Genomic DNA, 54,445 nt, shown 5'->3' with positions numbered 1-54,445 from the left:
GAGGAATCCCTGAGCGCCCGCGTGGTGGTCGCAGAACCGGACGCCCGATGCCGACTCGACCGCGACGCCTGTTCTTACAGCACGCGCGTTCGGCACGAGGTCGTCCACGATGAAACCGCCGAACCACTTCTCCACGTCGGCTCCGAAGAAGTGGGCTGTCAGCATCCCGCGACGGGGCGGCAGCGAGCCGAAGTCGTCCTCGCCCACGAACACGACGGACTCCCGCTTCAGGTTTTCCGCGATCCGCGCGTAGTGACGCTTCCGCTCATCGAGCTTTTCCTCGACACTTCTCCCGCGCCCGTGATAGATATCCATGCTGGCGACGACGATCCGCCGGAGCCCATGCGCGATGAGCTCCGCCACGAGCCGGCGCGACTGGCGCGGCGAACGCAGGAAGTCGCCATTGGTCTGGATCGACAGCAGGGGCCCGTCGCCGAACCGCTCGGAACAGGCGCGGAGCGTGTGAAGCGTCAGCGGCAGCACGTCCGGGTGGAGCACCTCGCCGCCGCTGATCTCGATCTCGCGAACGCGGTCGGGCAGGTTCGCTACGACGCGGTCGACGTCGGCGAACGACATCGACGCGCCGTGGGGGCCCGATCCGTTGAGGCAGTGGGCGCAGGTCTCGAACCGCACGCCGCCGGACGTGTCGCGCATGGCGACGCCGTTGTTGCACCGCGTCGTGATGACGAGGTAGACGGAATCCTTCGACCGAAGGTCGTCAGGCAAGGCTTCCGGCGGGACGCAGACCGATTGGGCGAGCGCGAACAAGTCGGCGAACGAGGTTCCCGCGAGCCCAGCGCCGGCAAGCCCCTCGGCGAAGCGGTCCGCGACCGTCCGGTTGGCGTCGAGGAACTCGCGCGAGCGGATGGCGCGCGCCCACGCGATCAGCGCATCGATGGGTGAAGGGTGCGTGTGGGTCGGCATGACGTCCTCATGTCGCACGGCGTCGCTGTGTCACCGGTCGCGACGTTCGTGACCCCAGTGTAGGCATCCAGGAACCCAGAGGCAAAACGGCGCTCCGTGCGCGATCAAGAATCGGGAGGACATCGTGTCCGACAACCCGCTGCCGACGGTCGAGGATCGTGTCATCGAGACGGCGTGGGGCAGGTGCATCGGGCACCGCGCCCAGTGGGAGGGCGGTCAGTACTGCGCCCTGCTGACGAACCGAGGGATTGTCGGATGCGGCGCGTACGACGTTGCCACGCTGGAGCGGTTCGGGCAGATCGTCGCTGTCGCGCGCGGAACGCCGGAGCACCCACTCGTCTATCCCGAAGACCTCTTCGACGCTCGGATCGCCGCCGCGACAAGACACGCTCGGGACGCGGGCATCCGCGAAGGTATGACCGGCTCCGAGGCGCTTCGCGTACTGCTCGAACTGCGCTAGTCGAGTCCGGCTTCCGCGAGGAGAGTTCGGAGGTACTCCAGGTCGCGGCGCGTCTGCTCGGTCAGTCCCGCGATGCCGCGCTCGTAGAAGTTATGCATGCAGAGGGGTCCCCGGAATCCCGTTCGAGCCAGCGCGGCGAACACTTCACGCCAATCGACCTGACCCTCGCTCAACGTCGTCCATTCGCGCCGCCATCGGAGCCGGTAGTCCGGACCCGTTGGAGCCAGGAACGCCGCCGCGTTCTTGACGCCCACCATGCACAGGTAGTCGCCCAGCGCATCGAAGCCCTTGTCCCACGACTCGTAGCCCTCTTGGCAGATCATGTTCGCCGGGTCGTGGTGAACGCCGATGTAGCGCGGATCGAACCCCTGGACGAGAAACAGCGATGCCGTCGCCGTCGCGTGAAGCGTTCCGCCGTGCGTCTGGAAGAAGACGCGGATGCCGTGCTTGGCGCCCAGCTTCTCGAAGTGCGCCAGCGTGCGACGCGCGGAGTCAAACGAGCTGGCGAAGGTTCCGAAGCCCTCGTAGGGAAAGCCTTTGAGCCGGAACTGCTGGATGCCGTTCTCCGCCATCGTCGCGACGGCGTGCTCCAGGTCGGGGTCGGTGATATCGACGTAGTCCGTCGTCGCGTTGTCTGTCGATAGCCCGAAATCGTGCATGGTTCGCACGAACTCGGGTAGGCTCTCCGCGAGTGTGTCCGCCGTGACCCAGTATCCGTCGCGCACCATGACGTCGACGCCGTCGAAGCCGATGGAGCGCAGCGTCTGCCCGAGCTCCGAGCTCGTCAGGGTCTGGAAGAACTTGGGGAACACGACGCATTCCATGGCGCTCCTCCTTCGTGCGTTGCCGGGAGCCAGTATACGCTCGCTGGGGTCTGTGCAGAACGCGTGCCGTCGGAACTGCGACCAACGCGAGCTTGTTCCCGCGCGAGCGTTGGTCTATACTCGCATCGGTTCCGTCAGGGACCGATGTCCGTGTTGGGTGACAACAGAGGAGGACGCATCATGGCGGGACAAGTCCCGTTGATCAGTTCCGGTTCCGCGGGTCCATTGGGTGCGGTTCACCTTCCGCGCCTGTGGCAGAAGCTACTGCTCGGCTCCAAGGGTCTGCTTCACGAAGACTGGGACCTATGCGGCGACGGCTTCGACCAGTTGACCCTCGACGATCTCGGCTTGGACCGCTCCAAGACCATCGCCTTCGTCAATCAGAATCTGCCGACGTACCCGCAGTTCGAGGCGTGGGTGCGCGCGAACGGCACGAAGCTGACCGAGTCCGACATCGAGAAGCACAATGCCGCGGTTCGCGGATACGAGCATGGCGACGACACGCGCTCCGGGATTCTCGGCGCCAACGGCATTGAGGACGACCGCACGATCCGTGACGCCGTGCGCCTGAACGAACTCGAGGACTGGCTGGCGTTCCACGGGAGCGTCACAGGCTGACACCAGCGCGATGCCTCGTGGCTCGTACGCATGCCCACCCGACAACGGTGGGCATTTTGCCGAACGAACGGAGCGAAGAAGATGGAAAAGAACGACCTCCGGATCGGTTTCGTCGGTGTCGGGAGAATGGGCGCGAACATGGCTCGCCGCCTGCGCGACGCTGGGTACGCGGTCGCCGCCGTCTACGACATCGACAAGGCGCGCTCGACGGAGCTCGCCGGTGAGCTCGGGTGCGAAGCCGCCGCGACGTTGGCGCGGATCACCGAGTTGTCCGATGTCGTCATCACGGTCGTGACGGACGACGCAGCGATGCGGCGCATCTACGCGGACAACGCCGACGACTCGCTGCTCGTCCACGCAGACGGCAAACTGTTCATCAACTGCGCGACGATCACGCCGGGCGTTCACGTCGAAGTGGAAGCCCTTTGCGCCCGGCACGGGGCTCAGAGCCTCGAAGCGTGCATGGCGAGCAGCATCACCCAGGCGCGGCAGGGGACGCTCTACCTGATGGTCGGCGGCTCACCCGACGCCTATGAGCGCGCCAAACCCATCCTGGAAACGCTGAGCTCGGCGCTCCGGTACATCGGGCCCGCTGGCAAGGCGGCGCAGGTGAAGGCGCTGGTCAACATGGTGATGAATATCAACACGGCGGCGCTCGCCGAGGGGTTGGGGCTCGGTGACGCCCTCGGGCTCGATCTGTCGATGCTCCGCGAGGTGTTCAGCCAGACGGGAGCCAACTCTCGCGTCCTCGAAACCGACGGCGAGGACATGCAGAACCGCGACCACGACTGCTACTTCTCCGCCGCCCACGCCGCGAAGGACTCCGGCATCGCCGTAGCACTCGCCGAGGAGGAACACCTCGACCTGCCCCTGGCGAAAGCGACTCTCGAGCAGTTCCGCCGCATGGTTGCCATCGGCAAGGGCGAACTCGACAAGTCCGGCGTCGCGGAGCTCACTTTCCGAGGCAGGTCGTAACCATCCATGGCAGACGATATGGCAGGAGCGCCCTCGTTGCTGATCGACGGACACGCCGACACGCTTCACCGCGTCTGGGAGGGCAGCCCCCGCTTCGATCAGCGACTCGCCGCCACGGACTTCGACCTGCCGCGAGCGCATCAGGTGGGGCTGACCGCTCAGTTTCTCGCCATCGCGCCTGTTTGCGGTAGCGCCTACCGGGAGCCCTTCCCGCGCTGGGCGCTCACCATCCTCGACGTGTTCCACCGCGTTGTTCAGACTCACACCGACGCGATCATCCTGGGAACCGACTCGCGGAGCGTTCTCGACGCCCAGCGCGACGGCAAGCTCGCCGTGTTCGTGACGCTCGAAGGCGGCGACTTCCTCGACGGCGAGATCGGGCTTCTGCGGATGTTCCACCGTCTCGGCGTCCGACTGCTGGGTCTGACGCACTTCCGGCGGAACGCCATCGCGGACTCGACGCGCCAGAACAGCACCGGCGGGCGGCTGACGCCCTTCGGCGTGCAGGTGATGTCAGAGCTCGAACGACTCGGCATCGTCTGCGATCTGGCGCACATCTCCGACTCGTGCTTCGAACACGCCATCGACATCGCGCAGAAACCGGTCGTATTCTCGCACGGGAACGCCCGCGCCCTCTGCCCGCACGAGCGGAACCTGACCGACGACCAGATGCGACGGATCGCCCGGAACGGCGGACTGATGGGCATGTCCATCGTGCCGTTCTTCATCGACGCGCACGTGCCGACGTTCGGGCGGTTCATGGATCACATGGACCACGCGATCCAGACGGCGGGCGTCGAGCATGTCGCGTTGGGGTCGGACTTCGACGGCTTCGACGATCCGCGAGTGCCGGGGCTCGAGAACATCCTCTGCTACCCACGGATCGCCGAGGCGCTGCTGGAACGCGGCTACTCCGAGCCGGATGTCGCCCAGGTGATGGGCGGCAACTGGCTCCGGGTCATCCGCGCCGTGATGGACTAGCTCTTCGTCTCGCGCGGCAGGACGCCGTAGACCTCGACCTCACGGACTCGGGCTGGCGACTCGACGATGACCCGCCAGAACTCCATCCACGTCCCGCCAACCGTGCGCTGCACGTGATCGAGGATCTTGTCCGACGGATCGGGAGCCAGCTTGTTGACGATCTGGTCTTCGACGGTTCGCGAGACGGCGATCCGTATGCGGTCCGTCACGAAGTTGATCCCGGTGATCGTGAAGAGCGGCTGGATGGAGCGCTCGAAGCTGTCCACGTCCCGCCGCTGCCACACCGTCTTGACCACCTGCCAGTCCGACCGCTCCGCGTCCCAGTAGGAGACGGTGAATCGGTAGAGGTTGTGGTTCACGATGCGAATGCGGCGCACGCGCTTCGGTTCCGGGAACTGGACCACGAACTCGCGCGGATCGGCTTTGACGGGCGTGCTCGCGACGGTGGTCGGCTTGCCGTCGATGAGCGCTTCGTGGTTGGCGGTCGCCCCGTAGGCGTCGAGGGCGTAGTTCTCGCTCCAATTGGTGTGCAGGAGTGTCGAGAACGAAGCGCAGCCCGCCGTGGCGGCGAGCAGCATGGCGAGTAGGATGTGGCTGGGCGCGTTCGAGCGCCGTCGTGCTGTGCCGAACGACATCGGCGTATCCTCCGGTGGCGGCGGACACGCGATTCTATCACATGAACGCCCAGGGCGCAGTCAACCGCCGACCGCGCTATGCCCTTCCGTCGCTCCCGCCCTCGCGGGAATGACGGATTGAGAGGGGCGATGGCGGCAATGTGTAAATCTATCCGTCGAGAAGGTCCGACGAGCTCCCCGATTCCATCGGCGTCGCGTAGACCCCGTCGCGCACATCCGCCGGATGGACGAAGCGCTTCCGCAGGTGGGGGATGTACTCCAGGAACAGCGCCTCGTGACCCAGCGCGATGTGGTTGAACAGAACCAGGTGCTGGTGAATCTGCCCCATGTCGCCCACGTGCGGCACAACCGGCACGCCGAACTTCCGCGACAGCAGGCTCACCGTGATGAACTCGCTCACGCCGCCGACCCGCGCGCAATCCACCTGCGTGAACCGCATCGCCTGTGCCTGGAGGAAGTTCTTGAACAGCACGGCGTTCGGCACGTGCTCGCCGAGGGCAAGCGGGATCGGATCGACTGCCTCTGCGAGGGCGCGATGGGCGAGGACATCGTCGGGGTGCATCGGCTCCTCGACCCAGTAGGGGTTCATCGCCGCGAACTCGCGGCAGATGGCGACCGCCTCCGGCAGCGACCACTTCTGGTTGGCGTCCAGCATGATGCGGGCGTCGGGACCAGCGACATCGCGGATCATCCGCGCCCGCCGCACGTCGCGCGATCCATCGGGCGACCCGACCTTCAGCTTCATCGCCGTGAACCCGGCATCCATCGCCTCCTGCGTCCGCCGACGCACCTCGGCGTCCTCGTACTGGAACCACCCGACGGACGTGTCGTAGCCGGGATAGCCGCGCTGGATGATCGATTCGCGTTTGGCGCGTGTCGGGAGCTCGGATCGAAGCAACGACAAGGCGTCGGCCTCGGGCATCGCGTCGTCGAGATAGGACAGGTCGAGCGCCGCGACGACGGCTTCCGGCGACAGGTCGAGAAGCAAGCGCCACAGCGGAACTCCGCGCGATTTCGCCCACAGATCGAAGCAGGCGTTGGTGATCGACGCCAGCGCCAAGTGGACGACGCCTTTGTGGGGACCCAGCCACCGAAGCTGCGGATGGTTCGCGATCCGCCGATAGGTCGCGCCCCATCTCGCCATGAGCTCCTCGATCTCGGCATCGACGACCGGTTCGCTCAACGATTCGATGGCGCGGCAGACGAGGTCGTTGCCGCCGCCCAGCGTGAAGGCGAGTCCGACGCCGATGACGGGCCCGTCGGTCGCGAGCTCCGTCACGGCGTAGGAGTACTCGGGGTTCGAGTGGACGGAGTCGGCGCCCTCCCCGGGGGCGAGAGCGAAGCGCGCGTCGCGCGTCCGAACCGAGCGGATCACCGTCGAAGCCATCGGTTCCCCACCGGGTACGACGAAAGGGCGGGCGACCGCCCTTCCGCCGGATGCGAATCGCCATCGGCTACTTGAGCCGCACTTCCTTGCTGGAAGTCTGGCTTCGGTAGATGCCGTCGAGGATCGACATGACCTGCCGCGACTGCTCCGCCGGAACCGGCGAGGGCGCGCCGTCGATGATCGCCTGGGCGAACTCGACGCACTCCTGGGCGTGCGGCTCGCGGATGTCCTGCGTCAGTTGCAGCGACCGGTTGTAGTGCTGGTACGTCTCGCCGTTGGACGAGTAGAACTCGCACTTGGGCCAGTGGCATCCGGCGTTGGTCCCGTAGAGCCACATCTGCATGTCTTCGCCGCGCGTGTCATGATGGAGCAGCCAGCTCACCTCGATAACGAGCGTCGCGCCGGTGTCGAACCGAACGAACGCGGCGGCGAAGTCCTCGACGTCGTACTCCTTGGGCAGTTGCGTCTTGCCCCACGCCGTGAAGATGTTCTTGCGATGGGCGAGCTCTGCCTTCGCGACGCCGGAGACGGCGACCGGATTCGGGCTCCCCATGAACCAGAGCGTCAGATCGAGGATGTGCACGCCGATGTCAATGCAGGGACCCCCGCCGCTGTGCTTCTTGAGGATGAACCCGGGGCGGACGGGCGCGAGGGCGCGGCGCAGCATCCAGCTTCGCGCGTGGTAGATGTCGCCCAGAACGCCGGTCGAGAGCTCCGCCTTCATCGCCTTGGAGTTGCCCTGGAACCGGAAGTGCTGGGCGGTCATCAGCAGTTTGCCGGACTTGTCGCGCGCGGCGATCATCTTGTCGATGAGCGCGGGTGTCGGCGCGAGGGGCTTCTCGCAGATGACGTGCTTGCCGGCTTCCAGCGCCGCGATGCTCAGCGGGGCATGGTAGTTGTTGGGCGTACAGACGTCGATGATGTCGATGTCCTTGTCGGCGAAGAGCTCAGCGGGGTCCTTCGAGAGCTTCTTGACGCCGAGGTTCTTGCCCCAGTGTTCGAGAACCCGCTCGTCCAGATCACTACCGGCGACGATCTCCGCATGGGGCGACGCCTGCCAACCCGGAACATGCGTTCCGGCGATCCCACCGACGCCGATGATCCCGACCTTGAGTGTCTTTGCCATGACGGTCCTGTTCCTTCCGGGCGGTTCGCGTTGCGTCCGTGGACGCAGTGACTGCCGTCGTTTCCGCCGCACAACATAGCACATGCCGCCGCAGCCTGTCGACAGCCGGCTCAGACGCCGATGGACCTGCCAGATCGGCAGTTCCCGGCGGACCGAATCCTGTTGCGATGACGGCTCTAGCGTGTTAAGTTTCGGTTAGGCGTCGTCCGAGTCACGGTGACCCAGCCGGAGGACACCCAGCAATGGCATTCCTGATGGCGCAAGACCGCTCCACCGAACTCTATCAGGCGCGCGTCAGCTCTTGGGGCCCGTTTGCGATGCGGCGTGAGGACGCGCCGGGCGACCTCCATTTCCACGACGCAGACGAGTATTGGCTCATTACAGGCGGCAGAGCCCGCGTGCGCTGCGGCGACGAAGAGCGTGAGATGGGTCGCGGAGACCTGCTCTACGCGAAGATGGGCGAGCTCCATCATACGATCGAAGTGCTCTCAGAGGAGCCATTCCAGGGCGTGTATCTGGAAATGGCGCTGCGCGGCAAGAAACGACCCGGTCACCTGCACGTCGGCGTTCACCCACTGCCGACGGAGCAGGAGATGGCTGAATGAGTCCCGGCGGCTGCGCGTCGCCGTCGTCGCCCATCTCACACACAAAGACCTTCGACCACAGGAGACACACAGGAGACACACAGGAGACACAAAGGATGAAGTCACTGGGCGTATCACGGTGGATCATTGTCGGCATGCTGACGGTCGCTGCCGTCTCGGCGACGGCGCAGGAGTTCGTCGTGGATGGGCTCATCGCCCACTACACGTTCGACAAAGCGTCGATCAAGGGGGCCGTCGCAGCGGATGCCATGGGCAAGCACGACGGCAAGATCAGCGGGAACCCGAAGTCCGTCGCCGGGAAGATCGGCGAAGCCATCGACCTCAACGGTACAACCGATTTCATCGAAATCCCCAAGCTGGGCGATGAGAAGGCGGTAAGCGTCGAGGCGTGGGCTCACGCGCGTGAGTTCGGCAGCATCCGGGGAATCGTCTCGACCTTTGGCGGCGGCGAGTGGAAGGCCGGCACGGTCCACTTCAAGTTCGAGAGCAACCAGATTCAGGCGCATAAGAACGACGGCGTCAAGATCGTCGCTCCGGCGGCGATCAACACGTGGTACCACATCGTCTACACATCGGACACAGGCGCGAACGAGCTGAAGCTCTACGTGGATGGCGCGTTCGTCATCCAGGGTGTCGCCGGAGCGACGGCGAACAACCTGAACGCGATGCGCGTCGGAAGCGAACACGACGGCCGCTATCTCAACGGCATGGTCGATGAGGTACGCATCTACAAGAGAATACTCACCGAGAAGGAGGTCGCTCAGAACTACAAGGCGAAGTCCAATAGCCTCGCGGTTCAGCCCAACGGCAAGGCGACCGTCACATGGGGGACGCTCAGAACCGCGAACTGATGCAGAAAGGAGGAAAGCCATGGTGAGAGGACCGCGGTCACTCGTGATCGCCCTTGCGCTCTGCCTGCTGGCTCCCGTCGCGTTGGCTGGGAAGTACAAGGTTCTCGTGCTGAACGGCGATGCTCGGAACCAAGAGGCGGCGGTCGTCGTCGCGACGAAGTCCGTCGCTCCGCATACGTTCGAGTTCGAGGAGGTGAAGATCGAGGGAGGGAAGTTCGACGGGAACATGCGCGGGGCGCAGATCGTGTGGTTCCCTTGGAACGGGCCCGGTCACGATGGCGCGTACTTCATGGGCGGCTCCGAGGAGAAGTTCAAGCAGTGGGTCAACGACGGGGGTGTCGTCTGGATTTCGGCGTTCGATGACGCGTACACCGACCCCAACGGCAAGCAGGTCGGTTCCTGGATGCCTATCGACAAGCACCCCATCGTCGTGCAGAACACGGCGGATTCCGACGTCGACATCACAGCGGACGGGAACAAATCGGGCTTGTTCGCCAAGCCGAACAAGGTCGATATGAACGCGATCGTCCTCGACGACAACTTCGCCTCGTTGGACAAGTCGTGGGTGATCCTCGCCACACGGAAGGACAATAGCCAGCCGGCCGCGTGTTATCTGCCGTGGGGCAAGGGGGTCTACGTGGAGGCGTGCATCGACACGCGCGACGCCGGAAAGATGGCTCCGGCGACGCCGCTCATCGCCAACGGGCTCCTGTTCCTGGCGAACTGGCTCGAATCGAGCCTCGCCGTGTCGCCCGCCGGGAAGGCGGCGACGACCTGGGGAACGCTGCGAGCGGAGTAGGCCGGTTCCCGCGCAGTCGCAGCCGACGGCGGCTGCGCGGCCCGTCCAGACGTCGGCGGCATGATGCCATCCGATAGGGAGAGAAGACGATGAGACGGACGGTTGCACTCGCCGTGGCGGCGATGGCTCTGGTCGGTTCGACGGCTTGGGCTGCGAACTTCAAGGTTCTGATCCTCATCGGCGACGCGCGATCCAAGGAGATGGACGCGCTCGAGGCGATCAAGAGCGCCGGAGCGCACAACTTCACCTATGAACGCGTCGTCATCGAGGGCGGCACGTTCGACGGGAACATGCGCGGCGCGCAGATCATCTGGATGCCGTGGAACGCGCCGGGACATGACGGTCTCTACTTCATGGCGGGTTCCGAGGCGAAGGTGCGTGACTGGGTGAAGGCGGGCGGAGGCATCTGGATCTCAGCCTTCGATGACAACTTCAAGGACGCCGCCGGCAAGCAGGTCGGAGGCTGGATGCCCATCGACGAACACCCCGTGACCGTCCAGAACACGGCGGATTCGGACGTCGAGATCACGGCGGACGGTGCGAAATCCGGCCTGTTCTCGAAGCCGAACGCCGCCGATATGAACGCGATGGTGCTGGACGACAACTTCGCCGGCGTGGACAAGTCCTGGGTCGTCCTCGCCAAGCGCAAGGACAACGGGGAGGTGGCTGCCGCCTACCTGCCATATGGCAAGGGAGTCTACGTCACGGCGTGCATCGACACGCGCGACGACGGTCGCACCGAACCGGCGAAGCCCTTGCTGGGCAACGGGCTGTTCTTCATCGCCTCCATGCTGAGCGCGGTAACGCCCGTGGAACCCGAAGGGCGGCTGGCGGCGACCTGGGCGGGCTTCAAGTCGCGCTGAACGAGCCGCGAACTCAACCACAGGCGGGGGCGTCTGAACCCCCGCCTTCGTCGTGCTCTGCGCCCCTAGCCACGGCAAACGTCGTTGTCAAGCCCAGCCGATATCTGATATCGTTTGGGTCACCGGTGAGCACGAGGGACAACGACGGTCTGGGTCCACCGGACCGGGCAGTGCGCTCCTGTACTATACGACCGCACACCAGACGCGACGCGTGGCGGAGAGAGAATGAAGGTCTTCCTGACCGGCGCGACCGGCTTCGTCGGCAGCTATGTACTGCGCGAGTTGCTGTCGGCGGGACACGACGTCCGCGTGCTGCTGCGACGCGGCAGCGAATCGAAACTGGGCGAGCTCGCCGACCGCGTCGAGGTCGTCCACGGCGACATCACCCAGGCGGACACGCTCACCCCAGGGCTCGACGGCGTCGAAGCCGTGGTTCACCTGGTCGGCATCCTCCGGGAAGTCCCCGATGCTGGCGTCACCTTCCAGCGGATCCACCTGGAGGGAGCCAAGAACGTCATCGACGCCGCAAAGAGCGCAGGCGTCAAGCGGTTCCTCCTGATGAGCGCCAACGGTGCGAAACCGCGAGCCGACGCCTCCTCCGCGTATCAGTGGACCAAGTTCGAGGCGGAAGAGCATCTGCGCCAGAGCGGGATGGACTACACGATCTTCCGTCCGTCGGTGGTGTTCGGAAAGCCGAGCAAGGGGCAACCGGAGTTCGTCTCGCAGTTGGCGAAGGACATGTTCGGTCTGCCGGGGATCATCCCTCTCCCCCTGTTCCGAGAAGGATTGCCGTCGCTCGCTGCATTGGTGAAGGGATTCGTGCCGTTCGCCCGGCGCTGGCAAGAGAGCCTGGCGCGTGACGGTTCGCCCTTCGAGCTACAGCCGGTCGCCATCGAGAACCTCGCCGAGGGCATCGTGAAGTCGCTCGCGGTCGATGCTGCGAAGGGCAAGACCTACGAAGTCGGCGGCAAGGCACGCTTCCGCTGGGGCGAGTTGCTCGACGTGATCGGAGCCGGTCTCGGTCGAAGCAAGCCTCGATGGAAAGCCCCTGTCCCGGCGTTCCTGATCCGCATACTGCTGAGCATCCGTTTTCTCCGCCGTCTGCTGCCCATCACGCGCGACCAACTGGACATGCTCATGGAAGGCAACGTCTGCAACGAGCTGCCCTTCTTCCGTGATCTGGAGGTGAAGGCGATCCCGTTCACTCCGCAGAATATCGCCTACGCAGGATCTGGAGCCTATCAGCCTATGAACGTCTCCGCTGCCGTAGCCGTCGCGTCGTCGTCGCGCCGTCGCGGCGGCAAGTGGGTCGTCTACCATCATCCGATCCCGCCGTCGAACACGGGAGTTTCCCTGGCGAAGTTCGGCATGTGGGTCTTTCTGGCATCGGAAGTCATGTTCTTCACGGGGCTCATCGGAGCCTACATCGTCGTTCGGAACGCGACGCCGCAGTGGCCCCGGCCGACCGACCTGAACCTCGGACTCGTCGCGTCGATGACGTTCATCCTTATCATGAGCAGTATGACGCTCGTGCTGGGGCTGTCAGGCGTTCAGGAGAACAAACAAGGCAAGTTCCGTGTGTTCCTCGGTCTGACGATCCTATTCGGCTCGATCTTCGTCGGGCTGCAGGCGTATGAGTGGGCGCACTTCCTGGCGCACCACAAGCCGATGGAGAACCAGTTCTGGGGATTCTTCTACACGCTGACGGGCTTCCACGGCGCACACGTGACCATCGGCGTCATCATGCTGGCGGCTCTGTTCGTCCGGGCGTTGCGGGGCAAGTACACGGCGGCGCGGCACAACGCCGTCGAGATGGTCGGCTTGTATTGGCACTTCGTCGATCTCGTGTGGATCATCCTGTTTACGATCCTCTATCTGTTCTAGCAACTCTGCTCGTGCCGGTGACACGAGGCGACATGAGGAGAACAACCGTGGCAGCGCCCACGTCTGCCGGCGCTCACGCCAGCGCCAAGCACGAATCCCACGATCGTTCGTACTGGTTCGTCTTCGGAGCTCTTGCCGTCCTGACGGTCGTCGAGTTGTCCATTCCCGCGCTCATGCGCGGCATGGGCGGCGTCATGATCCTCGCTCTCCTGGTCGTCGCCGGCGTGAAGGCGATCCTCGTCGCGAGCTACTACATGCACGTCCGTTTCGAGAAGCGCCTGGTCGCGTGGATGGCAGTGTCGCCGTTCGTCCTCAGCCTGATCTTGGTCATGCTGGTGAAGAGCGACATCCGAACCGTCGACGGCGGCGGGTGGGAACACACGTCTCAGGCGGCGCAGGCCGAAGCGCCGTCCGGACACTGACGTTGGGCGGCGTGGGTCCCCTCCACGTCGCGGCCGCCGCAACCCCTTACGCAAGGTGCCAGGGTCCCTCACCGGGATCGTGGCGTCTGGTCATTCATCCACCGTCCTGGGAGGAGCCACGATTAACGCACATTCTGCTGCGCGCGCTGCCCTCATGGCCCTGTGCGTGCTCGCGTTGGCAGCCGCCGCTTGGACGGGGTGCGGCGAGTCGGATGAGCTTTTCACCTTGCCGCAGACGACGAGCATCACGCCCACCGGCAAGCTGCGGGAGTTCACACTGACGGCGCGTCCGATGATCCATGATCTGGGCGATGGCGTCCTCGTCGACGCCTATGCCTTCAACGACCAGGTGCCGGGCCCGACGCTGCGCGTTACCGAAGGCGACCGCGTACGGATCACCGTCACGAACGAACTGCCCGAGCCCACGTCGGTTCACTGGCATGGTCTCCATCTACCCTACCAGCAGGATGGAGCCGCGCCGCTGAATCAGCCTCTCATCCAGCCCGGCGAGACGCGCGTCTACGACTTCATGGCGAGTCATGCGGGCACGTTCATGTACCATCCCCATGGGCTTGGGACCGAGGCAGAACAGATCGACAAGGGACTCTACGGCGTGTTCGTCATCGACCCGCAGAAGGCCGCGGGCCAGCCCCGCTTCGACGCCGAGTACACGCTGATGCTCAACGGGTGGGTTGCGGACATGCCGGCGATGGCCGGACACGGTGCGGCTGGCGACTACAACGCGTGGAGCATCAACGGCAAGCTCTACCCGCAAACGGAGCCCATCCGCGTGCAGAAGGGGCAACGCATCCGACTGCGGCTACTGAACCTCAGCAACGGCCAGCATCCGATGCATATCCATGGTCACGACCTGATCGTGATGGCGCAGGACGGCGAGCCGTTGAGCGTCCCGCAGAGGGTCAACACGCTCAATATCTCGCCCGGCCAGACGTTCGACGCCTACATCGTCGCGGACAACCCAGGTGTCTGGATGTTCCACTGCCACGAGCTCCATCACGCTGAGAGCGGGATGGGAACGACCGTCGTCTACGCCGGCTTCGACTCGTTCGATGGCACGACGCCTCCAGGCGGACACGACGGCGGGCACGAGTAGAACGCCAGCCGGGCACCTAACGCACGAGTCTTGCACCGCGGTTGCCGGAGAGACATACTCTCTACGTAGCGCCCCGTCACCTCCAACGGCTATCAGAGGTTACGTGGTAGCGCGCACGGCATAACTCCAAGGAGTCTTCAGATGCACGATCGATTCTCCGCGCGTGTGGCAACCGGCTGTCTCGCCCTGATGATGGGGGTTGCTCTCAGCGCAAGTGCGGCAGTCGCCAACCTGGCGAAGAACGGCGATTTCGAAGCCGGCAACACGGACCCGTTCGTCACGTACGGCGATGCGCAGCTCAAGCTCGACACGACTCAGAAGCACACGGGCAAGGCGAGCGCGATGGTCACGGTCGCCAAGAAGGGCGCCAACTTCTGGGATTCGGGCTTCCAGTACAACCCCGGCATCGAGTTCAAGGCGAACACGCAGTACACGTTCGCGGCGTGGGTGAAGTCCGAGGGTCCGAAGAACATCAACTTCAAGCCCGAGCTGTCGGCGGATCCGTGGACGGCGTACGGCGAGAAGATGATGGCGACGACGACGACCTGGAAAGAGTACTACGTCGAGTTCAAGCCCGCGGCCCTTGTGAAGCCAGCGTCCCTGACGCTCCACATCGCCGAGAACGACCTCGACTTCTGGATCGATGACGTGCGCTGGTTCGAGGGCACCTACGTGCCGATGGACCTGCCGACCGCTGTCGAGCCGGAAGGCAAGAGCACGACGACGTGGGCTGCCATCAAGGCGCGCTAGTCGCGACACTGACCGAGAAGATTGACGAAGCGCGGGGCATTGCCTCGCGCTTCGGCGCTCAAGGCAACGTCCATCAAGCACTCCGCCCTAACGATCCTGGCGCGCGACTTCGCCTCTTGGGCGTTTCCGACGCGCTGTCCGGCATGCGGCGATAGCGTCGCCGACTCGCCCACGCTCTGCCGGACATGCTGGGAAGCGGTTCCCGTGTGGAGTGCTCCGCGCTGCGACCGATGCGGCGCGCCAGCCTCATCGAACTGCACCGTCTGCCAACACTGCCTGCCCGTCCAGGACGCGACCACTCCGCCCTTCCAGATCCGCGCAGCGACCGAGTACACCCCGACGATTCGGGCGGCTATCCACGCCCTGAAGTATCAGTCACGACCCGGATTGGCGGAACCTCTCGCCAAACTCGTCCTCGCCGCCGCTCCGCCGCTCTTCGACTGGAACCGGTATTCGGCATTGGTGCCGGTTCCACTGCACCGAGCGCGCCATGCCGAACGCGGCTTCAACCAAGCGCAGCGGATCGCGGAAGCTCTCGCGCCGCAAGTCGGACTCCCCGTCCGCGAGTGGCTCCGCCGGACAACCCTCACCGCGCCCCTATCGCGGCTGGACGGTCGGGCAGACCGCGCGCAGGCGATGTCGGGCGTGTTCCGCAGCCTGGTCCCCGCAGCCAACCTCGGCGCTCGCGTGCTGGTCGTCGACGACCTGGTGACGACTGGCGCTACGGCGCTACAGGCTGCCCATACGCTGCTGGCGGATGGGATCACCGGTGTGGACGTGCTCGCCGTTGCCCGCGCCCTGCTCCAGCCCGAGACACGCACGCCGCTCAGCCGCGTCTGAAGCCGCGTCGCCAGTTGACTCGACGTTGCCGCCGCGCCATACTTTGGAATGCGCGCCGCCTGTCCGGAGAGGCGCTTGCGCCCTTGTAGCCCGCTGACTCACGGCGACGCCACGTGCATGAGCTCCCGCGTCCCACAAGGAGAAACCGAATGGCGATTCGCGTCGGGATCAACGGCTTCGGACGGATCGGCCGGATCACGTTCCGAGCGATGGCGGCGAAGTACGGGAACGAGATCGAAGTCGTCGGAATCAACGATCTCGCGCCGCTCGAAGCGAGCGCCCATCTGCTCAAGTACGACACGAACTACGGTGTCTTCCCCGGAACCATCGAGGTCGGGACGAACGCCCTCGTCGTCAACGGCAGGTCCATCGCCGTGTGCGCCGAACGCGACCCCGCCCAGATCCCATGGGGAGCCGTCGGCGCTCAGGTCGTCATCGAGTCGACCGGGTTCTTCACGGACGCCACGAAGGCGGTCGCCCACAAGCGCGACACGGTCAAGAAGGTCATCATCTCCGCTCCCGCCAAGAACGAAGATGGAACGTTCGTCCTCGGCGTCAACGAAGACGCGTACGATCCGGCGAAGCACCACGTCATCTCCAACGCGAGCTGCACGACGAACTGCCTCGCCCCGGTCGCCAAGGTGCTGACCGACTCCTTCGGCATCGAGAAGGGGTTCATGACGACGGTTCACGCCTACACGAACGACCAGCGCGTCAACGATGTCGTCCACGAGGACATGCGCCGCGCGCGCGCGGCCGCCATGAACATCATCCCGACGACGACCGGCGCCGCCAAGGCGATCAGCCTCGTCATCCCGGCGCTCAAGGACCGTATGCACGGTCTGGCGATGCGGGTTCCCACGTCTACCGTGTCCATCGTCGATCTGGTGGCGCTGACGTCGAAGCCAGCAACCGAAGCCGCCGTCAACGACGCCCTCAGAGCCGCAGCCGCCGGTCGCATGAAGGGCATCCTCGACGTGTCCGACGACCCCCTCGTTTCCAGCGACCTGCGCGGCAACGCCTACTCGTCCATCGTCGATGGCTTGTCGACCATGGTCTTGGGCGGCAACCTCGTCAAGGTTCTGTCCTGGTACGACAACGAGTGGGGGTACTCGACGCGGCTGGGCGACCTGATCACCTTCCTTGCCGGCAAGGGGCTATAGTCTCTGACGGAGCGGCAGGCTCAGGCGAGCTCTCACCATTTCGGCGTGAGGCGAGCCTCGCTCTAGTCGGTGACAGAAATCGAGTCTCCCATGGAAAAGAAGCTTTCCGTACGGGATCTGTCCGTCGAAGGAAAGCACGTCTTCGTTCGCGTCGATGTCAACGTGCCCATCGCCGAGGGCGTCATCACCGACGAGACGCGCATCGTCGCTTCCCTGCCGACGATCCGTCTGCTCATCGAGCGACGAGCGCGGGTGATCCTCGCCTCCCATCTGGGACGACCCGATGGAGAGCGGAACCCCAAGTTCTCGCTCCGACCCGTTGCGGAACGGCTGGCAGCGCGCCTCGAACATCCCGTCGCGTTCGTCGATGACTGCATCGGGCCCGCCGTTCGGACGTCCGTGACAGCCCTCGGACCCGGTGAAGTGCTGATGCTCGAGAACCTCCGCTTCCACCCGGAAGAGGAGGAGAACGACCCCAGCTTCGCGGCGGAGTTGGCAGCGCTCGCCGACCTCTACGTGAACGACGCGTTCGGAGCCGCGCATCGAGCTCACGCTTCGACGGCTGGCGTTCCCGCGATCCTCACCCCCGCAGCCTCCGGTTTGCTCATGGACCGCGAGCTCGAATACCTGGGAGCCGCCCTCGAGAACCCCGAACGACCGTTCCTGGTTCTCCTAGGCGGGGCGAAGGTGTCCGACAAGATCGGGGTCCTGAGGCGCCTGGTGGAGATCGCCGACGGCATCCTCATCGGTGGCGCGATGGCATACACCTTCTTGGCGGCGATGGGTCGGCGTGTCGGCAACTCGCGCGTCGAGAAGGACTACGTCGAGACGGCAACCGACGTGCTGATTCGATCCCTCCAACGGCACATGCCGATCTACCTCCCCATCGATCACGTGATCGCCAAGGAATACGGGCCCAATCCGGTGTTCAAGTCCGCATACCGCGATACGATCGATGACGACTGGGAGGCGCTCGACATCGGGCCCAACACGGCGTCGATGTACCTGGAGATCCTGCGGCGCGCCAAAACCGTCCTCTGGAACGGGCCCTTCGGCGTCTACGAGTTCGACCGCTTCGCCGTGGGAACCGTCGCCATCGCGCGGGCGCTGGCGGAGCTCGATGCAACGACCGTCGTCGGCGGCGGCGACTGCGTCGCGGCGGTTCACAAGGCAGGCGTCGCTGACAAGATCACCCACATCAGCACCGGCGGCGGCGCATCGCTCGAGTTCCTCGAAGGCAAGCCCCTGCCGGGCGTTGTCGCTTTGACGAACGCGGACAGATAGAGGGCACGCGGACCATGCGAACCCCCATCGTTGCGGGCAACTGGAAGATGAACAAGACGACGGCGGAAGCCGTCGCCCTCGTGTCGGCGATCCGTGAGGTCGCCGATGCCTCGAATCACGTCGAAACCGTCGTCGCGCCGACGTTCACCTCGCTCGCCGTCGCGGGCGAGGCGCTCAAGGGTTCGTCGGCGCGGCTCGCCGGTCAGAACATGCACTGGGAGACCAGCGGCGCGTTCACCGGCGAGGTATCGCCCGCGATGCTGCTCGATGTGGGCTGCTCGGACGTCATCATCGCCCACTCGGAGCGTCGGCAGTTCTTCGGCGAAACGAACGAGTCGGCGAACCGCAAGCTCCGCGCCGCGCATGCCGCCGGACTGCGACCCATCTACTGCGTCGGCGAGACGTTGGACCAGCGGCAGGGCGGCGTTACCGAGTCGCTGATCCGAGCGCAGGTCGTCGAGGGTCTCGCCGGGATTTCAGCAGAGCAGATGCGAGGCAGCGTGATTGCCTACGAACCGGTCTGGGCGATTGGAACCGGTGTCACGGCGACGCCGCAGCAGGCGCAGGATGTGCACCGGCTGATCCGCGCCATCCTCGCCGAGCTCTACGGTCAGAGCGTGGCGGATGCCGTTCGCATTCAGTACGGCGGCAGCGTCAAGCCGGACAACATCGGCGAACTGCTCGCGCAGCCGGATATCGACGGCGCGCTCGTCGGCGGCGCCAGCCTTCAGGCGGAGTCGTTCTGCTCGATGATCGCCACGGCGAACTCGATGCGGTGAAGCGTCCTCCGAGGCGGCAGGTGGCTCGGATGTCGGAACAGCGTACGAACCCTTACGGAAAGAGAACATGGGCATCCTGACGGTTCTGGCGACGATTGTGTTCGTTTTCGTCTGCACCGCGCTGGTGCTGGTCATCCTCATCCAGCCCGGCAAGGGCGAAGGGATGGCAGCCCTCGGCGGCATGTCGACGCAGATATTCGGCGGCGGCGGCGCGGTCACGTTCCTCGCCAAGCTGACAACCGGCTTGGCGATCGCTTACATGGTGCTGGTCATTGTGCTGACGCGCCTCTACCAGCCGACGCACATCGGCACGGTCGAGCAGCAGTCGGCTCCGATTCCTGAAGCGCCCAGCGCGGCTTCGGGGTCTGCGACGCCGTCCGGGCAGGCGAGCGGCAGCGCAACGACGACAACGCCTGCGCCGGCAGCATCGGGTAGCAGCGCGACGACGACCACTCCCGCCCCTGCTCCGGCGAGCGGCGGCAACTGACGCCCGCGTGACGACGACGATGGACGCGCCCGCCGATGAACCGATCTTCGAGTGGACGGTTCATCTTGCCCGCCGTCGTCCAGGGTTGGCGGTCGTCGGCGGGGTTGCGTTTCTCGCCATTGCCGTGGTGGCTGGGTACGTTCAGCAGAGCGTACCCTTCGCGTTGGTGGCGGCGGCGGTGCTCATCGGGAGCACGGCTCCGTTCTGGTTGCCTCGGCGCTACGGAGCGTTCAGCGACCGCTTGGAGGTCCGTTCCGTCGCGCTGGGACGCTCGTTCGCGTACCCGTGGAGCCGCTTCCGGTCTTGCGTCGGTGACGGCTCGACGCTTTTCCTGAGCCCCTTCGAGCGCCCGACGCGTCTGGCGAAGTACCGCGGATTGGTCGTATTCCTGCCGCCGGACGCCACAGCCATCCGGGATTTCATCGAGCGCCGAATCGCCGGGAACTCCCGAGACGCGACCCCGTCGGAGACTCACTGAGCCGATGGTTCCGTCGTCCCACCCATCCCTTCCCGTGTCCGCCGAGGAGATTCCCCCCGAAGAGGCGTCTCAGCTCCTGGATCGCATGGCTGACGCCATCGTCCGGCGAGGCATGTCGGCTCCCGCCCTCTTCGCTCTGGAGATGTGCAAGCCCTTGAACTTCGTCGGCAGCCAAGTTATGATTGCGCTCAGCCCGATTGTGACAGCGTTTCTTGATCGAGAGTCCTACCGGAAGGTGGCCCTGTTGCTCGAGCGTGACGAGCACCTCGAGGGTCTCCTGCAACGCATCGAACGCCTCGAAGCTGTCGCGCACGCGGCGAAAGCCCGCAACGAGCCAAAGAGACGCGATCGACTCCATGCCCGACTCATCCGCTTCTTCCGACGCTCCTAGCCTCGACGCCCCTGCCCGCCAGAAGCGACCGGTTCCCGAAAAGATCCGCTCCATCCTGGCGACCGACTGCGGCAGCACGACGACCAAAGCCATCCTCATCGAACTCGACGGCGACGAGTACCGCCTCAAAGTCCGGGGCGAATCGCCCACGACCGTCGAAGCCCCGGTCGAGGACGTGACCGCCGGCGTCCTGAACGCGGTCACGGAGGTCGAGGAGCTCGCCGGGCGTCGTCTGATCCGGGATGGCGCGATCATCTCTCCGCAGACCGACGACGAAGGCGTCGATATCTACATCTCCACGAGCAGCGCCGGAGGCGGACTCCAGATGATGGTCGCCGGCGTGGTCCGCAACATGACCGCCGAGAGCGCGGAACGCGCCGCCCTCGGAGCCGGAGCCATCGTCATGGACGTGATCGCGTCCAACGACAAGCGGCTCCCCCACGAACGCATCGAACAGATCCGCAGACTCCGCCCCGACATGATCCTCCTCTCCGGCGGCGTGGACGGCGGCACGACGACCCACGTCGTCGAGCTCGCCGAACTGATCGCCGCCGCCAATCCGCGCCCGAGACTGGGAATCAGCTACGAGCTTCCGGTCGTCTACGCAGGCAACAAGGACGCGCGCGACCTGATCCAGAAACAGCTCGAAGGCAAGACCGCCCTGGAGGTCGTCGACAACCTGCGCCCGACATTGGAGCGCGAAGAGCTCATGCCGGCGCGGCTGAAGATCCAGGACCAGTTCCTGCACCATGTCATGTCGCACGCTCCCGGCTATCCCAAGCTGATGGAGTGGACCGACGCGCCGATCATGCCCACGCCCGGAGCGGTCGGCTACATGATGCAGACCATCGCGTCGCAACGCGGCATCGAGATCCTGGGCGTCGATATCGGCGGCGCGACGACGGACGTGTTCTCGGTGTTCCAGGGCGTGTTCAATCGAACCGTCAGCGCCAACCTCGGGATGAGCTACAGCGTGTCGAACGTCCTCGCGGAAGCCGGGCTCCCCAACATCCTGCGATGGATCCCGTTCCCGGTCGATGAGCGCGACCTGCGGAACCGGATCAAGAACAAGATGATCCGCCCGACGACCATCCCGCAGACGCTCAAAGAGCTGATCATTGAGCAGGCGATTGCCCGTGAAGCCCTCCGGCTTGCGCTCGACCAGCACAAGAAGCTGGCGGTCGGACTGCGCGGCGTGCAGCAGCAACGGACCATCTCCGACGCGTTCAACCAGACGTCGAGCCACGACACGCTGGTCAACTTGGCGTCGCTCGATCTGATCGTCGGCAGCGGCGGGGTGCTGTCGCACGCTCCCAGACGCCAGCAGTCGGCTCTCATGATGCTCGACGCCTTTGCGCCGGAATGGGTCACGGAACTCGCCGTCGATTCGATCTTCATGATGCCGCAGTTGGGCGTTCTCGCCCAGGTGAACGAAGCCGCGGCGATGCACGTATTCGACCGCGACTGCCTGATTCGGCTGGGAACCAGCATCGCGCCGACTGGATCGCCGGAGAAGAGCTCCGTGCGGGTCCGGGGCACGCTCCCAGGCGGGAACATGCTCGATGGGGTCGTGCCGGGCGGCGAGCTGCGAGTCTGGCAGTTGGGCGTCGGTGAGGAAGCTCAACTCGAGTTCGTGCCGGAGGGAACCTTCGACCTCGGAGCCGGCAGGGGCAGACCCGTTTCCCTGACCGTGACCGGCGGCGTCGTCGGACTGATTGTCGACACGCGCGGCAGACCCCTCCATCTGCCCAAGGACGAAGCGCCGCGAGTCGCCGCCCTGCAGAAGTGGTATCAGGCGTTGGACCTCTACCCGTCGCTGTCGGACCAGGAGTAGATCGCATGCCCCAAGCCTACACGCCGGGACTCGCGGTCAGCGATGGTGTGACGGTACGCAAGGAGCGCAAGCTTCCGCTCCCTGGCGATGTGATGGTCGCCGCGGGAGACGAGGTCTCATCGGACACGGTCGTTGCTCGCACGGAGCTTCCCGGCAACGCCCAGTTGATCAACATCGCGGGGCTCCTCGGCGTGCCCCCGGACGAGCTGGAAGCGCGGATGCGGGTTCGCGTCGGCGAGGAGGTCGCCGAGAACACGGTTCTCGCCGAGACCAAGGGCTTGCTCGGGCTGTTCCGCGGACAGGTTCGCGCCCCTGCGCGCGGCACGTTGGAGAGCGTTTCGACCGTCACGGGTCAGGCGATTCTGCGGGAACCCCCGACGCCGCTGGAGGTTCATGCCTACATCCGAGGCAGAATCGTCGAGGTGATCCCTCGCGAGGGCGTGGTCGTCGAGACGCACGCGACGTTCGTGCAGGGCATCTTCGGCGTCGGCGGCGAGACGGTCGGAGAGCTCGTTTTCATCACGGACGAACCGTCCGAGCCGATCCGCCAGGCGGCGATCAAGCCGGAACACGGCGGTAAAGTCCTGGTAGGCGGCGGGCGTGTGGAGTACGGAGCCATTGCCCGCGCCCGCGAAGTCGGCGCCAAGGCGATCATCGGAGGCGGCATCGACGACGCCGATCTGCGAACGCTTCTCGGCTACGACCTCGGCGTCGCCATCACCGGCACGGAGCCGATCGGCATCACCGTCGCCGTGACGGAAGGTTTCGGGGACATCTCGATGGCGCAGCGGACGTTCGAGCTGCTCCGTACGCGCGTTGGAGCCCTCGCGTCGGTGAACGGGGCGACCCAGATCCGAGCCGGCGTGCAGCGCCCCGAGATCGTCATTCCACTCGAATCCCACCACGCGGAACGCCAGACGCCGGCATCGGGGGTATTGGAGATCGGCGCCAACGTGCGCGTCATCCGGGAGCCGCACTTCGGATCGGTGGGCGTCGTCGCCGGACTGCCGGTCGAGCCGCGTCGATTGGAGACCGAAGCCCGCGTGCGTGTCGCCTCGGTTCGCCTGAGCAACGGCGAGACCATCGAGCTCCCGCGGGCGAACATCGAGCTCGTCGAAACGATGTCGCGGGATTAGGGCTTTGCGTCGCATCTCACCTGTGTTACGATGGCACGCCGCTACCACCCGCCGACGCGTGCATGGCTGACTAGGAGGTACACGGTGCGGGAAAGGGCAGGACGTCCGAGCGTCCATAGAACACTCGGTGCGGTTGTCGCTGCGATCACCGCATGTCTCCTCGTGCTGCCAGCCGCGTACGCCCAGGTCGCCGCAACGGATGTCCAAGCAAGCGACATTCCGAACGACGACGGCAGCCGCGGCGTCCAGGTGACATGGCAGTTCCCGACGACCGGTGCCGAAGACCTCAAGGGATTCGTCGTCCTCCGCCGCCCCGCCGATGGCGGCGAGCTCAAGCCAGCATCCGGTGCGAAGCCGCTCGCCCCGAAGGAGCGCAGCTTCGCCGACAAGGGAGCCGCCGGAGCCTCGGTCAAGGGCACGTCGCTCCGCGAGCCTTCCGTTCCCTACGTCTATGTCGTTCGAGCCCTCTACCCAGCCCCGCCGCCGGAACCCGTTGCCGAGCCATCGCCGGAGGTTGCCGACGGCGAAGCCGTTGCGCCGATCGGTCCGCCAGCCGCAGCGCCAGCGGAACCCGGAGCGACCCCGCCAGCCGCCGCAGATGCTCCGCAGCCGGAGCCGCCGCCAGACATTCAGGTCGATTCCTCTGAGAGCGCGCCCGCGAAGGCGACTGGAAACTGGTACCACACGGGTCGGACGCCGGTGCTGCTGGCGACCATCCTGTTCGCCGGCCTTCTCCTCACACTGATCCAGCTCGCCAAGGCGGGCAAGACACCGAAGATTCGCCGCATCCCTGGACTGGAAGCCGTCGATGAGGCGATCGGCAGGGCGACGGAGATGGGCAGACCTATCCTCTACGTCCCCGGCATCGGAGGAGTCGGCAGCATCGCGACGATGTCCGCGATGAACATCTACGGTCACGTCGCGAAGAAGGCGGGCGAGTTGGGAACGGCGGTGCGCGTGCCGTGCCGCGACGCCATCGTCATGCAGGTGATGCGCACGGTTGGGGAACAAGCCTACACCGACATCGGCAGACCCGACGCGTACCGATCCGAGGACGTGTTCTTCGTGACGGACAGCCAGTTCGCCTACGCAGCCGCCGTCGACGGGATCATGGTGCGCGAGAAGCCCAGCGCGATTTTCCTACAGGGTGTGTTCTACGCCGAATCGCTCATCCTGGCGGAGACGGGCAACAGCGTCGGAGCGATCCAAATCGCCGGAACCGACCGAGACTCGCAGGTTCCGTTCTTCCTCGCGGCGTGCGACTACACGTTGATCGGCGAGGAGCTCTTCGCCGCGAGCGCGTACCTGTCGCACGACATCCCGTTGCTGAGCACCATCCGAGCCCAGGACATCGGGAAGGCTGCGCTGATGATCGCGCTCATCGTCGGTGTCGTCTTGCAGTTCGCCCACATCGACGCGATCGCATGGTTCTTCGACACGGATCTGGCACGCTAGAGCTGGGTTCCGCCGCGCCGAGAGGATAAGTAACACATGCGAACAACGTTACCCTTGGCGATCTGCCTTGTCATGGGCTTGTTGATGCTGGTGCAGTGGTTCGTGCCGCACCCGCTGTCCATGGAGCTCTTCAGGCGGGTCAATGACTGGATGCTGACGATCGGCGTGTTCGCGCTGGTGCTCGGCATTGGCAGCCTCATTATGGTGCACACGCGACGTGTGCGACGGCAGACGGCGAACTGGCCCTACAGCGTCGTCGTTCTCCTCGGCTTGGTCGTGACGGCGGGCGTCGGCTTCGTCGAAGGGTTCGCCCATCCGCTGCGCGGCCTGGAGACGACGCAAGCGCTGCCGTACGAGGAAGGGACCTACACGGCGAAGGCCGGCACGATCACGATCCGCGACGCCGGCGTGAAGGGCGTGACGCTCGAGAAAGGCGACCGCGTCCGCGTCCTCTACGAGGGCGGAGGCCACACCGACGCGTTGGTCACAACGACCGTGTCGGACGCTGACGACGGCAACACCGACGGCGTTGTGACAGCGGCGATCGCAGCATGGCGCCAAGGCGTCCCTCCGGAGAACGGCACCGCGTTCGCGGTCATCCACCCGGGCGCGGACGTCTTCAACTGGATCTACGAGTACTTCTACGTCCCGTTGGACTCCACGATGTTCTCCATCCTGGCGTTCTTCATCGCGTCCGCCGCGTTCCGGGCCTTCCGCGCGAGGAACCTGGAAGCGACGCTGCTTCTGCTCTCCGCCTGCATCATCATCCTCGGGCTGACCACGCCGTTCATCTACGTCTGGGGCAAGGTGCTCCCGATGATCCCAGAAGCCCCGACCGCCGCAAAGGACTGGATTCTGGAGGTTCCCAATCTGGCGATGCGCCGCGCCATCATGTTGGGGGTCGGTCTGGGGTCGGTGGCACAGGCATTCCGCATCATCTTCGGCATTGAGCGCACCTACCTCGGCGGAGGAGGATGAGCATGAACGCGATATGGAGCTTCATCCGCACCGACCGGCGGTTCATCTTCCTCGTCGTAGCAGTGACTGTGATCGTCCCGGTCCTCGTCACGATCCCCTTCCCGGTTCCGGTCTCGAACGCGACGAGAGCCGCCTTCAACACGATGGAGGGATTGAAGCCGGGGGACGCCGTTCTCCTGTCGTTCAGCTATGGGCCCTCGTCGATGGCTGAGGTGCAGCCGCAGGTCGAAGCTGTCATGCGCCATGCGTTCCGCAAGGGACTGCGAGTTCTGACCGTGTCGTTGTTCCCAGACGCTGCGCCGCTGGGGTCTCGCGCGCTCGCCCGCGTCGTCGACAGCGACGAGTTCCGAAGCGAATCGGGAGGCAGCCGCCTCGTCGAAGGAACCGACTACGTCAACTTCGGGTACCGTCTCGGCACGGACACGCTGATCCGTCGGCTTGGACAGAACATCCCGCAGTTCATCGAGACAGACGTCCGCGGCGAACGCCTTGACGCATTGCCGGTGATGCAAGGCATCCAGAACTTCGACCAGATCGCACTGGTCGTCGATTTCGCCGCAGGCGACAGCCCGGATTGGTGGGTCGTCGATGGTCAAGGACGTTACGGCGTCAAGGTCGCCGTAGGCGTCACCGGGGTCATGGTTTCGCAGCAGTTCCCGTATCTGAACTCAGGACAGCTCGCGGGTCTCATCGGCGGAGGCGTCGGCGCCGCCGAGTACGAGAACCTCATCAACGCGCCCGCCACCGCGACGCGGCGAGTTGCGACGCTGGCGTTCGTGCACCTGCTGATCATCGCCATCGTCATCTTCGGCAACGTCCTCTACTTCCGGGAGCAGCGTGCTGCGGCGGAAGGAGACCCCGCATGACACAATCTATGTCGGCAACACTGGGGATCTGGATCGCCGCGATCCTGACGCTCTGCCTGTACAGCTTCCTGTACCACGACAACCCGTTCTACAAGTTCGCGGAACATCTCTTCGTGGGGGTGTCTGCCGGGTACCTCGTCGCACGTCAGTACTTCAACGCGTTCCTCCCCTACGTCTGGGAGCCGCTCAAGCGAGGCGTGGGGTACTTCAGCGAGCGCGATCTGCGGCAGCTCACGCAGGCAGGGGAAACGGCGCATGCACAGCCGTCCGAGCTGATCGTCGTCGTGCCGATCATCCTGGGGCTGCTCTTCTTCGCCCAGTTCGCGCGAGGACATGGCTGGTTGGTGCGAATCCCGGTGTCGTTCGCCCTCGGTGCGTCGATGGGAATGGGCGTGCCGGTTGTGTTTAAGGAGCAGGTCTACAAGCAGATGAACGCCGCGATCATCCCGTTCGACGCGCTGAACGGGAGCGCGGTGGCGATCAACGCGATCATCGTGCTGGTGGGCACCATCGCCGCGTTGACCTACTTCTTCTTCTCGATGGAACACCGAGGAGCCGTCGGCGCGGTCTCGCGCGTCGGCATGTGGTTCCTCATGATCGGATTCGGGTCGGCGTTCGGTAACACGGTGATGAACCGTGTCATGCTGCTGATCCAGCGTGTCGAGTTCCTGCTGCGCGAGTGGCTTCATCTTCTCCCGACCTAGCGATGGCGGATCCGTTGCTGTCGGTTCGGGAGCTTTCGGTCGCCTTTCGCTCGCGCGGTGGATGGACGCCTGCGGTGTCGGACGTGTCGTTCGACATCCACCCCGCCGAGACGGTGGCGTTGGTCGGTGAGTCCGGCAGCGGAAAGAGCGTCACAGCGCTTGCGGTGCTTCGGCTGATCCGAAGCCATGTCGGGCGGATCGTCGCCTCTCGGTTATCGCTTCAGGGCGTCGAGCTCCTCTCGTTGGCTGAGCGCGACATGCGGCGAGTGCGGGGCTCCGAGATCGCGATGATCTTTCAGGAGCCGATGACGTCGCTGAACCCGGTGTTCCAGGTCGGCGACCAGCTCGCGGCGGCTGCGACCAGTCACCGTCAGGCGTCGGCGTCCGAAGTGCGCGGCGATATCCTGAGCGCGCTCGAATCGGTGGGGATACCGGATCCGGTCAGGCAACTGAGGGCATATCCCCACGAACTCAGCGGGGGTATGCGCCAACGAGTCATGATCGCCATGGCGATCGTGAGACGCCCGGCGCTGCTGATCGCGGACGAACCGACGACGGCGTTGGACGTGACGGTTCAGGCGCAGATTCTGGATGTGCTGCGACGCCTGCGCGATGAGCGCGGCATGGCGATGCTGCTTATCAGCCACGACATGGGCGTGGTCGCCGAGATGTCGGAACGAGTCCTGGTCATGTACGCCGGCGAGATCGTCGAAGATGCGCCGGTGAATGCGCTCTTCGGGTCGCCAGGACACCCGTACACCCAGGGGCTGCTTCGGTCGGTACCGACGCTGACTGGTGACGCGGATCGTCTAGTACCCATCGACGGTGTCGTCCCGACTCCCGGCTCGTGGGGCAGCGGGTGTCGCTTCGCCACGAGATGCTCGGCACGCGGTCCGATCTGCTCCGAGCGGACGCCGGAGCTGAGCGCCATGCCAGGCTCGTCGACACTGAATGAAACCGCTGAGGATGCACACTCCCATAATGTCCGCTGTTTTGCCATTTCGCACCCGTCGATGTATAACGATACGCGGCTGGGACATGAACATCCTGACCGGTGAGCTCGTTATGAAGCCCAGCCAGCGCTCACAGGGAGTTGGTGGATGACCGAAGACGCCGCGCCATGGGCGGAGGATTGGCGGGACGTGTTCCGAGGCGGAGTATCGACCGCGGAGGAATTGGCTCGACGGTTCGACCTCGACGTGGAATCGCTCCGGCGGATCGAGAAGGAATTCCCGTTTCGGATCAACCGTTATTACCTGAGCTTGATCGAGTCGAAAGACGATCCGATCTGGAAGCAGGTGGTGCCGGACATCGAGGAGCTCCAAGGTGAAATCGGGTACGACGACCCGCTCGCCGAGGAATCGGACAGTCCGATCCTGAACCTGACGCACCGTTATCCAGATCGCGTGCTCTTCTACATCAACCATCAGTGTCCGATCTACTGCCGATTCTGCACCCGGAAGCGGAAGGTGGGCGATCCCCACTCGTTGCCGAAGGAAGAGATCGACCGGGGGATCCAGTACATTCGCGACCATCCGGAGATACGCGACATCGTCGTGTCCGGCGGCGATGCGCTGATGCTGTCCGATCAGCGGATCGACGAGATTCTCGGGAAGCTGCGCGCGATTCCGCATGTGGAGATACTTCGCGTTGCGACGCGTGTTCCATGCGCGCTGCCGCAGCGGGTCACGTCCGAACTGTGCGCCGTGCTCAAGAAGCACCATCCGCTCTACATCAACACGCATTTCAATCACCCCCGAGAGGTGACTCCGGAGGCGGAGAAAGCGTGTGGCATGCTGGCAGATGCCGGGATTCCGCTGGGTTGTCAGACCGTTTTGCTGAGGGGAGTCAACGACGATCCGGCGACGATGAAGGAGTTGATGCAGCGGCTGCTCCGGATCCGTGTGAAGCCGTACTACATCTACCAAGCGGACCTGGTTCAGGGCACGGATCACTTTCGGACGTCGGTTCGCAGGGGACTCGAGATCATTCAGGCTCTCAGGGGACACACGTCCGGTATGGCGGTACCGCATTTCGTCATCGACGCGCCCGGAGGCGGCGGGAAGATCGCGCTTCTGCCGGACGCGGTCGTTGAGTGGAACGATCAGGAAATCGTGCTGCGCAACTACGAAGGGAACATCTACCGATACCCGAACGTCCCGGAAGAGCTCGCGTCGCCGGTGATTCCGCAGAGCTCGCTGGTCCGCTTCGACGCTCGATGATGCCGATGTCGGATGCCGTCTCGGATCGGATTCGGCTGCGTGGGATCCGGTTCCACGGACGCCACGGCGTGTTCGATGTCGAACGCGAAGTCGGGCAATGGTATCGGGTCGATGTCGACCTGCTGGTGGACTTGAGGGTTGCCGGTCGGACGGACGACCTGGGCGAGTCCGTGGATTATGGCGACGTATGCCGGAGGATCGTCGTCCTCGGCTCGGAGCGCAGCTACCGACTGATCGAGGCACTCGCCGAGGCGATCGCCGACATGGTCTTGGGTTCGTTTGCCGTATCGGGAGTTCGAGTGCTGGTCGAAAAAACGCCCCCTCCCGCGTTGGTAGACATGCTCGCGCCGTGGGGGAGCGTCGAATCATCTGCGGTGGAGATAGTCCGCTCGCGGGAAGAGTAAGCCGGGCGTGTCATCGCGCCTCAACGTTGAGAACTGCTGTCGATCTGCGCTTGGCGAACGACGCCGCGTGCGACGACGACAGAGGAGATGCTGATGGATGATCGGACTGCGATCCTACTCGTGAGCGCGAGCGAGAAGGACGCGAACATGTACTATGCCACACGGCTGTTCGTGCCGGACGCGTTCATCTACCTCCGAACCTCCGGCGAGAGCGTTGCCGTGATCGGGAACCTGGAGCTGGAGCGCGCCCGCGAGCACGCAACCGTGGACCGTGTGCTGCCTCTTGCCCAGTACTGGAAACTGGCGCAGGACAAGCACCAGAAGACGCCCAGCACCGGCGAAATCGTCGACATCCTTCTCCGAGAGTTCGGTGTAGACAGGGTCATCGTACCGCCCGACTTCAGCCTCAAGTTCGCCGATTCCATCCGCTCTTACGGCTACACCGTCGAAGCCAAGCCGGAACCGTTCTTCGAAGAACGGATGGTCAAGACCGCAGACGAGATCGAGTTGATGCGGCAGACCATCCAAGTCACCGAAGCAGCCCTCGCGTCAGGGATCGACTTGATCCGCACTGCGAAGATCGGCAAGGACGACGTCCTCATGCGCGACGGCAAGCCGCTTGCATCCAGCCATGTCCGCCAAGCGGTCCACTGCTATCTGACCATGCACGAGTGCGTCGCCTCCCATACCGTCGTCTCGTGCGGCGAGCAGACCACTTCGCCCCATCAGGAGGGCGCGGGATCTCTGTACGCCAACCAGCCGATCATCATCGACTGCTCGCCCAAGAGCTTCGGCAACGGCTACTACGCCGACCTGACTCGAACCGTCGTGCGTGGCAAGGCTTCCGATCCGCTCCGTCGCCAGTACGAAACGGTGATAGAGGCGCAGCAGCACGCCTACTCGCTGCTGAAACCCGGAGCCAGCGGCAAGGACGTCCATGCCGCCGTCGCGAAGTTCCTCGACGACCGCGGCTACAAGACGCACGCCGTCGACGGGAAGCCGCAGGGCTTCTTCCATGCCACGGGTCACGGGATCGGCTTGGAGGGACACGAACGCCCGCACTTGGCGCTGCGCGACCATGTCCTATCGAGCGGCAATATCCTCGCCATCGAGCCGGCGTTGTACTACTCCGGTGTCGGGGGGGTCCGAATCGAAGATGACGTGCTCGTGATGGACGATGGCGTCGAGGTGCTTTCCACGCTCGACCGCACGCTCGAGATCTGACGCGGAAGGCTGGATGGGCGTTTTCAGAGACGCGGACGAGTTCTACGCCTGCATCGGCGCATGGCTCGTCAAAGTCAGCGAGGAGCCCCGGCTCTTCGACGCGATTGCCGACTCCGGCATCGTCGTCCGTTTCCGCTATTCCGATCCCGATGCATCGATCACCGTCGATGCCCGATCCGGATCCAATGCGGTCCTTCTCGACGAGACGAAGACGCTCGCGGATGTCGAGCTCTGGATGCCGGCAGACATCGCCCATCGGTTCTGGATGGGCTCGATCAATCCCATCGGCGAGGTCTTCGCCGGCAGGATCACCTATCGCGGGTCGCTCTCCAAGCTAACTCGGTTCCTGCCCCTCCTCCGTCCCGCCATGGAGCACTATCCGCAGCATCTCCAAGACGTCGGCATGCGCCACCTCTTGACGTCGTAGCGCTGCCCATGTCTGGCGCGGCGGAGCCTACTTCGCGCACTCCCTCCGCAGCCAGTCGATGTTCCGCTCGCCCCACTCGGCGAGGTGGGTCATCCGGTTCGCGTCGTAGATGACCGCGAAGTCCTCGACGGCGGCGAGCCGTTTGTCGGCGAGCACCCACTCCTGACCCGTCGCATCGGCGCGTTCCCGCACCTCATCCCAGCGCATCAGCGCCAGATACATCGGCGCGAGGCTCGCCAGCTCGACGTGCGCGAGCCGCTCACGATCGTTGCGAACCGCGCTCTTGGCGGCGGAGAAGTGGCGCAGGGCTTCGAGGATCAGATCGGGACTCAGGAACGGCGCGTCGTGCGGCGTGAAGCATCCCAGGTGGTAGTTCGCCGCGATGACGGCGTCGTGGACGCTGTGCATGTAATCGACGATGTGCGGCGCGGCGTGTCCGTAGAAGCCTGTGAGGAACTCGTCGATGAGCGCTGAGGCGTTCCGCGACGGGTCCCAGAGCATCTTGGCGAGAACCCATGCGCGGAGCTCCGCCATCTCGCCGCCGAGCGACTGGTAGGAGCCCTGCTCGAAGAGACCCTTGACCCCGTGTTCCACGAAGAACCGGACGTTCTCGCCCAGCACGTACCAGTTTGGGTGCGGCTGGACGTAGTGGCGGAAGTCCGTCACGTAGTCCCAGATGTAGAGGCGGTCGCAGATGGCGTACCAGCCCTCGATGTCTTCGCGGAAGGCGCGGTTGCTCTCGTGGCTGAGCGGCTGCGCGAAGTTGCACTCGATGCTGCACAACCGGACGATGACGTTGTGCCGAGGTTTCGTGACCTTCGGCGGCTTGCGCGTGTACTGGTAAGCCAGCGTATCGACGGCGACGTTGGGGAACTCGTCTTCGATCCGCTCGGCGACGGCGTTGACGAAGCGCAGCAGCGTTCCGGCGTGGCTCCCCTCTTCCTCGTCGATCGCGCGGCAGTTGTCGCACGTACACGCGCCGTGCCAGTCGTTCTGCGACACGGAGATGATCGTCGCCTCCGGGCTCTCGCGGAGCCATTCGCGGACGCGCTCCGTGAGGAACTCCAGGAGCTCCGGGTTCGTCAGGCAGAGCTGGGCGCGTTCATGAACGCGCTTGCCCTCGATCTCCGAGTACCACTCAGGATGTTCCGCGAAGTGCTTCTCCGGCGGAACCAGCGGGAAGAACGTGTGGACGAACCCCTTGTAGACATGCTTGCCGCCGCGCTGCGCGTCGAGGCGTTCCGAGTTGCCGTTCGATTTGTTGCGAACCGCCCAGTCGCCGTCGAACGCGTGGAAGTGGAACGGCTCTCGATACTCCAAGATCGGCACGAACCGCCGGTTCAGGTCGGGAATCTCGAGTCGCGGCATGCTCGGAATGTAGCTCGCCTCGTGCGTCCACCAGCGGCATCCGAGCGTGTCCTCAAGGAACGTGTAGACCGCGTAGAGCGTCCCACGCGGAGCCCCGGCTCCGCCGCTCAGGACGATGTCGGGGTCTTGCGTGCGAATGAGCAGACCGTCATCGCCCAAGTCCTCGAGCTCCTCAGGATCGAGTCCCGCCGCCGTGGCGGCTCCCGCTCCGACGGCAAGGCATGGGCGGTTCCCCTTCGCATCCGGAGCGACGATCTCGAACCGGGCACCGGCGATCTCGCCCAGATAGCGTGACAGTTCCTGTGCGGCGTGCCGTTCCGGAGCGGATGCCTCCGCCGCCACGGTGATGACGTACTCGGTCATGCCGGCGTCTGCGAGCAGCAGCATGTCTCTTCTCCTGACCTAGCCGCGCGACCAATCGAACGCGGCTGATACGATCGTGTCCTTGCCGTTGAGAAGCCGGTCGTAGACATCGATAGCCTCGGACGGCGCAGCGCACTCCGTCGGGATGCCGGCGTCGCGCAGCCGACCGGACGCCGTCTGTTCGAGAATCCATCGCATCGCCCGATCCACGTTCCAGCCGAGGCGCGCTCCGATGGGTCCGAACAGGAAGTCGCCGTGTGCGCCGAGCACTTCGATGCACCGCTTGTGCATGTCGGGATAGAAGTTCATCTCAGGAACCGTCCCGCGCGGCGATCCGACGATGACGCACTGTCCGCCTTCGCGGGTCATGCCCATCGCACTCACGACTCCCGCCGGAACGCCCGTCGCGTCGGCGACGATGTCCGGCAACTCCCCGCCGTTCGCTTCGCGCAGAGCGACAGGGAAGTTATCGCCCGGGTCGAGCACGGCGTCCGCGCCGCCCAGCAGCGCCGTTTCACGACGGTTGGCGAACGGATCGACACCGATGACCGGGTACGCGCCCGACGCGGCGAACGCCCGTACAGCAGACTGCCCGATGACGCCCAACCCCTGGACGACGACGGAGCGCCCCATCGTCGTCGGAACGCGCGCCGCAGCCCCGAAGCCGTAGCGCACGATGCACGTGAACGCCGCGAACTCGGGACGCACGCCCTCCGGAACACGCCAGCACGACCGCGCCGGACGGATCGCGCGCGACGTGTGGTTTCCGGCGTACGCGACCCGCGTTCCAGGCTCCAGCCCTGTCACACCCGATCCGACCGCCTCGACGACACCGCACGCGCTGTATCCCGACCGGAACGGGAAACGCCAGCTCGGGTAGTTCGGGTCCGTCAACCACTGGTGCTTGCCGGTGAAAACGGCGAGCTCCGTTCCTGAGCTGATGCCGCTGAACTCCGTGCGGATCAGCGCGTTGCCGTCGCCTGGAATCGGGTCGAGCTCCGACTCGGAGACCTCGGCGCGGAAGGGCTCGGTGATTCGTATCTCGCGGATGCGCATGACGCAGCGTCCTGTCGTCAGAGGGTATCGCGCAGGAACTGGACGATCTCGCGGCGCATCTCGGCGGTCTCCTCGTGCCCCACGTCGTAGGTGAGCAGCTTCCATCGCTCGGACGCGCCGTGCGTCGTGTAGACCTGCCGAAGCTCCGCGTCGATGCGTTCCAGACCCGCTGGCGGCGTGAGGGTGTCTCGAAGACCCGCGAGGCTCAGGTGGGCGCGCGGCGCGATGAGCGCGTTGATCCGCGCCGTCGTGAAGTGCCGGAGCAGGCGCGGTACGTAGTAGTAGATGCCGTGCCCATCGAGCCCGCCCGCGTCGATGAGAGCGTGGAAGTCCGTCAGGCAGCAGATGTCGACGCAGGTGCGGACCCGCTCGTCGAGGGCGGCGACCCACCACGCCATCGTGCTGCCCATGGAGATGCCCACGGTTCCCAGCCGCCCTGCGTCCACGTCGCGACGGCTGCAGAGGTAGTCGATCCCGCGGATCGAGTCGTAGACCATCATCCCCCACAGGACCTGACCGTGCCAGATCATTCGCTTGAAGACAGATGATTCGCTCGCGTTGTGCCTCTTGCCGAACACCCACGTGTCCATGCAGAGCGCGGCGCAGCCCATGTCGGTCAGGAGTTTGGCGTAGGGCGGGGTCTGGAGGGCGGTTCGCCCTTCGGTGAGTTCGTCCTTGCCGAGGGCGTAGTCGCCGCCGTGAGCGTGATTGTAGAGAACCGTGGGCAGCGCGGCGTCGCCGCTTCCGGCGGGCTTCACGAAGTAAGCGGGAACCGGCTCGATGCCGTTCAGGTCTAGTAGCAGGTCTTCGATGACGTAGCCGTCGTCGGCGGTTCGGACGGATCGTTCCAGCACGGAGATGGGGCGGTCGCGCGGCGGAAGGTCGCCCAGGAGACCGTAGAGCTCGGCGCGGCGACTCGAGTCGGACATCGGCGTATCCTCCACGCGGTGGGTCGTCGGTCTGCCGAGTGTAGGATGGACGCGGTGGACGCACAAGCCGAGTCACGGCGCGAGAGCTCGCCTTCATCGGCTTTCTTGACGGGTCTCGACCCCGACGATACAATGGCGAGCACGGACGCCGATGCACGCCAAGTCTGCACGCCAAGTCCGGTCGGGCGCGAACAGGAGGCACCCGATGCGATCGGTTCCCCGCTCTCCACGCAGCGTGTCGTACCCGGTCTTTCTGATCGCCCTGGTCCTCTTGTCCCTCCACGGCGCGGCGTTCGGGGCGACCGTCAACGTCATCGAGATCCGCTCCGAGATCAGCAAGGGACTCGCCACCTACATCGAGCGCGCGCTCAAGGACGCCGAACGATCCGCCGACGTCATCGTATTCGACATGCACACGCCCGGCGGGCGCGTCGACGCGATGGGCGACATCGTGAACGCGATCTTCGAGACCGAGAAGCCGACCATCGCCTACGTCCGCACCGAGGCGATATCCGCCGGAGCCGTCATCGCGCTGGCATCCGATCAGATCGTCATGGCTCCGGGCTCCACCATCGGAGACGCCGCTCCCGTCAGTCAGGGCGGCGAGGAGCTCGGCGAGAAGGTCATTTCCTACATTCGCGGCAAGATCCGTGCGACCGCCGAGCGAAACGGCAGGAACCCCGCCATCGCCGAAGCCATGGTCGATAAGAAGAAGGTCCTTGTCCGATCCGAAGCGGGCGTCGAGGCGCTCACGCCTGCTGAGTTCGCGGAGCGGAAGGCGTCGGACCCTTCCATCGAAGTGCTCAGCCACGAGGGCGAACTGCTGACGCTCACAACCGACGCCGCGCTCGACCTCGGTTTCGTCGAGCTGCGCGCCGTGAACCTGGACGAACTGCTCGCCGCCTACTCCCTCGCCGAAGTGGATGGCAAGCCTCGCGTCTACACCACATCGCACCTGGAGACGGCTCGCGCGTCGGAACCGAAGCTCCGCGTTATCGAGTCGCTGGAGGGGGCGCAGGTCATCCGCATGAGCAAGTCGATCCTGGAACGGCTCGCGATCGGGGTCACGGGGACGCTCTTCGGTTCTCTCCTGCTGTCCATCGGCATGGTGGGCATCCTGATTGAGTTGCGCACGCCCGGATTCGGCATCCCGGGCATCGCCGGGATACTCAGCCTGGCGCTCTTCTTCGGCGGACACATGCTCGCCGAGGTGCAAGCAAGCTACGGATTGCTCGCGTTCCTGATCGGGCTCGTTCTGCTGGCGCTCGAAATCTTCGTCATACCGGGGTTCGGCGTCGCGGGCATATCGGGGATCGCCCTGATGGTCGGGGGTCTGCTCTTCGTCTTCGGTCAATCGGCGCAGAGCCTCAGCGGCGCGCTGACCTCGCTGTCCATCTCCATCCTCGGCACGATCACGCTGGCAGTCGTGCTCGGGATGGCGCTCCCGAAAACACGAGCATGGAACCGGCTCATCCTGGGCGTCGAGGAGCGGAGCGCCGACGGCTACCGCGCGCCTCGCGCCGACCTGGCAGGTCTGCTCGGACTCAGCGGCACGTCGGTGTCGCAGTTGCGCCCCGCCGGCGTCGCCGAGATCGGCGGACAGCGCGTCGATGTCGTCGCCGACGGCGAGTTCATCGCGTCGAACCAGCCGGTCGAGGTGGTCCAAGTCGAGGGCGTGCGAGTCGTCGTGCGCCGAACCAAGGCATCCGCGTAGCCAGGAGCTCCCATGGGCGACTCCATCGCGTTCCTGACGATCCTCGTCGTCTTCGGCGGAATCCTCTTCCTGTTCCTGCTCTTCTACTTCGTCCCGATGGGGTTGTGGATATCCGCCCTGTTCGCCGGTGTCCGAGTGCGCCTGATCGGCGATCTGGTCGGGATGCGCCTCAGGCGTGTGTCGCCGCCCCGGATCATCGGGCCCATGATCAACGCGACGAAGGCGGGCATCACGTCCCGCCATGGCGTCAACATCTCTAAGCTCGAAGGTCACTATCTCGCGCGAGGCGACGTCGCGCGTGTCATCAACTCCCTGATCGCCGCCGACAAGGCAGGGATCGAGCTCAGCTTCGAGCGGGCGACTGCCATCGACCTCGCGGGCCGCGACGTCTTCGAGGCGGTGCAGGTCAGCGTGAACCCGCGCGTCATCTCGACGCCCGTCGTCTGGGCGGTCGCCCGCGACGGCGTGCAGCTCAAGGCGACAGCGCGCGTCACGGTTCGAGCGAATATCGAACGACTCGTCGGCGGCGCAGGCGAAGAGACCATCCTGGCGCGCGTCGGAGAGGGCATCGTCTCCGCCATCGGTTCAGCTCAGGACTACAAAGAGGTCTTGGAGAACCCCGACATCATCTCGCAGAAGGTCCTCGCCAGAGGGCTGGACGCCGGCACCGCGTTCGAGATCCTCTCCATCGACATCGCCGACGTGGACGTCGGCGAGAACATCGGCGCTCGACTGGCGGCGGAGCAGGCGGAAGCCGATCTCGTTGTGTTCCAAGCCAAGGCGGAGGAACGCGCCGCCATGGCGCGCGCCCGTGAGCAGGAGATGAAGGCGCGCGTGCAAGAGATGCAGGCGCACGTCGTCGAGGCGGAAGCCAGCGTGCCGCGAGCGCTCGCCGAGGCGTTCCGAGCCGGCAACATCGCCGGAGGCGCCGAAGCGTCCTAGCGTCCCTGCGCGAGCGCAACGCCCACGCAACGCCCATCGGAGTACCCATGTTCCAGTTTTCAGCCGTCGTCATCGTGCTGGTGGTCGCGTTCGTCGTCGCGCTCAGTTGGATGGTTCCCATCGGGCTGTGGGTCGCGGCGCGCGCGGCAGGTGTGCACGTCCGCATCTTCGGCGATCTGGTCGCGATGAAGCTGCGGCGCGTCCCGCCCCGCGTCGTCGTCGATCCGCTGATCGCCGCGACGAAGGCGGGCTTGTCCCTCGCGCTGCCGAGCCTCGAAGCGCACTTCCTCGCCGGCGGCAAAGTCGAGCGGGTCGTCCAGGCGCTCATCGAAGCGGACAAGGCGCACATCCCACTGGAGTTCGAACGCGCCGCCGCCATCGACCTGGCGGGCAGAGACGTGCTCGAAGCCGTCAGCATGTCGATCACGCCGAAGGTCATCGAGACGCCCAAGATCGTCGCCGTCGCCAAGAACGGCATCCAACTCGTCGTGACGGCGCGCGTCACGGTTCGGGCGAACATCGACCGGCTCGTCGGGGGAGCCGGGGAAGCCACCGTCATCGCCCGCGTCGGACAGGGCATCATCACGACCATCGGTTCCTCGGAGACACACGCGGAAGTCCAGGAGAGCCCGGAGAGCATCTCGCGAACCGTCCTCAACGCGGGGCTCGCGACGGGAACGGCGTTTGAGATTCTCTCCATCGACATCGCCGACGTCGACGTGGGCGACAATATCGGCGCGAAGCTCCAGCGCGACCGCGCCGAGGCGGAGCTCAAGATCGCCCGCGCCAAGGCGGAGGAACGACGAGCGATCGCCCAGGCTCAGGAACAGGAGATGAGAGCCGTCGTCGAGGAGAAGAACGCCGACCTCGTCGAAGCGGAAGCCGAGGTTCCCTTGGCAATCGCCGAAGCGTTCCGTTCGGGGCGGCTCGGTATCCGCGACTACTACTCGCTGCGGAACCTGATGGCGGACACGGACATGCGCCAGGCAATCGCCGCCGGAGGCGATGAGAGCGGAGATCGTCGGAGCTATGGTCGATTCTCCGGCTAGGAACCGACGGATGCGCCGCGCCGCCTCGCTCATGGCGTTCCCCTTGCTCGCAGCAGTCGTCGTGCTCAGCGGGTGTACGACCGACAGCGATGTCGAGGACGACCGCGCGACTCCACTGACGGTGCTCTCGACCTCTCCCGCCGACGGGGACGACTGGGTCGCGTCCGAGCCGCTCCGCGTGCGGTTCAGCAAACCGGTGACACTCACCTCGGTGCGAGATGGTCTCCGTATCGTCGGAATGACCGTGGACGTCCAGTACGACGCCGCGACTCGCACCGCGTTCGTCAAGCCGGAGAAGCCGCTGGTTCCCGGACGCCCCTACACGCTGACCATCCTCCGCATCGTGGCGGAGGATGGTTCCACGCTGTCGGACGTCATCACGATCAACTTCAAGGCATCTTAGACGTGGGCGAACGCAGTCAAGAACTCATCACGACGTTGATCTGGGTCGCCATCGGCTTGGGAGTGTGGGCGTTTCGGCAGCTCTCCGAGCGCAGAAACCGGGATGCGCCGACACCAGAATCCGTTCCCGAACAACCGCCTATTGACGACTGGTCCAACAGCCGGACGGAACGCCCATCGGAGCGCATTCAGCCCATGCCGCGCGTGTTCATGCGGGCGGACGCCGCACCAAGTACGGCAACCGCTCACGGAAGAGCTGACCTCACCGGGTCGAAGGTCTGCCTGGTGCACTGCATCGATCCTCGGATCCAGCAGATGGTCGAGTCATTCCGTGCCAAGTCCGGTATCACCTACGGGCACTTCGATAGAGTGTCTGTCGCTGGCGGCGCGGGCTTCCTCGACGACTACCAAGACGAGGTAGCCATCGCGTTCACGCGCCACGAGGTACGAGACATCGTCTTGACGGGCCACGATGACTGTCTCGCTGGAACGACACGTGGCGGTGTTCTCGACGCCGCTGGGCAGCTCCGCGAGCGCTATGGCTCCTCCGTGCGCGTTCACGCGATCTGGTTCCATCTCGATGGCACGCATGATGTCCTCGCAGGGGACCCACTAACTGGGCAGACTCCGGAGACCCCAGCGACCCGCCAGGATACGGAACCACATGGGCGTCCGCCTCTGGCGCCGCATTCGGCGTTCCACCTCCGTGCCGACGACAGGTCTGTGCGACAAGGCATCGTGGCATCGGTCATCCTGGGGAAGCCCAGGTCACTCCAGAAGTGAGCCCGTCGCAGAGGAACCCATGAGCCGGACCGCCGTCGCGCTGTGCGTTCTGTTGCTGCTGGCGGTGGAACCCATCCACGCCGGAAGCGTCGTCGTCACCGAGGTGATGGCGAACCCGAATGAGGCGCAGGGAGGGCAAAAAGCCGGCGAGTTCGTCGAGCTCTTCAACCCCGGCGACGAACCCGTCGACCTCAAGGGCTGGCAGATCGCCGACCGCGACGCCAAAGACGTTCTCGTCCCATTCGTCGCCACGGACTCCGCGGAACTGGCTCCCCATTCCTTCGCGGTCATTCTCGACCCGGACTACGACAACCAGTACGCAATCCCCGACGGAACGCTACGCCTGAAGCCGACGAACGCCTCCATCGGGAACGGGCTCTCGACGACGGACCCGATCCGGCTGTTTGACGCGAACGGCACGCTCCAAGACACGTTTACGCCTCCCACCGCGGCGCGGAGCGGCGTTTCGTTCGAGCGAATCAACATCTGGGCGGCAGACGCGCCGGAGAACTGGCAACTCTCGACCGACGCGACCGGAACCACCATCGGTCGCGAGACGAGTCCGCCGAAGCCCAAGCCGTCCGCTCAGCCCCAGCCTCCCGCTGCCGGAATCGTCGTCGTCAACGAGATCATGTTCCGACCCAAGACCGATGCGCCGGAGTGGGTCGAGCTCCACAACGGCGGCGATGTGCCGGTTCTCATGCAGGGCTGGACCATCTCGGACGCGCGGAACCTGCCCGTCGAGATTCCGTCCGCCGTGTTCCCGGCAAAGGCGTACATCCTCCTGACGCGCAGCGCCGACGAGCTCAGAACCGCGCACCCGAACCTGCCTCTCGACACCGTCGTCCTCGAAATCGCGCTGCCAACGCTCAACGACACGGGCGATACCGTCGCGGTGAACGCGGGAGACAGCACGAGCATCGACACGATGACCTACGGCTCGCTCGATGTCACGCCCGGACAGTCGCTCGAGAGACGCGAACCGGGTGACGACTCCGCTCGCCTCGACAACTGGCGGCTCTCGGTCTCGCAGGCGGGATCGACGCCCGGTCTCGAGAACAGCGTCCGCCATGACACCGGCGAACGACCGGTGCTGGACGCCTCTCCGAACCCGTTCGACCCGTCGCACGGGGCTCTCGCCATCCGCTACGAAGCGCCCATCTCGTCGACCGTGACGCTCCGTATCTTCAACAGCGCCGGGGTGCTGGTGCGCGTCCTCGCGTCGGAATCTCCCTACTCCGGCAGGCAGTCGATGGAGTGGAATGGCAAGAACGACGCCGGCGAGTCGGTTCCCACGGGCATCTACATCATCCAACTGCTCGCCGTGTCTGAGAACCGTCCTCGCGCGGCTGCGCTGGCGATTGTCGTCTCCGAGCCATGACCCACCGAGCTTGGGCCCTCTCCGCGTTGGCTGCTATCGCCGCGACGTGGGCTCCAGGCAACGCGCTGGCATCGTTCGAGCGAGAACCCCTCGCGCCGGCGAACATCGCCATCGGCAGGAGCGGGGTTGCCGACACCCGCGCCCGTGTCTCCGGCGCGCTGAACCCGGCTTCATCGAGTGGGACCTGGGTGGACGCCGCCTATTGCCGCCCGTTCGGTGTCGCAGGGCTGTCCGAGCAGTCGGTCGGCGGCGTGCTGCCCGTGGGCTCCACGGCGACGCTCTCCAGCCGGTGGGATCGCTTCGGGAATGACCTCTACGTAGAAGACACGGCGAGCCTCGGAGGCGCGTACCGGATTGGAGCCGTGTCGGCTGGAGTCCGAGGGTCGTCCTACTCGCATCGCGTCGCGGATCATGACCGCCGAGGAGCTTGGAGCGCCGACGTAGGGCTTCAGGCGCGTGTTCAGCCGACCATCGGTCTCGGAGGCTCGGTGCGTCGCGTTCGGACGACTCGCGGAACGCCGCCGCGCGAATACCGCATCGGCACCGAGATGCGCATCGATGACGCCAGCACGGTATTCGCCGACCTGTACCGCCGTCGCGATGAGAGCGGCGTTGCCGTCGGCGTCGAATGGCGCGGCGCTGACTGGCTCACGCTCGCCGGAGGCGTCCACAGCCACCCCTGGCAGTGGGCGACCGGCTTCACGCTGCGGCGAGACGGCTTCTTGCTGGTCTACGCCGTCGAGACCCACTCCGCGCTGTCCGCTACGCACTCGGTCTCCATCGCGATCGGCGCTCAACCGTGAACCGCGCGGCTCGCGCCCTTTGCGCGCTCTGCCTGATCGCCTCGCCGCTGCATGGCTACGAACCGCCTGACCACGCCGTGCTATCGGAACCGTCGGACGTCGATGCCTGGCTCGAAGAGGGGGAGGTAACGTTCGCGGAGTGGCTCCAGTTGCGCGAGTGGTTCGATCTGCCGTTGAGCTTGCGGGAAGCAAGTCCCGATGAGCTGAGCGTCATGCAGGAGCTCCCGCTCAGCCCATCGAGGGATTGGGGGCAAGATGGGCTGTCGGTTGAGCCCTTGCCCGATTCGAGCTCGTCGTTCGTTTACGAGGCGTCAGATGCGCCACGAACGGCGCGCGTCCGACAGCGCTTCACCGATCACCGATCCGATGGCGAGCGAGGCGTCCTGACCGGCTTCGTCCGAGCCACTCCCGCAACCGGATTCACCGTCGCCGCAGCCGAGTCCTCCGGCGGCGCCGAGGCGCTGCGATGGGATCGACGCATGGGTGTCGTCCGCGAGCGGGAACCTTCGCGCCTAACGCGCGGATACGTCGAATGGGCGCATCCAGAGCTGCACGCCGTCGCAGGCGACTTCTCGGTCGGGTTCGGCACGGGGTTGGCGGCGAACACCGGCAACCGCCGTTACCCGAACGGCATCTCGCCCAACGTCGCATCGACGGCGCGGCAGAGGGGCGTCGCGGCGACATGGAGCAGCGAGCGCGCCGCTCTCACCGGGTTCCGATCCATCATTCCCAAAACGGCGTCGTTGAGCCCTGCGCAAACCGGCTTGGCGCGATCCCGATCCGTCGATGGAGCCCTTGAGGAGCGGTCGGCAGGCGCGCGCGCCGAGCTCGCGCTTCCAGCCGGCCGCGCCGCCGTCGCGTGGACCGTCCAGTCGGAACGCAGCTTGGTGGGAACGCCGATCCTCGGGCGCGACCCGTCCCCGCGAAGGACGTTCTCTGTCGACGCGCACGGCGCTGTCGGCGGGCTCCGATGGCGCGGCGAAGCCGCCCACGCCGGGGAGGTCGCCGCCCGGCTCGAACTCGCCGCGAGAGGACCCAACGCTCGACTGGCTCTGAACGCCTACCACGTTCCGGTTCGATTCATCGCGCCGTTGGGCAGCCACGCGAGCGGACGGCAAGGAATCTTCGCCAGAGGGCAGCTCGCGCCGACTCGACGCGCCCGGATCGGCGGTCAGTTTCTGTCCGAGGAGCGTTTAGCGACCGCAACGGCGCGGATCGACACGCGAGTCTGGTTTTCGTCGCCAATAGTGCGTAGAATACGCCTCGGCGGGGTCTGGTCGAACCAGATCGGCAACGTGGATGACCTGAACAGCATACGACGGCGTGTCGAGTTGACGCTGCGCACTTCGATGGGCAGCGCCCGGTTCGGCGTGCGCGGCTGGGAGCTTCGCCGACCCGACCTGCCGCGACAGGTGGGAGGAATGCTCCTGTCGACGATCCGGCTTCGGAACGCTCTGACGTGCCTCGCCAGCGTCGGTCTGGTGGTTCCGGAGCCAGGTTCGGGGGCGCAGCTCGACGACGCATCCATCCAGGCGACCGCTCGGAGCGCGAATACGATGCTACGAATGGGCGTGAAGCGCCGATGGGACGATCTCGGAAAGGCGACGACCACGTGGTTCGGCATCGTGGACAGACAGTGGGAGCTCCTGCCATGATGCGGCTCGTCGCGGCGGCGTTCAGCGTATCGCTGGTCGTCGGAGCGGCATGGGCTCAGACGGCGGACGTTCTCGCCGACTACGTCGTCGCCGCCGTGAACGGCGAAGCGATCACCGCGAGCGCCCTCGCGATGGCGATGCGCGTCGAGAACGCGGATACAGCGGATGCCAACGCTCGGCGGCGCGTGCTGGACTCCCTCATCGATCAGCGCCTGTTCTTGCAGAAGGCGCGGAACTTCACGTTCGTGACCGACGAGCGCGTTTCCGAGCACCTCGAGCGGCTCCAGGGCACGTTCCCCAGCCGGCAGCAGTTCATCGACGACCTCGCTCGTCGAGGCATGACGCTCGACGACGCCAGAGAGCAGATCCGCGACAGCCTGATGCTCGTCCAGTTGGAGCTGCGCAACTTCAGACCACAGATCACCGAGGTGAGCCCGACGGACGTCGAAGCCTACTACGTCGCGCACCCCGAGGAGTTCAGCGTTCCGGCGCGGTTTCGCCTCGCGCAGTTCACCGTCGAGTTCGACGGCGAGACGAGTCTCGAATCAGACGCCCAGCGGAAAGCAGTCGCGTTGCGCGAGCGTATCGCATCGGGTGAGTTGACCCCGGAGGCGCTTGCGGAACAGGTCAACGGCGACCTGGCGATTCGTGTCGTGCTCGACAGCGGTCTGAAGCTCGCTTCGGATCTTCCGGCGGCTCTCGGAGATGCTGTGGCGGAACTGCCTGTGTCGGGAGTGACGGCGCCGCTACGGGTTCCGGGCGGGTTCCTCGTCGCCGTCCTGCGAGAGCGTCGGGACGCCTCCCGTCAGCCGCTCGCCGACGTGCGCGCAGCGATCATCGCCAAACTCGAGCTGGAACGCGTCCGCGTCGTGATGGACGGCTGGCTCCGGGACGAGCGTGCGAGAGCCGATATTCGCCTGATGGAGTCCACCGTCGCATCGCGGCAGACGGCTCCGACACAAGACGGAAGCTAGCGTCATGTCCATGCGGCGTCGGTTGTCGATCCCCTGGCTCCTGTTCCTGTTGCCCACGTTGGCGTCGGCGGCAGGTCGGTCGCCCCTGGCTGGAGCCCGTCCGATGGCTCTCGGCGGCGCTTTCACGGCGGTCGCAGACGACGCGACGACGATCGCCTACAACCCCGCAGGGATCGCGTTGACGGGTCGCCGCGAAGTGGGGTTGACGCGCTCCGCGCTCTTCTCCGGCATCTCGGAACCGCTCATCGTGCAGGACGCCGTGTTCGCCGTGTCGTCGTTGGGGCCCGGCGGCATCGGCATCGGGTTCGTCTCCCAGTCGGACGCGGCGGGGGTCTATCGCGAAACAGCCGCCAGCATCGGCTATGCGCATCGGATCGCCGAGTTCGTCAAGATCGGGGCGCAGTTGAAACACCTGCGCGTCGGGCTCGACTCCACCAACGCGGACGTCGTGGAGAACCCTTACTTCGGCGCGGTCTACGATGTCAGCGCGATGACGCTGGATGCCGGCGTCCTCCTGGTTCCCGTTCAGGGCGTCGCCGTCGGCATCAGCGCGCAGAACCTGGTTCCCGCAGACCTGTCGTTTCAGGAAGCTGAGGAACCGGATGAAGCGCCCCAGATCGTCCGCGTCGGGGCGAGCCTGCGGTTGAGCCGAATCGCCGAGTCCGCCGAACAGGAGGCGCTGCGCGGCGTGCTGTCGCGCAGTCTCGTCGCCGCCGAGGTCGCTGCCGGAGATGGGACGACCGTTGGCGTCGGCGCCGAGGTCGGTCTGTCGGACAGCCTTGTGGCACGGATCGGCTATCGCACGGCTTCCGGCGTAGGCAGCGTGTCGGCGGTCACGGCGGGAGTCGGATTGCGGCTCGACGTCGCTGGGATCGAAGCGCATCTCGACCTCGCGATCGAGGTGCTCGACGCCGCCGTCAAAGACAACACGAGCCAACGCCTTTCCGTTCGCGTGAGCTTCTAGGAGGGCGACGGGAACGCCATGAGACGCATCGCCTCGCTCATCGCCCTGACGCTCTGCGGATGGTGGAGCCTGACGCCCGCCGCCCACGCCGCCGTCTCCTCGACCGGAGAACTGAACGTCCTGAACGACCCCAGCGGGCGCGTCCCCACGTCGTCCAAGCCTCGGCTGATCCTGACGCTCCTGGTCGACCGATCCCAGGCGGAGGTAGGCGAGGAGATCAAGACGGTACAGGTCATCATGCCAGCGGGATTCGTCGCCACGGACGGCGACCTCCGGGAAGTGCGGATCGAGGGAGCCCCGGTTCCCTTCGTCGGCAGCACCGCCGGAACGACGCTACGCTTCACGCTCGCCAACCCCATCGACAACTTCCTCAGCTCGATCATCGAAGTCATTTTCGATGTCCAGACGCCAGACCTCCCGCAGAAGGAAGCGCTGTTTCGCATCGCCATCCGCAACCTGTCCGACCTGCAGATCGGCGAGTTCATCAAGCCCGGTGAGATCGACGGGAATCCGGCGAACAACAACGACTACACACTCGAAGTGTTCCCGAACGTCCCGCCTGCGTCGCCGACCGGCATCGCCGCCGTCGCGGACCCCGATGGCGACAATGACGTGATTGTGACTTGGACGCCTGTCGACGATGCCGATGTCACCGGCTACCTCATCTATCGCGACGGAGGGCTGCCCGCTGACGCCCTGGGAAGGGATCGGACCTCGTTCCGCGATGTGAACGTGCCAGCCGGCGCGCATCGCTACGAGGTTGCCGCCTACAAGAGCCGGCTGGTCGTGTCGGCGCGCTCGGGGGCTGTGTCGGCGACGGTTGGTCGGGACACCAACCCGCCGAAGCCGGTTGCCGTCGTCATCGTGGAACCGATCGCCCAGAACACGGGGGTCCGCTGGGTTCCCAGCGCCTCCCCGGATGTGGTCTCCTACGACCTGATGTTCGCTCGCGCTGGCGAAGCGTCCGTCGTGCTGACGACGGTTCCCGCCGATGCGGCAGCCAAGGAGTACGAGTTCCTCCACCGGGAGCGTCTTGACGTCGGACGGTATCGGTACGCGGTCGTTGCCGTGGATGAAGCCGGCAACCGCTCCGACCCTACGGAGACGTGGCACGTGCTGCTGGAAACGCCGTTCCCGAATCCGTTCACGCCGCTCGGGAACGCGCCGTTCAATCGCGTGACGTTCCCGACGCGGGCGCTGGGCGACGCCGAAGGCGACATGGTCGTGACGCTCTTCGATCTCCACGGTCGCAAGGTGCGGCAGCTCGATCCTTCGCCGCAGGACACGCAGTGGGACGGCAGGGACGAGTCGGGCGAGCTCTTGCCAGGCGGCATCTACGTCTATCAGATCGAGATCGGCGGTCAGGTGAGGATCGGCACCATCGTCTTGGTCCGCTGAAGGCATCACAGCATGCGACGGGAATGCGGGCATCCGAGCCGCCGCAGGACGACTGGCGATGTGGTTCCATTGGCTCGTCTATGCCGTCCTCGGAGCAATCGTCGTGCTGGCTATCCGGTCACGGCGGTCGGAACGCCCCAGCCGCGACCGAGACCGACGACCTCGGTGCAATGTGTGCGGCACGCGCTTTGATCCGAGCCTACTCGTGGAGCGCGAGGTGATCTCCGGGTATACCTACTACTTCTGCGACGCGTGCATCGACGCGCTGCAGGCTGAAAGCGTGGCTCGACGCAAGGGAGCCGCCGGAACATGAAGGTCGGTATCCGCGACGTTGCGTTCAGCGCCTCCCTGGATCGTGCGCTCAGTATCGCCCACAACCTCGGATACAGCGGCGTCGAACTGACCCTCGGAGGACCCCAGGTTCGCGAGCACCCCATCTGGACCCGCGCCGGTGTCCGTGAGCTGCGCCACTACAAGCAGGAGAGCCGCATCGATGTCTCCGCCGTGTACTTCGCTCGGCTCGAGCGTCTTGGCTTGCTGCACGCCGACGAAAAGGTGAGAGACAACGCGATGCGCCTGTGCCACGCTCTGAATCCCCGCGTGGCAGAACTGGGAGTCCGTACGGTCGTCGCCCCTCTGGGAGACGTCGCTGGCGAAGGCATCGCGAGCGACTCGCGCGCTATCGAGACGCTGCGCAACGCGGCTCAGGCGGCGGCGGCGTACCAGTGCCGGTTGGCGTTCCGAGCCGCGCTTCCAGTCGCGGAGATGGTCCGCCTCGTTCAGCAGGTCGGCTCCGGCTGCGGAATCGCCTACGACCTCGTCGATGCGGTCCTTCGCGAGCGGGATCCGGCGGCGGAGCTTCGGGAGTTGGGCGATGCGCTCTGCCAAGTGCGAGTGCGGGACATCGCCGAAGACCGATCCGGGCGCCCGCTGGGTCTCGGAATCGTGGACTTCCCCGCCATCGCCCGTTCGCTCTACGAGCTCGACTACGACGGCTATCTGATGCTGGACATCCCATCCGGCGACGACCCGGTGGCCAGCGCGGCGGCGAGTCTCGCGTTCGCGCAGGAAGCCATCGTCGACGGTTGATCGGCGGCTGGCCGCTCCATCGATGGGAGAGCCCGTGAAGTTCCAGGCGTGGGGCGCGTTCCTTCTGGCGGTCGCGCTGGCAGGCTGCGATCCGTCGAACCCGAACAACCCCTACCGCGCTGAGGACGCCGAAAGCAAGGTCTACTACAGCACCTTCGAGGAGCCCCCTAAGCACCTCGACCCCGCCCGGTCGTACAGCGCCAACGAGTACGCCTTCATCGCCCAGATCTACGAGCCGCCGTTCCAGTACCACTACCTCAAGCGCCCCTACGAGCTGATCCCGCTCACCGCCGAGTCGGTTCCCGAACCGCAGTACTATGACGCGCAGGGAACGCTTCTCGAAGGCGATCCGCCCGCCGAGAAGGTCGCGCGCGCCGTCTACGAGATTCGCATCCAGCCGGGCATCCTCTACCAGCCGCACCCGTGTTTCGCCAAGCGCCCTGACGGTTCGCCCGCCAATGCGAACCTGACCGACGCGGACGTGGAGTCCATCGACGACATCGGCGGCTTCGCCGAGACCGGCACGCGAGAGCTTGCCGCGAAGGATTACGTCTACCAGATTCAGCGGCTGGCGGACCCGCGCTTGAGCTGCCCCATCCTCAGCACCATCGGCGGCTACATCGAGGGGATGGAGGAGTACGCCGCCGCACTCGAAGAAGCGCTGTCGGCGGCGCGCGCCGAGCGCCAGGCGCGTGGCGGCATCGCCTACAACGCCGACCGAGACGAGCGCTACGACCCCATCTCGCTCGACTACGGCGCGTTCCCGCTGCCTGGCGCGGAGGTCGTCGATGACCACACCTACCGGATCGTCCTGACTCGCAAGTACCCGCAGATCCTCTACTGGCTGGCGATGCCCTTCTTCTCGCCGATGCCGCCGGAAGCCATCGCCTTCTACGACCAGGGCGCGCTCATCCGCAAGAACATGACCATCGACCAGTATCCCGTCGGCACGGGCGCGTACCGGTTCGCGACCTACAACCCGAACCTCGAGATCGTCCTGACGCGCAACGAGAACTACCGAACGACAGAGACCTACCCGTCCGAGGGGGAACCGAACGACGACGCGGACGGCTTCCTGGCATCCGCTGGACAGTCGCTGCCGTTCATCGACCGGTTCGTCTACAAGCTCGAAAAGGAGGACGTGCCCCGATGGAGCAAGTTCCTCCAGGGCTACTACGACGCGTCGGGCATCTCTTCGGACAACTTCGACCGCGCCATCGTCATGAACGCCGAAACCGGCGCGACGCTCTCCCCCTGGATGCAGGAGCGCGGCGTCCAGTTGACGACAGCCGTCAACACGGCGACCTACTATCTCGCGTTCAACATGCTCGATCCGGTCGTCGGCGGCTACGAGCCGGAGAAGCGCAAGCTCCGGCAAGCCATCTCCATCGCCATTGACACGGAGGAGTACGTTGAGATCTTCGCCAACGGCAGAGCGCTAGCGGCTCACGGGCCCATCCCGCCGGGCATCTTCGGGCGCGTCGAAGGGCGGGCTGGAATGAACCCCTTCGTCTACGATTGGAATGACCGCGCCGGAGCCCCGGTTCGCAAATCGCTCGACGAGGCGAAGCGTCTGCTTGCCGAAGCCGGCTATCCCAACGGACGCGGAAAGGACGGCAAGCCGCTCCGCGTCAGCTTCGACAATGTGCTCACGGGAGCCGGCGATCAGGCGACGATCCGCTGGTACTCCAAGAAGCTCGAAGCCCTCGGAGCCACGCTCGTCAGCAACGCGACCGACTACAGCAGGTTCCAGGACAAAGTCCACAACGCGAACTTCCAGATCATCTCATGGGGCTGGCTCGCCGATTACCCGGACCCCGAGAACTTCCTGTTCCTGCTCTACGGACCCAACGGCAAGAAAGAACACGACGGCGAGAACGCCGCCAACTACGACAACCCGGACTACAACCGCCTCTTTGCCCAAATGGAGAACATGACGAACACGCCGGAGCGGCAGGCGCTCATCGACCGGATGCTCGCCGTCGCTCAGGAAGACGCCCCGTGGATATGGGGTTTCCATCCGGTGTCGTTCGGGCTCCGCCACGCGTGGATCCGCAACGCCAAGCCGAATCAGATGGCGAACGGGACGCTGAAGTACCTCGACCTCGACCCGGCACAGCGCAAGACGATGCGCGCCCGCTGGAATAAGCCCAACTACACGCCGCTGCTCGCCGTCGCGGGGCTGCTGGTTCTCGGCTCGATCCCAGCCGTCGTCACCGTCCGTCGCAGGGAGCATGGCAGATGATCTCCTACATCGTCCGCCGCGTGCTCTACGCGATCCCCATTCTCGTCGGGGTGAACCTCATCACGTTCCTGCTCTTCTTCGGCGTGGCGTCGCCCCGTCAGATGGCGCTCCAGATCCTCGGCGCCAAGAACACGACCGAGGCGGACATCCAGACCTGGCTCGACGAGCACGGCTACGGGCTCCCGCTTCTCTGGAACGGCGAGGAACCGACCGTCGTCGGCAAGGCGACGCAGACGATCTTCTTCACCAAGACGGCGTCGCTCCTCTGGTTCGACTTCGGCGTCTCCGACCAGGATCGGAAGTCGATCGGGCACGAGATCGTGGCGCGGATGGGGCCCAGCCTCCTGATCGCCGTGCCGATGTTCGTGACGGCGGTTCTCGCCGAGATCGCCATCGCCCTGTTCATCGCGTTCTACCGGGGAACCTATGTCGACACCTGGGGCGTCATCGTCGCTGTCGCGGCGATGTCCATCTCGGCGCTGTTCTACATCATCGGGGCTCAGTTCGTGCTGGGCAGGCTGTGGAATCTCGTGCCCATCTCCGGCTACGACACGGGCATCCATGCGGTCAAGTTCACGCTGCTGCCCATCCTGATCGGCGTCGTCGCGTCGCTGGGGAGCGGCATCCGATACAACCGCACGATCTTCCTGGAGGAGATCAACCGCGACTACATCCGCACGGCGCGGGCGAAGGGCTTGTCGGAGACGCGCGTCCTCTTCGTCCACGCCCTGAAGAACGCGATGATCCCCATTCTCACGAGCGTCGTCATGAGCATCCCGTTCCTCTTCATGGGGAACCTGCTCATGGAGAACTTCTTCGCCATCCCCGGTCTGGGGAGCTACACGATCGACGCCATCAACGCGCGGGACTTCGCCATCGTGCGGTCGATGGTGTTCCTCGGATCGGTTCTCTACATCGTGGGACAGATTCTGACGGACATCAGCTACACGCTGGTCGATCCGCGCGTACGGCTGGAGTAGCCCATGCCCCCATCGGATGACGCGAACGCGACGGGCGGACTCATCGGGTTGCTGCAGGCGTTCTACGCGGATCACGCGCACGCCCTGACGAACGGGCTCGTGCTGGTCGTCCTGGCGCTCGCGGCGTGGCTCGTGTGGCGGGCGTCGCGCCGCGCCTATTGGCGGGACGCTGCGCGGCGGGTGTTCCAGGACCGCAAAGCGGCGGTCTGCTTCGTCATCCTCTGTCTCTACGGGCTCGTCGGGCTTCTGGAGAGCATCGGATGGCGCGATGCGCTCCGCGACGAGTCCGGCGGGGTGGTCCTCGCCGAGGACGGTTCCCGCGTCCTCGAAGCGCGCGGCAGGACGCTCCTCGACCGCCTCGACGCCGTTCTGCTGAACCTGGGCGGCAAGACGGAGAAGACCTTCTCCGCGCCCCTGGCGACGCACTCCTTCGCAAAAGAGACGATCCGCGACGACGACGGAACCGCGACGCGCGATTACGTGCCGCTGCAACATCCGCGCGCTCATCCCTTCGGAACCGACCGCGTCGGCGATGACGTGCTCCTGAAAGCGCTGCGGGGCATTCGCACAGCGCTCGTCATCGGCGGATTCACGACGATCCTCGTGATTCCGTTCGCGCTCCTGTTCGGCATCGCGGCGGGCTACTACGGCAAGCGCGTGGACGACGCCGTCACCTACGTCTACTCCACGCTCGCGTCGATCCCCGACGTGCTCGTCATCGCGGCGTTCATCCTCATCTTCGGCAGAGGCGTGCTCCAGCTCTGCATCATCATGGGTGTCACGACGTGGACGGGGCTGTGCCGCGTACTGCGCGGTGAGACCCTCAAGCTCCGCGAGATGGAGTTCGTCCAGGCGGCGCAGGCGTTCGGCGTGTCGGGCTGGAAGATCATGACGCGGCACATCCTGTCCAACGTGCTCCATATCGTCCTGATCTCGTCGGTGCTACGGTTCAGCGGACTCGTCCTCGCCGAAGCCGTCCTGAGTTATCTGAACATCGGCGTCGGCGCGACGACGGCGAGCTGGGGCAGTATGATCAACGACGCGCGGTTCGAGCTGTCGCGCGATCCCGTCGTCTGGTGGAACCTGGTCGCGGCGTTCGCCTTCATGTTCGGCTTAGTGCTCCCAGCGAACATCTTCGGCGACGCCGTCCGAGATGCGCTCGACCCCCGTCTGAGAGCCGGATGAACTGATGAGCGACATCGTTCTGCACGTCGGCGGGCTCCGCACCTACTTCCGCACCCCGCATGGGATCGCGAAGGCGGTGGACGGCGTCTCATTCTCGATCCGGCAGGGAGAGACCTTCGCCATCGTCGGCGAATCGGGCTGCGGCAAGTCCGTCACGGCGCTGAGCATCATGGGGCTCGTTCCGCATCCGGCGGGGTTCCACGCTGGCGGCTCCGTCCACATCGGCGAGACGGAGATGACCGCGCTCTCTGAATCGAAGAAGCGCAAGCTCCGGGGACGCGAAGTCGCGATGGTCTTTCAGGACCCCATGACTTCGCTGAACGCCGTCTACACGGTAGGCTTTCAGATCGTCGAAGCGATCCGCCGGCACGGGCGGGCGTCTGAGGCGGATCGGCTCGCGGCGGAGATGCTCGACCGCGTCGGCATCCCCGATCCGTCGGCGTGCCTGCGCTCCTACCCGCACCAGCTTTCCGGCGGGATGAAGCAGCGCGTGATGATCGCGATGGCGCTCTCGTGCCGACCCCGGCTGCTCATCGCCGACGAGCCGACGACCGCGCTCGACGTGACCGTTCAGGCGCAGATCCTCGACCTGATCCGCGACCTCCAGCGTGACATCGGCATGTCCGTTCTGCTCATCACGCACGACCTCGGCGTGGTCAGGGAGAACTCCGACCGGATCGCCGTCATGTACGCCGGGCAGATCGTCGAGAACGCATCGACGGCGGGGCTCTTCGCGTCGCCGCGCCATCCCTACACGGAGGCGCTGTTCCGCTCGCTCCCGTCGCGCCAGCAGCGCGGAGGAGACCTGGAGACCATCGAGGGGATGGTTCCGCTGGCGACGCTCTACCCAACCGGATGCCGATTCGCCGACCGATGCGACGACGCGCTGCCGGTCTGCCGCGAGACGCCACCGGAGCGCTTCTCGTTCGAGGCGGGACACGACGCGCTGTGCCACCTCTACGCCCCCGGCGCGCCCCGAGAGGACCACGTCGGGGTTCCTGCCAAGCCAATGAGCGTTCGTCCTGCGACGGCTCCTGCCGTGGCAGTTCAGCCGTCCGGCGGCAACGCGCTTGTCGAGGTGCGCGACCTACGGACCCACTTCCCGATCCGAAAGGGAGTCTTGCGCCGAACGGTCGGCTACGTCCGCGCCGTGGACGGCGTGTCGTTCTCGATCCCGCGCGGCAGAACGCTCGCTGTCGTCGGCGAGTCGGGCTGCGGCAAGACGACCCTCGGCAAGTCGCTTCTGCGGCTGGCAGAGCCAACGACGGGCGAAGT

The 54,445-nt window shown here is 65.5% G+C and carries 55 protein-coding genes; 47 read left to right on the top strand and 8 right to left on the bottom strand.

Annotation, left to right across the window (positions count from 1 at the left end; all coding sequences use genetic code 11):
• A partial coding sequence (locus FJZ36_02665; protein ID MBM3213804.1) for a hypothetical protein occupies positions 1-924 on the bottom strand: 924 nt, incomplete at its 3' end.
• A 103-nt stretch (positions 925-1,027) separates the two neighbouring features.
• Here FJZ36_02665 and FJZ36_02660 point away from each other — a divergent pair.
• Complete coding sequence (locus FJZ36_02660) at positions 1,028-1,384, top strand: DUF1805 domain-containing protein (protein MBM3213803.1); 357 nt, start codon at positions 1,028-1,030, stop codon at positions 1,382-1,384.
• On the opposite strand, the gene FJZ36_02655 is transcribed toward FJZ36_02660, so the two are convergent.
• The gene (locus FJZ36_02655; GenBank protein MBM3213802.1) at positions 1,381-2,208 is read right to left on the bottom strand and encodes a sugar phosphate isomerase/epimerase; all 828 of its coding nucleotides are present in this window, start codon (positions 2,206-2,208) and stop codon (positions 1,381-1,383) included. The two genes, FJZ36_02660 and FJZ36_02655, sit on opposite strands and share 4 nt — an antisense overlap.
• A gap of 180 nt (positions 2,209-2,388) precedes the next feature.
• Here FJZ36_02655 and FJZ36_02650 point away from each other — a divergent pair, with 180 nt between their 5' ends.
• The 3 genes from FJZ36_02650 to FJZ36_02640 are packed head-to-tail and all read left to right on the top strand — an operon-like array spanning position 2,389 to position 4,782.
• Positions 2,389-2,826, top strand: coding sequence for a DUF5069 domain-containing protein (locus FJZ36_02650; GenBank protein ID MBM3213801.1), 438 nt, complete (start codon positions 2,389-2,391; stop codon positions 2,824-2,826).
• A gap of 30 nt (positions 2,827-2,856) precedes the next feature.
• A complete protein-coding gene (locus tag FJZ36_02645) occupies positions 2,857-3,801 on the top strand; it encodes an NAD(P)-dependent oxidoreductase (protein MBM3213800.1) in 945 nt (314 codons plus the stop codon).
• A gap of 6 nt (positions 3,802-3,807) precedes the next feature.
• Positions 3,808-4,782, top strand: a complete 975-nt coding sequence (locus FJZ36_02640; GenBank protein ID MBM3213799.1) for a membrane dipeptidase — start codon at positions 3,808-3,810, stop codon at positions 4,780-4,782.
• Here the strand turns inward: FJZ36_02640 and FJZ36_02635 are convergent.
• The 3 genes from FJZ36_02635 to FJZ36_02625 all read right to left on the bottom strand — a co-directional run bounded on the left by FJZ36_02635 (position 4,779) and on the right by FJZ36_02625 (position 7,930).
• The gene (locus FJZ36_02635; GenBank protein MBM3213798.1) at positions 4,779-5,417 is read right to left on the bottom strand and encodes a hypothetical protein; all 639 of its coding nucleotides are present in this window, start codon (positions 5,415-5,417) and stop codon (positions 4,779-4,781) included. The two genes, FJZ36_02640 and FJZ36_02635, sit on opposite strands and share 4 nt — an antisense overlap.
• Positions 5,418-5,565: 148 nt before the next feature.
• Positions 5,566-6,804: a mandelate racemase gene (locus tag FJZ36_02630; protein ID MBM3213797.1), complete on the bottom strand. Its 1,239-nt coding sequence runs from the start codon at positions 6,802-6,804 to the stop codon at positions 5,566-5,568.
• A 67-nt stretch (positions 6,805-6,871) separates the two neighbouring features.
• A complete protein-coding gene (locus FJZ36_02625) occupies positions 6,872-7,930 on the bottom strand; it encodes a Gfo/Idh/MocA family oxidoreductase (protein MBM3213796.1) in 1,059 nt (352 codons plus the stop codon).
• 242 nt (positions 7,931-8,172) lie between these two features.
• Here FJZ36_02625 and FJZ36_02620 point away from each other — a divergent pair, with 242 nt between their 5' ends.
• The 26 genes from FJZ36_02620 (at position 8,173) to FJZ36_02495 (ending at position 31,890) form a co-directional block, all read left to right on the top strand.
• A complete protein-coding gene (locus FJZ36_02620; GenBank protein ID MBM3213795.1) occupies positions 8,173-8,535 on the top strand; it encodes a cupin domain-containing protein in 363 nt (120 codons plus the stop codon).
• Positions 8,532-9,386 (top strand): LamG domain-containing protein, encoded by an 855-nt coding sequence (locus tag FJZ36_02615; protein MBM3213794.1) that lies wholly within the window; start codon positions 8,532-8,534, stop codon positions 9,384-9,386. Before FJZ36_02620 ends, FJZ36_02615 begins: the two co-directional genes overlap by 4 nt.
• Positions 9,387-9,405: 19 nt before the next feature.
• On the top strand, positions 9,406-10,185 hold the full coding sequence (locus FJZ36_02610) for a hypothetical protein (protein ID MBM3213793.1): 780 nt from the start codon (positions 9,406-9,408) through the stop codon (positions 10,183-10,185).
• 89 nt (positions 10,186-10,274) lie between these two features.
• A complete protein-coding gene (locus tag FJZ36_02605) occupies positions 10,275-11,048 on the top strand; it encodes a hypothetical protein (GenBank protein ID MBM3213792.1) in 774 nt (257 codons plus the stop codon).
• A gap of 225 nt (positions 11,049-11,273) precedes the next feature.
• Complete coding sequence (locus tag FJZ36_02600) at positions 11,274-12,932, top strand: NAD-dependent epimerase/dehydratase family protein (GenBank protein ID MBM3213791.1); 1,659 nt, start codon at positions 11,274-11,276, stop codon at positions 12,930-12,932.
• A 32-nt stretch (positions 12,933-12,964) separates the two neighbouring features.
• Positions 12,965-13,354: a hypothetical protein gene (locus FJZ36_02595; GenBank protein ID MBM3213790.1), complete on the top strand. Its 390-nt coding sequence runs from the start codon at positions 12,965-12,967 to the stop codon at positions 13,352-13,354.
• Between the two features lie 154 nt (positions 13,355-13,508).
• Positions 13,509-14,468, top strand: a complete 960-nt coding sequence (locus FJZ36_02590; protein MBM3213789.1) for a multicopper oxidase family protein — start codon at positions 13,509-13,511, stop codon at positions 14,466-14,468.
• A gap of 141 nt (positions 14,469-14,609) precedes the next feature.
• Positions 14,610-15,218: a hypothetical protein gene (locus FJZ36_02585; protein MBM3213788.1), complete on the top strand. Its 609-nt coding sequence runs from the start codon at positions 14,610-14,612 to the stop codon at positions 15,216-15,218.
• A 39-nt stretch (positions 15,219-15,257) separates the two neighbouring features.
• Positions 15,258-16,058: a ComF family protein gene (locus tag FJZ36_02580; protein ID MBM3213787.1), complete on the top strand. Its 801-nt coding sequence runs from the start codon at positions 15,258-15,260 to the stop codon at positions 16,056-16,058.
• A 149-nt stretch (positions 16,059-16,207) separates the two neighbouring features.
• Positions 16,208-17,221, top strand: a complete 1,014-nt coding sequence (gap, locus tag FJZ36_02575) for a type I glyceraldehyde-3-phosphate dehydrogenase (protein ID MBM3213786.1) — start codon at positions 16,208-16,210, stop codon at positions 17,219-17,221.
• Positions 17,222-17,311: 90 nt separating this feature from the next.
• The gene (locus FJZ36_02570) at positions 17,312-18,505 is read left to right on the top strand and encodes a phosphoglycerate kinase (protein MBM3213785.1); all 1,194 of its coding nucleotides are present in this window, start codon (positions 17,312-17,314) and stop codon (positions 18,503-18,505) included.
• 14 nt (positions 18,506-18,519) lie between these two features.
• Entirely contained in the window at positions 18,520-19,284 is a 765-nt protein-coding gene (locus tag FJZ36_02565) for a triose-phosphate isomerase (GenBank protein ID MBM3213784.1), read from the top strand.
• Positions 19,285-19,351: 67 nt separating this feature from the next.
• Positions 19,352-19,771: a preprotein translocase subunit SecG gene (gene secG, locus FJZ36_02560; GenBank protein ID MBM3213783.1), complete on the top strand. Its 420-nt coding sequence runs from the start codon at positions 19,352-19,354 to the stop codon at positions 19,769-19,771.
• Between the two features lie 7 nt (positions 19,772-19,778).
• On the top strand, positions 19,779-20,249 hold the full coding sequence (locus FJZ36_02555) for a hypothetical protein (GenBank protein MBM3213782.1): 471 nt from the start codon (positions 19,779-19,781) through the stop codon (positions 20,247-20,249).
• A 4-nt stretch (positions 20,250-20,253) separates the two neighbouring features.
• Complete coding sequence (locus FJZ36_02550) at positions 20,254-20,640, top strand: hypothetical protein (protein MBM3213781.1); 387 nt, start codon at positions 20,254-20,256, stop codon at positions 20,638-20,640.
• Positions 20,606-22,474: a methylaspartate mutase gene (locus tag FJZ36_02545; protein ID MBM3213780.1), complete on the top strand. Its 1,869-nt coding sequence runs from the start codon at positions 20,606-20,608 to the stop codon at positions 22,472-22,474. Before FJZ36_02550 ends, FJZ36_02545 begins: the two co-directional genes overlap by 35 nt.
• Before the next feature lie 5 nt (positions 22,475-22,479).
• Positions 22,480-23,610, top strand: coding sequence for a hypothetical protein (locus tag FJZ36_02540; GenBank protein ID MBM3213779.1), 1,131 nt, complete (start codon positions 22,480-22,482; stop codon positions 23,608-23,610).
• A gap of 84 nt (positions 23,611-23,694) precedes the next feature.
• On the top strand, positions 23,695-25,065 hold the full coding sequence (locus tag FJZ36_02535) for a fibronectin type III domain-containing protein (protein MBM3213778.1): 1,371 nt from the start codon (positions 23,695-23,697) through the stop codon (positions 25,063-25,065).
• A 36-nt stretch (positions 25,066-25,101) separates the two neighbouring features.
• Positions 25,102-26,043, top strand: coding sequence for a hypothetical protein (locus FJZ36_02530; protein ID MBM3213777.1), 942 nt, complete (start codon positions 25,102-25,104; stop codon positions 26,041-26,043).
• Between the two features lie 2 nt (positions 26,044-26,045).
• The gene (locus FJZ36_02525) at positions 26,046-26,909 is read left to right on the top strand and encodes a hypothetical protein (protein MBM3213776.1); all 864 of its coding nucleotides are present in this window, start codon (positions 26,046-26,048) and stop codon (positions 26,907-26,909) included.
• Positions 26,910-26,917: 8 nt separating this feature from the next.
• Positions 26,918-27,613: a hypothetical protein gene (locus FJZ36_02520; protein MBM3213775.1), complete on the top strand. Its 696-nt coding sequence runs from the start codon at positions 26,918-26,920 to the stop codon at positions 27,611-27,613.
• A 2-nt stretch (positions 27,614-27,615) separates the two neighbouring features.
• Positions 27,616-28,671: an ABC transporter ATP-binding protein gene (locus FJZ36_02515; GenBank protein MBM3213774.1), complete on the top strand. Its 1,056-nt coding sequence runs from the start codon at positions 27,616-27,618 to the stop codon at positions 28,669-28,671.
• A 42-nt stretch (positions 28,672-28,713) separates the two neighbouring features.
• On the top strand, positions 28,714-29,835 hold the full coding sequence (locus FJZ36_02510) for a KamA family radical SAM protein (protein MBM3213773.1): 1,122 nt from the start codon (positions 28,714-28,716) through the stop codon (positions 29,833-29,835).
• On the top strand, positions 29,832-30,239 hold the full coding sequence (gene folB, locus FJZ36_02505; protein ID MBM3213772.1) for a dihydroneopterin aldolase: 408 nt from the start codon (positions 29,832-29,834) through the stop codon (positions 30,237-30,239). Before FJZ36_02510 ends, folB begins: the two co-directional genes overlap by 4 nt.
• 87 nt (positions 30,240-30,326) lie before the next feature.
• Positions 30,327-31,463 carry an aminopeptidase P family protein gene (locus FJZ36_02500; protein MBM3213771.1) on the top strand — a complete coding sequence of 379 codons (1,137 nt, stop codon included), beginning with the start codon at positions 30,327-30,329 and terminating at the stop codon, positions 31,461-31,463.
• Positions 31,464-31,476: 13 nt separating this feature from the next.
• Complete coding sequence (locus tag FJZ36_02495; GenBank protein MBM3213770.1) at positions 31,477-31,890, top strand: hypothetical protein; 414 nt, start codon at positions 31,477-31,479, stop codon at positions 31,888-31,890.
• 27 nt (positions 31,891-31,917) lie between these two features.
• On the opposite strand, the gene FJZ36_02490 is transcribed toward FJZ36_02495, so the two are convergent.
• From FJZ36_02490 to FJZ36_02480, 3 genes are read right to left on the bottom strand one after another with little or no spacing between them, the layout of a single operon-like run.
• The gene (locus FJZ36_02490; GenBank protein MBM3213769.1) at positions 31,918-33,645 is read right to left on the bottom strand and encodes a DUF4838 domain-containing protein; all 1,728 of its coding nucleotides are present in this window, start codon (positions 33,643-33,645) and stop codon (positions 31,918-31,920) included.
• A 15-nt stretch (positions 33,646-33,660) separates the two neighbouring features.
• Positions 33,661-34,782, bottom strand: coding sequence for a zinc-binding dehydrogenase (locus tag FJZ36_02485; GenBank protein ID MBM3213768.1), 1,122 nt, complete (start codon positions 34,780-34,782; stop codon positions 33,661-33,663).
• Positions 34,695-35,606, bottom strand: a complete 912-nt coding sequence (locus tag FJZ36_02480) for an alpha/beta hydrolase (protein MBM3213767.1) — start codon at positions 35,604-35,606, stop codon at positions 34,695-34,697. The genes FJZ36_02485 and FJZ36_02480 overlap by 88 nt, the downstream gene beginning before the upstream one ends.
• 151 nt (positions 35,607-35,757) lie before the next feature.
• Between FJZ36_02480 and FJZ36_02475 the strand changes: the two genes are divergently transcribed.
• From FJZ36_02475 to FJZ36_02395, 17 genes are all read left to right on the top strand, one after another.
• Positions 35,758-37,320 (top strand): nodulation protein NfeD, encoded by a 1,563-nt coding sequence (locus FJZ36_02475; protein MBM3213766.1) that lies wholly within the window; start codon positions 35,758-35,760, stop codon positions 37,318-37,320.
• A 12-nt stretch (positions 37,321-37,332) separates the two neighbouring features.
• Complete coding sequence (locus FJZ36_02470) at positions 37,333-38,262, top strand: UPF0365 family protein (protein ID MBM3213765.1); 930 nt, start codon at positions 37,333-37,335, stop codon at positions 38,260-38,262.
• Between the two features lie 47 nt (positions 38,263-38,309).
• Positions 38,310-39,311, top strand: coding sequence for a UPF0365 family protein (locus FJZ36_02465; GenBank protein MBM3213764.1), 1,002 nt, complete (start codon positions 38,310-38,312; stop codon positions 39,309-39,311).
• Positions 39,268-39,714, top strand: coding sequence for a hypothetical protein (locus tag FJZ36_02460; GenBank protein ID MBM3213763.1), 447 nt, complete (start codon positions 39,268-39,270; stop codon positions 39,712-39,714). The genes FJZ36_02465 and FJZ36_02460 overlap by 44 nt, the downstream gene beginning before the upstream one ends.
• A 2-nt stretch (positions 39,715-39,716) precedes the next feature.
• The gene (locus FJZ36_02455; protein MBM3213762.1) at positions 39,717-40,496 is read left to right on the top strand and encodes a hypothetical protein; all 780 of its coding nucleotides are present in this window, start codon (positions 39,717-39,719) and stop codon (positions 40,494-40,496) included.
• On the top strand, positions 40,378-41,877 hold the full coding sequence (locus FJZ36_02450) for a hypothetical protein (protein ID MBM3213761.1): 1,500 nt from the start codon (positions 40,378-40,380) through the stop codon (positions 41,875-41,877). The genes FJZ36_02455 and FJZ36_02450 overlap by 119 nt, the downstream gene beginning before the upstream one ends.
• Positions 41,874-42,680, top strand: coding sequence for a hypothetical protein (locus FJZ36_02445; GenBank protein MBM3213760.1), 807 nt, complete (start codon positions 41,874-41,876; stop codon positions 42,678-42,680). The genes FJZ36_02450 and FJZ36_02445 overlap by 4 nt, the downstream gene beginning before the upstream one ends.
• Positions 42,677-44,335: a hypothetical protein gene (locus FJZ36_02440; protein ID MBM3213759.1), complete on the top strand. Its 1,659-nt coding sequence runs from the start codon at positions 42,677-42,679 to the stop codon at positions 44,333-44,335. The genes FJZ36_02445 and FJZ36_02440 overlap by 4 nt, the downstream gene beginning before the upstream one ends.
• Entirely contained in the window at positions 44,263-45,309 is a 1,047-nt protein-coding gene (locus tag FJZ36_02435; GenBank protein ID MBM3213758.1) for a hypothetical protein, read from the top strand. Before FJZ36_02440 ends, FJZ36_02435 begins: the two co-directional genes overlap by 73 nt.
• A gap of 4 nt (positions 45,310-45,313) precedes the next feature.
• Complete coding sequence (locus FJZ36_02430) at positions 45,314-46,273, top strand: type IX secretion system membrane protein PorP/SprF (GenBank protein ID MBM3213757.1); 960 nt, start codon at positions 45,314-45,316, stop codon at positions 46,271-46,273.
• An 18-nt stretch (positions 46,274-46,291) separates the two neighbouring features.
• A complete protein-coding gene (locus FJZ36_02425; protein ID MBM3213756.1) occupies positions 46,292-47,671 on the top strand; it encodes a hypothetical protein in 1,380 nt (459 codons plus the stop codon).
• 58 nt (positions 47,672-47,729) lie between these two features.
• Positions 47,730-47,984, top strand: a complete 255-nt coding sequence (locus tag FJZ36_02420; protein ID MBM3213755.1) for a hypothetical protein — start codon at positions 47,730-47,732, stop codon at positions 47,982-47,984.
• Entirely contained in the window at positions 47,981-48,760 is a 780-nt protein-coding gene (locus FJZ36_02415) for a sugar phosphate isomerase/epimerase (GenBank protein ID MBM3213754.1), read from the top strand. The genes FJZ36_02420 and FJZ36_02415 overlap by 4 nt, the downstream gene beginning before the upstream one ends.
• A 22-nt stretch (positions 48,761-48,782) precedes the next feature.
• Positions 48,783-51,005: a peptide ABC transporter substrate-binding protein gene (locus FJZ36_02410; protein MBM3213753.1), complete on the top strand. Its 2,223-nt coding sequence runs from the start codon at positions 48,783-48,785 to the stop codon at positions 51,003-51,005.
• Positions 51,002-51,985 (top strand): ABC transporter permease, encoded by a 984-nt coding sequence (locus FJZ36_02405; GenBank protein MBM3213752.1) that lies wholly within the window; start codon positions 51,002-51,004, stop codon positions 51,983-51,985. Before FJZ36_02410 ends, FJZ36_02405 begins: the two co-directional genes overlap by 4 nt.
• 3 nt (positions 51,986-51,988) lie before the next feature.
• A complete protein-coding gene (locus FJZ36_02400; GenBank protein MBM3213751.1) occupies positions 51,989-53,170 on the top strand; it encodes an ABC transporter permease in 1,182 nt (393 codons plus the stop codon).
• A 4-nt stretch (positions 53,171-53,174) separates the two neighbouring features.
• The coding region (locus FJZ36_02395; GenBank protein MBM3213750.1) for an ATP-binding cassette domain-containing protein at positions 53,175-54,445 on the top strand (1,271 nt) is incomplete at its 3' end.

It is taken from the genome of Candidatus Poribacteria bacterium, assembly GCA_016866785.1.
Taxonomy (GTDB): Bacteria; Poribacteria; WGA-4E.
The sequence above is the reverse complement of the archived record's forward strand: the minus strand, read 5'-3'. Positions and strand labels throughout refer to the sequence as shown.

Bases quoted from the DNA above. Each gene is read 5' to 3' on its own strand.
- FJZ36_02655 (MBM3213802.1), bottom strand. From the start codon at position 2,208: ATGGAATGCGTCGTGTTCCCCAAGTTCTTCCAGACCCTGACGAGCTCG.
- FJZ36_02650 (MBM3213801.1), top strand. From the start codon at position 2,389: ATGGCGGGACAAGTCCCGTTGATCAGTTCCGGTTCCGCGGGTCCATTG.
- FJZ36_02645 (MBM3213800.1), top strand. From the start codon at position 2,857: ATGCCCACCCGACAACGGTGGGCATTTTGCCGAACGAACGGAGCGAAG.
- FJZ36_02640 (MBM3213799.1), top strand. From the start codon at position 3,808: ATGGCAGACGATATGGCAGGAGCGCCCTCGTTGCTGATCGACGGACAC.
- FJZ36_02635 (MBM3213798.1), bottom strand. From the start codon at position 5,417: ATGTCGTTCGGCACAGCACGACGGCGCTCGAACGCGCCCAGCCACATC.
- FJZ36_02630 (MBM3213797.1), bottom strand. From the start codon at position 6,804: ATGGCTTCGACGGTGATCCGCTCGGTTCGGACGCGCGACGCGCGCTTC.
- FJZ36_02625 (MBM3213796.1), bottom strand. From the start codon at position 7,930: ATGGCAAAGACACTCAAGGTCGGGATCATCGGCGTCGGTGGGATCGCC.
- FJZ36_02620 (MBM3213795.1), top strand. From the start codon at position 8,173: ATGGCATTCCTGATGGCGCAAGACCGCTCCACCGAACTCTATCAGGCG.
- FJZ36_02615 (MBM3213794.1), top strand. From the start codon at position 8,532: ATGAGTCCCGGCGGCTGCGCGTCGCCGTCGTCGCCCATCTCACACACA.
- FJZ36_02610 (MBM3213793.1), top strand. From the start codon at position 9,406: ATGGTGAGAGGACCGCGGTCACTCGTGATCGCCCTTGCGCTCTGCCTG.
- FJZ36_02605 (MBM3213792.1), top strand. From the start codon at position 10,275: ATGAGACGGACGGTTGCACTCGCCGTGGCGGCGATGGCTCTGGTCGGT.
- FJZ36_02600 (MBM3213791.1), top strand. From the start codon at position 11,274: ATGAAGGTCTTCCTGACCGGCGCGACCGGCTTCGTCGGCAGCTATGTA.
- FJZ36_02595 (MBM3213790.1), top strand. From the start codon at position 12,965: ATGAGGAGAACAACCGTGGCAGCGCCCACGTCTGCCGGCGCTCACGCC.
- FJZ36_02590 (MBM3213789.1), top strand. From the start codon at position 13,509: ATGGCCCTGTGCGTGCTCGCGTTGGCAGCCGCCGCTTGGACGGGGTGC.
- FJZ36_02585 (MBM3213788.1), top strand. From the start codon at position 14,610: ATGCACGATCGATTCTCCGCGCGTGTGGCAACCGGCTGTCTCGCCCTG.
- gap (MBM3213786.1), top strand. From the start codon at position 16,208: ATGGCGATTCGCGTCGGGATCAACGGCTTCGGACGGATCGGCCGGATC.
- FJZ36_02570 (MBM3213785.1), top strand. From the start codon at position 17,312: ATGGAAAAGAAGCTTTCCGTACGGGATCTGTCCGTCGAAGGAAAGCAC.
- FJZ36_02565 (MBM3213784.1), top strand. From the start codon at position 18,520: ATGCGAACCCCCATCGTTGCGGGCAACTGGAAGATGAACAAGACGACG.
- secG (MBM3213783.1), top strand. From the start codon at position 19,352: ATGGGCATCCTGACGGTTCTGGCGACGATTGTGTTCGTTTTCGTCTGC.
- FJZ36_02550 (MBM3213781.1), top strand. From the start codon at position 20,254: ATGGTTCCGTCGTCCCACCCATCCCTTCCCGTGTCCGCCGAGGAGATT.
- FJZ36_02545 (MBM3213780.1), top strand. From the start codon at position 20,606: ATGCCCGACTCATCCGCTTCTTCCGACGCTCCTAGCCTCGACGCCCCT.
- FJZ36_02540 (MBM3213779.1), top strand. From the start codon at position 22,480: ATGCCCCAAGCCTACACGCCGGGACTCGCGGTCAGCGATGGTGTGACG.
- FJZ36_02530 (MBM3213777.1), top strand. From the start codon at position 25,102: ATGCGAACAACGTTACCCTTGGCGATCTGCCTTGTCATGGGCTTGTTG.
- FJZ36_02525 (MBM3213776.1), top strand. From the start codon at position 26,046: ATGAACGCGATATGGAGCTTCATCCGCACCGACCGGCGGTTCATCTTC.
- FJZ36_02520 (MBM3213775.1), top strand. From the start codon at position 26,918: ATGTCGGCAACACTGGGGATCTGGATCGCCGCGATCCTGACGCTCTGC.
- FJZ36_02515 (MBM3213774.1), top strand. From the start codon at position 27,616: ATGGCGGATCCGTTGCTGTCGGTTCGGGAGCTTTCGGTCGCCTTTCGC.
- FJZ36_02510 (MBM3213773.1), top strand. From the start codon at position 28,714: ATGACCGAAGACGCCGCGCCATGGGCGGAGGATTGGCGGGACGTGTTC.
- folB (MBM3213772.1), top strand. From the start codon at position 29,832: ATGATGCCGATGTCGGATGCCGTCTCGGATCGGATTCGGCTGCGTGGG.
- FJZ36_02500 (MBM3213771.1), top strand. From the start codon at position 30,327: ATGCTGATGGATGATCGGACTGCGATCCTACTCGTGAGCGCGAGCGAG.
- FJZ36_02495 (MBM3213770.1), top strand. From the start codon at position 31,477: ATGGGCGTTTTCAGAGACGCGGACGAGTTCTACGCCTGCATCGGCGCA.
- FJZ36_02490 (MBM3213769.1), bottom strand. From the start codon at position 33,645: ATGCTGCTGCTCGCAGACGCCGGCATGACCGAGTACGTCATCACCGTG.
- FJZ36_02485 (MBM3213768.1), bottom strand. From the start codon at position 34,782: ATGGAAGCTGCTCACCTACGACGTGGGGCACGAGGAGACCGCCGAGAT.
- FJZ36_02480 (MBM3213767.1), bottom strand. From the start codon at position 35,606: ATGTCCGACTCGAGTCGCCGCGCCGAGCTCTACGGTCTCCTGGGCGAC.
- FJZ36_02475 (MBM3213766.1), top strand. From the start codon at position 35,758: ATGCACGCCAAGTCTGCACGCCAAGTCCGGTCGGGCGCGAACAGGAGG.
- FJZ36_02470 (MBM3213765.1), top strand. From the start codon at position 37,333: ATGGGCGACTCCATCGCGTTCCTGACGATCCTCGTCGTCTTCGGCGGA.
- FJZ36_02465 (MBM3213764.1), top strand. From the start codon at position 38,310: ATGTTCCAGTTTTCAGCCGTCGTCATCGTGCTGGTGGTCGCGTTCGTC.
- FJZ36_02460 (MBM3213763.1), top strand. From the start codon at position 39,268: ATGAGAGCGGAGATCGTCGGAGCTATGGTCGATTCTCCGGCTAGGAAC.
- FJZ36_02450 (MBM3213761.1), top strand. From the start codon at position 40,378: ATGGGCGTCCGCCTCTGGCGCCGCATTCGGCGTTCCACCTCCGTGCCG.
- FJZ36_02445 (MBM3213760.1), top strand. From the start codon at position 41,874: ATGACCCACCGAGCTTGGGCCCTCTCCGCGTTGGCTGCTATCGCCGCG.
- FJZ36_02435 (MBM3213758.1), top strand. From the start codon at position 44,263: ATGGGACGATCTCGGAAAGGCGACGACCACGTGGTTCGGCATCGTGGA.
- FJZ36_02430 (MBM3213757.1), top strand. From the start codon at position 45,314: ATGTCCATGCGGCGTCGGTTGTCGATCCCCTGGCTCCTGTTCCTGTTG.
- FJZ36_02425 (MBM3213756.1), top strand. From the start codon at position 46,292: ATGAGACGCATCGCCTCGCTCATCGCCCTGACGCTCTGCGGATGGTGG.
- FJZ36_02420 (MBM3213755.1), top strand. From the start codon at position 47,730: ATGTGGTTCCATTGGCTCGTCTATGCCGTCCTCGGAGCAATCGTCGTG.
- FJZ36_02415 (MBM3213754.1), top strand. From the start codon at position 47,981: ATGAAGGTCGGTATCCGCGACGTTGCGTTCAGCGCCTCCCTGGATCGT.
- FJZ36_02410 (MBM3213753.1), top strand. From the start codon at position 48,783: ATGGGAGAGCCCGTGAAGTTCCAGGCGTGGGGCGCGTTCCTTCTGGCG.
- FJZ36_02405 (MBM3213752.1), top strand. From the start codon at position 51,002: ATGATCTCCTACATCGTCCGCCGCGTGCTCTACGCGATCCCCATTCTC.
- FJZ36_02400 (MBM3213751.1), top strand. From the start codon at position 51,989: ATGCCCCCATCGGATGACGCGAACGCGACGGGCGGACTCATCGGGTTG.